The following is a 55701-nucleotide window of genomic DNA, read 5'->3' on the forward strand; positions in this document are numbered from 1 at the left end:
TGAAAAACTCTTCCTTGATCGGGTTGCCAACGCCTGATTCAATTCTCTTAACGAGTGGGAGGTTTTGCGATGATGGGACCGAGGAAAGAGGCGCAAATAGCCTTGTTCTATGAGTTCTCGCTTGAGGATCACGTTCCTCAAGATCACCTTCTGCGGTCGATTGATCGTTTCGTTGATCTCAGCACCATCCGCGCACATCTGGCGGATTTCTATAGCCACACGGGTCGGCCGTCGGTCGATCCTGAACTGCTGATCCGGATGCTGTTGGTTGGGTATTGCTTCGGCATTCGATCAGAACGGCGGCTCTGTGAAGAGGTGCACCTCAACTTGGCATACCGCTGGTTTTGCCGTCTCGACCTGACGGACCGCATTCCAGACCATTCGACCTTTTCAAAGAACCGCCATGGTCGCTTCCGGGAGAGCGACTTGTTGCGCCATGTGTTTGAGACGACTGTCGCGCGTTGCATGTCGGAAGGGTTGGTTGGAGGACAGGGCTTTGCGGTTGATGCCAGTCTGATTGTCGCGGATGTCCAGAAGCAGAACTCCAGCAATCCGGAAGATTGGGAGGCTCGGAAGATTTCCCCAGCTGATGCTCCGCGTGCTGTGCGCGAGTATCTCGATGTGCTCGACGATGAAGCGTTTGGGGCCGCCAGCGAGGTGAAGCCGAAGTTCACAGCCCATGTCGATCCTGCAAGCCAATGGACGGCGGCCCGGAAAGGCCCTGCGTTCTTTGCCTATTCCGACAACTATCTGATCGACACAGATCACGGGATCATCGTTGATGTCGAAGCCAGCCGGTCTGTCAAAACGGCGGAAGTGGGCGCATCACGCCACATGATAGACCGGACCAGCGAACGATTTGGGCTGAAGCCAGACTGGGTTGCTGCCGATACCGCCTACGGCTCCGCAGACAACCTCGCTTGGCTTACGCTGGATCGGCAAATCCTGCCGTTCATCCCTGTCTTTGACAAATCGAAACGGCAGGATGGAACGTTGTCACGGTCTGACTTCATCTGGGACCCTGATAATGACAGGTATCTTTGCCCCAAAGGCAAAGAGCTGAAGCGCACCCGGCAATACCACAAGGACCCACGAAACAAGCGACCGCGAACAGGGCGTCGCAAATACCGCGCCAGCAAGATGGTTTGCAGTATCTGCCCTGCGAAGGAGAAGTGCTGTCCGAAGGTCGAAGCACGTTCCGTCACCCGCGAGCGGTTCGAGGAGGTCCGGGAGTTTGCCCGCCAATGCACGGCCTCGGAGTTCAATCCAAAGGCTCAGGCCCGACGCAAGAAAGTCGAGATGCTCTTCGCCCACCTCAAACGCATTCTCGGTTTGGGGCGGCTCCGCTTGCGAGGGCCATGCGGTGTTCAAGACGAGTTCACCCTCGCAGCCACCGCCCAAAACCTTCGGAAACTGGCCAAGCTCAAGCCACTGGTCCCCGCCACCGGATAAAACGGCGAGCGAACATTCAACGCCCTAAAGAAATCAGCGTGATGGCCCGCCAAACAGGGCAATCTAGCGCGACTTTTTCAACGGAATCGGCTCATTCCGGACGTCGGTGCAGTTGCAGCACAGTCCCCTGCCCGCCGTTAGCTGATCGCGTAGGCCGGCCCTGACCGGAGCTTTGGCCAGCAAGTCTTTGCCGGATTGCGGCTTCCCTAAAACGGACATTGCCAACCTAACAGCCTCTTAATGCGGTAGTGCTCCAATGAGCAAGCGTGCAAGCGCCTCTTCTAAGGCTGGGACCAGGTCAGTGCTATCGTCTACTACACCAACGTCGGTATTGATTTGGAACGCAATTGTGAGGTCGTGGTCCGCATAATGTCGGAGGCTTGAGACGTAGCCGGGAATCCAGCCGCCGTGACCGTAAACCGGACCGCGCAGGGTGTCCTCATAGATCGCAACGCCAGCGCCGTAAATCGCGCCCGGGGCATCCGGATGGACTGCCACCCCGTCCAGCAGAGCGCTCAAATACTCCGTGTCCATCGCAGCTCCTGAGAACAGCGCATTACCCCATAATGCGAGGCCCTCTGAGGTGGACACAAACCCGCCCCCTGTCCATTCGACGACCGGATTCCACGTCAAACGACCGTCTTCATCCATCGTACGCGGCGCTAGACCGAATGGGTTGTCGTCGACCGTGTATCCCACGGCAAGGCCTTCAAGGGCTGTAGTGTCCGATGGAACCGTAGCCGTGAGGCCCAAGGGCACCAGCAGACGCTCAGCGGCAAGCTCGAAAATACTTGAGTCCGTGGCAGCCTCCATGACCAAGCCCAACAGAATGTAGCCGGTGTCGGAGTAGCTCCACGCTGTCCCGGCTTCAAAAAGCGCTGGCTCGTCCAACACAAAGGAGATCAAATCGGTCGGATCGAACGTGTCCACGCGACCCAGTGCGATCAACTCGGTCGCGACTCCGTCCATGTGAACGTGGTCCGGAACACCGGATGTGTGGGTGAGCAAATGACCGATTGTCATGTCATCTGCGTTCGGGACGCGGGCGAACCAAGGCTCGTCTCCGAGATAGTCTGACACCAGGTCGGATCGATTGATCAGCCCATCCGCCTGAAGTGAAAGAACGAGAGCGCCCCAGATGGTTTTCCCGATACTGGCGGCCAGCATTCGGCTTTCCGTCGTCATCGGGATACTTGCTTCGACATCCGATCGGCCCACGGCAAAGCTTCGAACGACCCCATCCGAAGCGACATAGGCGACGGTTGCACCCGGAAATTCGTAGGCCTCATGAATAGTTTCCAACAGTGCCTGCACTTCTGCGTCCGGGTCAGACGGATCCGCTATCGTGGCTTGGGTGGCCAACAACAGGCATATTGGCAGGGCCGCAAATGCACGAAGAAGCGAGATCATCGACTTGCCCCTTCGTCGCCTGGAATGACTTCGGTCGCCGCAAACGTTTGCGACAGCATCATCTCTCTGTTCCACCAAACAACAGCACCTGCCACGACGAGCAGGATCCACGTGTCGTAAGGCTGCGCATCCGGCCAGATTGGAAGGATCAACTGCCAGTGGAACAGCATCGGCCACAGCAGGCTTCCACGGCTTGAGTTGAAAATTGGTGTCACAAGGACCGCAAGCGTGATGTTGCCAATCAGGAAAGGGAAGAAGTTCCAGCCCGCAAAGACTGTGCCCGACAGGAAGAACGCCGGAAGATGCCAGACGCCCCAGGTCGTCCCAATGATCATGCCCGCCCAAAGAGGCGCCATGTGACGTTGTAGAATGGGCTGCGCCACCCCACGCCAGCCGAGCTCTTCAATCGGACCCAAGAACAGCATCATGAAGGTAATACCGATCATTGCGCCGACACCTTCGGAAGGAATGGGAGCGATGAGCGGGCCCGATTTGAGAGACGACCCGATCATGAAGACCACGGGTATGCCGATCAGGATGAAGGCCACCCAAAGCGAAGACAATCGCCAGAGGAAGAGCCGGGAGAGAAAGGCTTTGAGGCCAGCGATACCGCCAAAGTAGAGCACAATCGCAAACGCCGAGATCGCCGGTGCCCAAGTCGCGAGAAAGAAGAACGGGTGCGAGCCGCTAATCTCCCCAAAGGTCAATGACGACCAGTCGGGCGCCACAATGTACATTCCGACGAGGCCCCAAGTGATGGCAAATGTCAGGAGGAAGAAACTGATCAGGGAATAGAAAGGAACCGAGAAGAACCGAGTTGGTGCAGCAAAATCTGCCATGGGAATATCCTCCAGTAATTGAGATGTGTTTCCCTGCTCATGCCTCTACTCCACGACCCGAATGGGGTTCATGAAGTCAAAGCTTCCCGGCGTAGCGCCGAGTGCTTTTTCTATGATTGATTGCATCACCAGACGACGTGTCCGTAGTTCGGCTTCACTGAATCCGAACATGTCCCCGTCCGTCAGGAACTGAGCGCCGGTGAAGAGAAATTGGATGGTCTCCAAGGGTCTTTCGACCTCGAAGACACCCTCGCCGATCCCTTGCTCTACGATCTGTGCAAGGATTGGCGAAAGTTGGAGAACGGTATGAATATTGGTGAGTTCGTGCAGTTCCCGGTTCTCGGGCAAATGCAGCATTTCAGCGACTTCAAGGCTGTCGTCGTCGCCGATGTGACTGTTGCCGAGGAGCGCCTCCATCTTCCGCATCGCAGATAACGATGGGTCATCAGCAACGCCTTTCGCCATTTCAGTGATCTGGCTGAGCGTCTTATCGACGATGGCTTCGAGGATGTCGGGCTTCGACTTGAAGTAGTAATAGAAGGTCCCCTTCGCGACCCCGATCTCGCGGATGATCATCTCCACCGAGCACTTCGCATAGCCATGCTGGCGAAACAGCCGATCCGCTGTTTCGACGATCTCCGCGCGTCTTTCTTCTGGTGCTTTGACGATCCGTGCCAAGGCGGGTCTCCATTTCGCAGACTTCATACTGACTGACCGTCGGTCAGTCAAGCTAATGGACGTTTCGTAGGACACTCCGCTGCAGAGTCGGAACCTGAGAGATTAGCTAGAATCTGTGATATCGTTGACCAGCAACTCTGGGTTGCCGCTGGGAAGGGAATGGTGGATCGGAGGACCAACCATGGAAACCACACCAAATCTACCAGCCATTCGTGCGCTCCGCCCTGCATGGAATAAGGGCCGCATCGTTGGCCAGAAACGGCCGCTGAAGCCAAAGCATGTCTGGGCAATCCGTGTACGACTTGAATTGGCCGAAAACCATCGCGACCTCGCACTGTTCAACATGGCGATCGACAGCAAGCTGCGCGGCTGTGACCTTGTGAAGATGAAAGTCGTCGATGTGATGGCGTCTGGTCATATCAAGGAACGTGCTTCGGTCCTGCAAAGCAAGACGCAGAAACCTGTTCGCTTTGAGATTTCAGAAGGTACACGAGCCTCCGTCAAAAAGTGGATGGAAGATGAACTTATGGTTGGCTCGGAGTACCTTTGGCCAGGCCGCTTCCACGAGCGACTTCACATCTCAACGCGCCAATATGCACGGATTGTCCGCGACTGGGTGACCTCGATTGGCCTGGAAGCGAGCGCATACGGCACGCACTCAATGCGGCGGACAAAGGTAACACAAATCTACAAAAAGACTGGGAATCTTCGCGCCGTTCAGCTCCTACTTGGCCACACCAAGATGGACAGCACAGTCCGGTATCTCGGAGTCGAGCTTGAGGACGCTTTGGCAATTGCTGAAGCAATTGAGATCTAAAGCGTCTGGGCCGCTTTCATGGGCGGCCCTTAGCGGACCTATAGCGCTTTGTTCGAATGCTGCGTTTACGGCCCACTTTCCTGCCATTCGCTGCAAGCGCAATGTCAGAGACTGGCTACACTGACGCAAACCGGACTTCGCTGTTATTGGTCATTTTCATTCAAAAGCTACTCTCGGTACCCAAGCGGAAACTCGACAAATCTACCGGGCATAAAAGAACGACTTTCATATGGGTAAGGAACTGCTTGAGTTACAGGTCTCACTCTGCCTCCCGTCACCAATCACGCCCCATAATTGGCAAGTTCATTCCAAACCAATTCAACCGCGGCAGACGTGTTCTGCGACTTGCGCGCTGCGCAAATGTTCCATGTAAGGTTCTGTTTCATCGATACGGGTTTTGCGGTCTTTGCACGGATCAGCGCTGCGAATGTGTCCGGCATCCCTCCAACGATAAATTCAGGCTCTGCCAGCAGTCCAGTCAGGAGGTTGTAGTCGTCGCATTCGATATGCGGCTGTGCGCTGACCTTTTCGGCAGCCTCAGCACCGCCGCCAAGCGCTTTTGTCAAAGCGGCTTTCCAATGCTTGTGGAGATGGGGTGACGCAAAGGGAAAATCGAAAATACCCGCCATGGTTTGTGGCCCACGTTGGTGAATCTCATGATCTTGATGAGCGACGAATTGGATGGGTTGCTTCTCCATCACCATGATCTCGACATCTTCTGCTTCAGGTGTGTAGGTCAGATCACCGAGGAACACGTCAAACTCCCCTGCCTGCAACAGATCGAGTGGACGCGCATGGGCGCTCACCAGAATTCTGAAGCGCAGGTTAGGCATCGTTCGCCGCACCGCACGCAAGACAGGCAGGATCAGTGTCCGAGTGGTGAGCGGCCCGCAACCGATAAGCAAAGTTCCCGGCCCGGTTTCACGCAATCCAGCAACACGGGTCGCATAGCGGTCCAGGTCTTCACGGAGCGCCTGGGCGATTGGCAAGAACTCCTGCCCCGCGCGTGTCAATGTGCTGCTGTTTCGGCTGCGATGAAACAGAACAAGCCTCGTGTGGTCCTCAGCCTGCCCGACATAGCGGGACAAAGACGCATTGGACACGCCCATTGCACGGGCGGCAGTCTGGAAGCTGCCGATTTCGGCCAATGCAAGAAATGCGGTCAGAGCGTTTTCGTTCATCATGTGGGCGATCTCATTTCAATTTTTGTGTTTTAGTTTTCACAATATGAAATGATGGTAAAGCTCTGTTGCGGCACGAAAGTCTCAGTCGCTATCCCTGATGGACCCTTCGATTTCGTCTTACGTCCACAGAGGTACCTATGTTCATTCTTCGATCTATTGCGGCTTCCGCCACGCTGGCGACGGCAACAGTCTGTGCCATGCCGGTTCTGGCCGAAACCGACCAACCCAATATCCTTGTCATCATGGCCGACGACGTCGGCTGGGCCAGCCTTGGCAGCTATCATCAGGGCGTGAAAAGCATCCAAACCCCCAATCTTGATCAGTTGGCCGCCGACGGTATGCGTCTAACGGATTACTATGCGCAACCGAGCTGCACTGCCGGTCGATCGGCCTTCATCACTGGACAATTGCCGGTCCGTACCGGAATGCACACGGTTGGCCTGCCGGGAGATCCTGAAAAAGGTCTGAGCGAGGATGATCCGACCCTGGCCAATATGCTGAAGTCGCTGGGCTACACGACCGGTCAATTCGGCAAGAACCATCTGGGGGATATGAATAAATTCCTCCCGACGGTGAAAGGCTTTGATGAATATTGGGGCTGGCTCTATCATCTGAACGCGATGGAATACACATCCGACCCGGATTGGCCGACGGATCAGAATTTCAACGATACATTTGGCCCTCGGAACATCATTCATGCCTATGCTACGGATACTGTCGATGAAACTGTGGACCCACGCTGGGGTCTGGTTGGCAAGCAACGCATCATCGACGATGGCCCGGCCCCGCCCGAACGCCAAAAGACGCTGGACGACGAGGTGACAGCCCACACGCTGGACTTCATCAACCGCGCAGTCGACAGCGATACGCCGTTCTTTGTCTGGATGGCACCGGCGCGCGCGCATGTCTGGACCCATCTAAGCCCCGAATACGAGGCCATGCTGGGCGACGGGCGCGGCTTGCAGGATGTCGTGATGAAAGAGCTGGACGACAACGTGGGCAAAGTCATGGCCCGGCTGGACGAGTTGGGCGTCTCGGACAATACGATTGTCGTCTTTACGTCTGACAACGGTCCCGAAACCATGACCTGGCCCGATGGTGGAACAACCCCGTTCCATGGCGAGAAAGGCACAACCTGGGAAGGTGGCTTCCGCGTCCCTGCCATCATTCGCTGGCCCGGAAAAGTCCCGGCCGGAACCGTGAGTAACGGTATTTTTGCCGGTCTTGACTGGATGCCCACCCTTGTTGCCGCGGCCGGAGGGCCTGACGATCTGACCGAATCATTGCTGGCGGGCTACGAAGGCTATCGGGTGCATCTGGATGGATACAATCAACTGTCATTCCTGACCGGTGAGGGCGACAGTAACCGAGACGAGATTATCTACTACGAAGGTCCGGACCTGCAAGCTGTACGCCATGGTGACTGGAAAGCACATTTCACGATCCAATCCGAAGGGTGGGCGGGCCCCAAAGAGGAACTGAACGCACCCCTGTTGTTCAACCTGCGTCGCGATCCCTACGAAAAAGCGGCCGAGGAATCTGGGATGTATACACGGTGGATGGGCAACAAGATGTGGGCATTTGGCCCGGCGGCCAAAATCGTCCAGAACCACCTGTCTACCTTAAAGGACTATCCTCCACGGGGTTCGGACGTCACCAACCAAAGTCATGTTGAAGAACAAATCTCGACCGAAGGCGGAATGTCGCAGTAGAAGTCAATTCTCGGGAGGCATCAATCCTTGCCTCCCGATCCTAACAAGAACTCGCGGGAAACACCTGCCGACAAAGGACCGCTTATGCAGCAAGATTGTCATTTGGACCCAGCGCAGCATTCTTAGGTTTGGGCTCAGCGCTGACCTTGGAGCAAACGCAGTAAAAGCCCCTGCCCTGTTTAGAATGACATACCAAACGGCCCAAACCGGTCACTCGCTTTGCACCTCAATTGCTGCAGTCGCAGCCCGCATTTCGGACATTCGCTGCGTTCGCGAGACCGCGCAATTTCCAAAGCGAAACTCGCGGGACTTTGCTGCCGTTGGTCAATAGCATTCAAAAAGCTGCTCTCGGCACCTAAGCGGAACTTCGGCAATTCTACCGAGCCTAAGAAAACGACCTACGTTTGAGCCAGAAATGTTTCAGTTACAGGTCTCCCTTTGCCCCCCGTCATCGACGATGGCCCAGCCCCGCCTGAGCGGCAAAAGACGCTGGACGACGAGGTAACAGCCCACACGCTGGACTTCATCGACCGCGCAGTCGATGGCGATCTGCCTTTCTTTGTCTGGATGGCACCGGCGCGGGCGCATGTCTGGACCCATCTGAGCCCGGAATACGAAGCCATGCTGGGCGAAGGGCGCGGTTTGCAGGATGTCGTGATGAAAGAACTGGACGACAACGTGGGCAAAGTCATGGCCCGGCTTGACGAACTGGGCGTCTCGGACAACACGATTGTCGTCTTTACATCTGACAACGGCCCCGAAACCATGACCTGGCCCGATGGTGGAACAACCCCGTTCCATGGCGAGAAAGGCACAACCTGGGAAGGTGGCTTCCGCGTCCCCGCCATCATTCGCTGGCCCGGAAAAGTCCCGGCCGGAACCGTGAGTAACGGTATTTTTGCCGGTCTTGACTGGATGCCCACCCTTGTTGCCGCCGGAGGACCCGAGGATCTGACCGGATCATTGCTGGAGGGTTACGAGGGCTATCAGGTGCATCTGGATGGGTACAACCAACTGCCTTTCCTGACTGGCGAGGGCGAGAGCAACCGGGATGAGATCATCTAATACGAAGGCCCCGACCTGCAAGCTATCCGCCATGGGGACTGGAAAGCACATTTCACGATCCAAACCGAAGGGTGGGCTGGCCCCAAGGAGGAACTGAACGTCCCCCTCCTGTTCAATCTACGTCGCGATCCCTACGAAAAAGCGGCCGAAGAGTCGGGTATGTATACACGGTGGATGGGCAACAAGATGTGGGCATTTGGTCCTGCTGCCAAGATCGTCCCAAACCACCTGTCTAAGTTCAAAAACTATCCTCCACGGGGTTCGGACGTAACCAACCAAAGCTATGTTGAAGAACAGATCTCGACCGAAGGCGGGGTGGCACAATAGAAATCAACTCACGGGAGGCACCAATCCTTGCCTACCGATCCTTACAAGTGCTTGCGGGAATCACCTGCTGACGAAGATCCGCTTATGCACCATATTGTTATTTGGGCCCACCGCAGCATCGGGCAAAGTGGGCTCTTCAGTCTTATTCGCCGTTAACCAAGCCAAACCATCCGTGGACCAATGGCCAGGTTGAGCGCATGAACCGCACGATCAAGGACGCAACCGTCAAACGATACCACTATGAAAGCCACGATCAGCTTCGCACACATCTGGTCGACTTCCGTGATGCGTACAACTTCGCTCGTCGCCTCAAGACGCTCTCTGGTCTCACGCCCTACGAATACATCTGCAAAATCTGGACATCAGAACCAGATCGATTCATCCTAAGTCCCATCCACCAGATGCCGGGACTGAACACCTAACCCTTTGGTTGCCAACCGGCTTGTTCCATAGCTTCTCCGAGGTCTTTCCCATATTCCGGTTCTACGAACAATCTTTGAAATAGCAGATCTACGCGACTCTCGGGCCAATCGCGCGAGAGCTTACCCACGAGGGCCTGTGCCGCAATTTCGTTGCCCAGCATTTGATGAGCTGCCATCAGATAAGCAAGGGACACAGGGCCGACGGGGCCGCCTTTTTCGGTCACCTTCTCAAAGGCGGATATAGCGCCTTCGAAATCCTTCAGATGGAATTTCGCAGCGCCCATCGCGTTCTGAAACACATAACCTCGATCCAGATCTATTTTTGATAGTGCCTCTTCGCTGATCGCCACAACTTGTTCAAACGAACACGAATAGAGCAGGATTAGCGACACGAACTCCAACACATGGACTTCGTTTGGTGCCAAACGCTGTGCCCTGTTCGCAAGCTCGATAGCTTGTGGCCAATTTCCTTTCACAAATTCAACCCAGGCTTTTGCAGATTGGCTCCACCCCGTTTCGGGTGCCAATTCAATCGCCCTGCTGGCCTCTGCGTCCGCGTAGCGCAGCATGTCCCCGGACGGGTCAGCGTCCGGTGTCACCAGAGCTATCATCGCTGCAACCTGCGCGGCCCCTGCATGACCTCCGAAATAGCTGTCGTCGTTTTCGATTGCACCCTTGAATATGGTCAAAGCTGCGTCCAGGCGCGAGGGCTCCAGGGCTGGAAAGATCAAGTCGCGGCCCGAGTGGGCCAGGTTCACGGCCTGAAGTCGCATGGGGGATGCATCAAATATGGCGTTGCGCTCATCTAGGCTTAGGCCATCAACTGACAAGCTGACCGGAGTTTCACGCTTTATCGATATCAGTGTGATGGCCGCAGCGCCGCAGAGGAGAACGAAAACTCCTGCAATCCCAATGACCGGGCGAGGCCAGACGCCCGGCTTGGTTTTTGGTTCAGGCAGCTCAGGCGACCTGAATGATATCTCCGGCGCATAACCTCCCTTTGGCAGATCGAAAACAGTGCCTTCGTCGCGCCCATCTTTGGCATAGTATTCACCCAGCTTGCGACGTAGACGACCAGCGTCCACCCGCACCACGTTTTCACGACGTTCCATCTCGGACAAAGTTCCGCCGTAGACATCCATGGCGATGGTTTTGGCGCGGATGTCATCGGCCCTGCCGTTGAGCGTTTCCTCAACCACATAGACAAGAAAGTCCTGCAATCGCTGTGACCCCGCGAAAGTCGAAGACTTGACAAGCCGCTGAAGGGCAGCCCGCACATCGTTGGCGGCGGGATCGCTGCCCTCATTCAAATGGGGTGATTTGCTTTTGGATAATTCCATATTTTCCGCAAGTTACGTCGATGATTATACCGTATTATGCCCCGGTAAACCTTTTGTGAGAAGTGAATTCGATGAACAATTCGGGAAACTGTTAATCCATCGAACGAGCTATCGAATTTGGAAGGCTACAGTCTTGATACCCTGTTTCCTGAGCATCAAGCCGCGATTGCGGACCTACGACGGGCGGACATGGTATTCGATGAGATCTGCCGGGACTATCAGCTTCTCAGCGACGAGTATCTCACCATGAACTCTGCTCCGGGAAGCCAATCATACCAGTTTGCCTGCGACGTTCGCGAAACCCTTGATGGTCTTCGGGATGAAATCGCCCATTCGTTGCGACGCGCAGGAGAGATGTAGTTCAAAGATGGGGAAGGGATACCAATGAGATCAATTTTGAAAACCGCCTCGGCCATGGTGCTGATGGCAGGCGCGAGCTATGCTCAGGACGCGCCTATCATTCATGATGGAGAATTCGAGTTTCTCCGCGCGCAGTTTGGCGAGCAATGGGACGCTCAGGATACGGAAATCGAAGCGAAGCTTACAGAGATCCGTGATGCCAATGGCGGCAAGCCACCCAATATCCTCTATATCCTGATCGACGACGTGAGCTTCGGTCAGATGGGCAACCGCACGATGAACTACGTCACAGGTTTCGATACGCCCAACATCAACGACTTTGCCACGGAAGGCTTGTCTTTGATGAGAATGTACACTGAGCCGTCCTGCACACCGACACGAACAGCGATGCTCACCGGTCGTCATCCCGTGCGCGCGGGTGTCGAAGAGGTCAAGGTTGCGCTGGTTGGCGAAGGTCTTGCGTCTGAGGAGGTCACGATTGCCGAAATCCTGAAGGAAGAAGGGTACAACACTGCACATGTCGGCAAATGGCATCAGGGCGATATTGAACAATCCTACCCTCATAATCAGGGGTTTGATTGGGCCGCCTTTCCATTGCATCAGCAGGTTCAGCTTAGTCTCATGACACGGGATGCGATGGTTGCCAACAACATGCTTGGATACCATGCGTCGGGCCAATCCAACCAATTTCAGTTGGATGAGCGGTTCAAACCCTATGGCCTGGTAACGGGTGTTGAAGGGGAAGCGGGCGGCCTTGCGCGCGAAGTCGACATAGCGCCGGGCGAGGAATGGACACAGGCGAAATACGAAGAAATGAACCTACGCTATCAGCGTCAGGCATTGGAACAGCTGGAGCAGCTGGCCTCGCAGGACGCCCCGTTCTTCATGCAATACTGGCCGCTTTATCCGCTGAACTTTGCCTACCCCGATGAGGCCGTTTCCCGCAACGGGGGGTTCCATGCCGACAAATTGCAGGTTCTGGACGGCTGGATTGGTGAGGTTCTGGCCAAGCTTGATGAGACCGGCAAGGCAGACAGCACCGTCGTCATGATCATGGCTGACAATGGCTTGATGTATCACTACGAGGGGACATCTGGCCTGAACCAGCTGATTTATCGCGGCGGCAAGACCCAGCACCTGGAAGGCGGCGTGCGTACGGATGCCTTTGTCCGGTGGCCCGGAGTAATCGAGCCAGGAAGCGCGGCAGGCGATATCGTGCATGTCTCAGATCTGTTCACCACCTTTGCACGGATCGCAGGCGCGACTGACCGTATTCCGCGCGACCGGGTGATCGACGGGATTGACCAGACAGCACTGCTGCTCGAAGGCGAAGGCAATTCGCGCCGTGACTACGTTTATGTGTACGAAGGGCCGGTCTTGCGCTCTGTAGTCAAGCAGGAGTTCAAAATGCACCTGCCTGCGCCCGGCCAGCCCGGCGCGGCGGCTCCAGTGTTCAATGTCTACCGCGATCCACGTGAAGAACATCCCCTTGTCGGGTATTCGCTGTGGTCCGGAGCGTCCTTCCAGGACATGGTCAAGCGCCACCAGAAAACCATTGCCAAACACCCGCATCTGCCACTTGGAAAGGGTGTTCCGTATGAAGGGATCGAAAACCTTCGCCCGGAAAGCGAACTGACCAGAGAAGTCTTTTCCAGCTGGCAATAACAAATCTGGGACGGTGGTGGCAAAGCCACCGTCTCATCAATCGCACGAAGTCTTTTCAGGTACACGATGGCCCGCCACTTCGCTATCCAATCAATCCTGACGTCCGTGTTGCTGATGGCGGGGTTCGCTGCCGGAGCAGAGGAAAACGCGTCAAACCCCTTGGCTGCGGTCAACAATACGGACATTCGCTACCAGTACTTTGATCTAGAAGGCGGGGTAGACCGTCAGGATGCGTTCATCGATGGCGCATATGTGTTGCGCCCTGATCTGAAGCTAAAGTACGAACTCCACTACAATTCGACAAACGCGACTGGCCAGCGGTTCAACGGGTTTGAAAAAACCAGCTTCAAACTGATCTATTTTCCGTCGCAGAAGCCTTTGAATAACACTTGGACCGTCAAATCCGCGCTCGGGCTGGAATGGATCCTGGACTTTGGCGACCCCGATGAAGGCGTCGGTACCCGGTCCGATCAGATCGCCCCGTTCGGCGGTTTCGCCTTTGCAAACACTAACACCGGGCTGACGTTGATCCCTCTGGTTCAACATTTCGCGTCCTACAATGGCCCGACCGATGTCAGCCAAACCGCTATGCGCCTGATTGCGCTTCAACCGTTTGGCGATGGGTATTGGGCCAAAGCGGATATCAAAGCGCCCTATGATTGGGAAAACGATGCCTGGCCCGCGACTGCCGAGCTTCAGATCGGCAAAAATCTCAGCCCCGGTATCGCCCTCTACGCAGATGTGCTGATCGGGATTGGTGCTGATCGACCCTATGACCAAGGAGCCGGGATCGGCCTCAGATTCAACTACTAGGTCTTTTTAACTAGAGGAAACCGCCATGCCCCACCCCTCATCTCTCAGCGCCATGGCGCTTGCGACAAGCCTTCTAACGCTGCCTTTGATTGCATCTGCTCAATCGCTGCCCACGCCGGATCAGGACGAAACCGGCTGGCGTCATGGTGTTGCGTTCTATCTGTTCACACCCTTGCGAACCACAGGCACATCCACCGTGGCCGGACAATCCGCCGACCTGGATCTGGACCTTGGTGACGTACTGGATGTGCTCGATTTCGCGGCGGCAGGTCGATATGAAGCATGGCGAGGGGATTTTGGCATAATTCTCGATGCCAATTACGTCGGTATAGAACAAGATACAACTTTGCCCGGCCCTCTGGGTGCCGGGATTAACGTCGATGTTCGTCAAGAATGGTTTGGTCTTCTGGCGGCTTATCGGGTCGCAGATGCTGTATATGGTGCGAAAAACTTGCGTTACGCAGTCGATATCCAAGGCGGCCTCAGATACAATTCCATCCGTCAGGAAATCGACATAACCACTCCAGGTCTGGGAAATCCACCTGTATTAGGCGGTGATCAGGATTGGATAGAACCTGTCCTTGGCGTGCGCGGAATGTGGCGGCTGAGCCCCAAATGGACTGGGATTGCTTCTCTGGAACTTGGCGGGTTTGGAGCTGGCGGAAACGACTTGCAGATCGGTGCGAATGTAGGATTTGACTACCAGCCTTGGGAGAAAACGGCACTTACATTTGGTTATCGCTATTTCAGCGTCGACTACAGCGACACATTGAATTCCAGCGACTTTGCTTACGACGTCGATCAGCATGGCCCGTACTTTGGCCTAAAGTACTTCTTCTAGTTGGAAGACACGAAATCGAACTGCCCAAAAAGGCATTTCGATTTGAATGTGATGCTTGGACAACTAAACCGAGACAGACCCAACTCTGGTGCGATCGTGCCCGTCGGTAAGGCAATCAGCAAGTTGGGAGGCACCCTGACTCACAAACAACTTCGCCAACAACTAAGACGGGAAACCCGCCATTCGCACAGAGTGCAACATCGGTCATTCTGGGCTCATTGCTGACCTCGATGTCGGCGCAGCATCCACGAACTCGTGCCGACATGGCATAGCAAGGACGGCCCATATCGGACTCCCGACACCTTGCTGGAATGCTGCAACCGCAGCCCGCATTGTCGACATTCGCCGCAAAGGCGATATAATAGCCTCGCACAATTGCAGATCTGGCCAGCAAAAGTAGTGAGCTAGCACCCTCAAGCGGGCTGTTTGGAAGTAAAGTCCGTTCCACACGCTCCATGAGGCGCAATCAAATTATTGAATTACATTTCTTGTCGTGCTCATTTTGGTGGCAATTATTCACGCTATTTTCTTTGTGGGGTCCGGCATGTTCGCACGCATTAGAACACTCTCAGTATCGGCAATTTTACCTGTGATTGCGTGTTTTCCACTTTACGCGCAAAATGGCGCAGACGGAATACTGATTGCTGCCAGAACGATCTATGAAAGTGCTGCGTCCAAGGATGAAGTGGATCGCAGGGCTGAATATTCAAGCGTTAGGCAACTGCTTGATCTGGTGCTGGAACAACACCCGGGTTCAGATGCCGCGCTTGGGATAATGCTCGAAGAAACCGTTGCGGGTATCGATGTGGCCGAATTGAACAGCGTCCTGGCAACACACGCGCAATCAGATGAATCCGCCTCACCGGCGGCAAGTGCTGGTGCCGAAACGACGACTGCCGAACAATCGGTTACAGTTGAAGCAGCTCTTGTTCCTGTGCGGCCCGAGAAGGAAGTGGTCAAGGACATTCAGACCGAGTTGAACCGTATGGGGTGTTCAGCGGGTACAGCCGATGGAGTTGCCGGGCGGAAAACGCGCTCCGCTTTTGAGGACTTCATCTTCTATTCGGGAACCGCGCTTTCGCTGGAGGACCTAGCGACTGAGGCCGCTGTCTTGGCGTTGCAGGGAACCCTCGATCCGGTTTGTACGTCGAGATGGCTAGCTGCGAACGCGCCTGACAAATTGGCTGGAACCTGGGGCTACCGAGCGGACTGCAAGATCCTTTTTGGGAAGGAACGTATAACCGGTACAATGCGCCTTGGAATGAATGCGCCTGGAAGATATCAGGGACCAATCAGCAACTCGCTGGGTGAGAATGGCACGATCTACGCCACCGTATCTGGCAACGCCGTGAACACCCAAATCAACTGGCCTCGGCAGAAGACGACTTCACAACTCTATACCTCGACGCGATCAACAAGTCTGAGCGGCAAGGACTCCAACAATTGTGATGTCGTGGCCTGGCGGAACTAGAAATCTACGATTTCTTTTCGGACCATTTCGAAACCTTGGCGCGTGGTCCGAAAACAGCTCCTGTGTGTAATGCCATCTTTGCCGGACAGTGACATCAGAGCCTCTCCAAATGGCGTTACGTCCTTCAACCATGCGCGGTAGGTCACTTGCCATTCACAATCGGACCCAACAACATTCCTGATATCAAGCACCCTTAAGTCATCAACGACACCGGTCATGGCAGTCGCAATGCCGTCAGAAAAGTGATTGAGATGAAGTAAAAAGCGTTCTGGTTCGGTCTCCTTAACTAACACATTGCCATAGCCACGTTCGATTCCAGGCTCAGTGTAGATCTTTCCGTCACCCAAGGCTTGAAAGACTTTGAGACTCTTGGCTTCAAAGGGTGTGCCAGGAAAGGGAGTTATGTTTCGATACGCTAGGTCCATGTCATCGGGTTTTCCAACAAAGCCCTCCAAGATTTTTGTTATTGCTTCCTGCCCCAGGCCTTCGGCAATGTAGACACGGGACTCAGGAACCATTTCCGTATACTCATCTGGCGGTGCATCGGATATGATCCGTTCGACAGACCTCTTCGTAAACACGGGCCCAGAAAGACCTGCAGCGTCTACGCTATAGTTGGCAACAGTCCATACTGTTTCGTCCGGTGAAATGATAACAAGCCGCAACTGATCGAACAGGCAAAGCCCTTGGTCCCGTTCCCTTCCGTTTTGATCCGGGCCGCGTTGAAGATCACAAGAGTATTCTAACCGCAGGCTGCCCGCCTCTGACGCTTTAGCAAATTCCCGGTGCCTTTCCATTGGAACGTGAAGCCTTACGACACCAGGGTGCCCGATGTAGCCTCCAACGACAAATCTACCATCCCAGAAATTGTTGAGATTGTATCGCGCTTCAAATTCACCGGCATGGAATGGGAATGGAAGTTGGCAAATTGCGCCATTTCCAAACCCATCCCTGAGATAGATATCTGATGCAGCCAAAAAGCCGATGGAGCCGTTCAAATTGCCGAGGTCCCAATCGGAGTCAGCTATGCTTATCGCGATGCTTAGACATGCAACGAAGTATTCCCCCTGTTCGTCGTAGGGACCGATCGATATCGGGCGAAGGCCTGTATCGATGCGCAACTGCGAGTCTTGGAAATGTCCTTCATAGCTCTTTATTTCCGTTTCAAATTTCCGAACGCGGTCTTGCGTCGCCAAATCAGGGTTTGAATTGAATTTGGGTACGGTAACGTCTCTTTTTACGTCGAATGCCCGCAGAATGGCCGCGTATAGAGCCGGGCTCTTGGGTGCTATCCCCATGTCTAGCCGAAGTGTTGTTCCATCCGGGCTTGTAAGACCACCAATGTCCAAAGGGGTTCTTGCCTCCACCGGAGAACTCAATCCAGCGACGGACTCGGCAGCATTGCCCGCCACAACATGTGCAAATGCCTCGAGGTCCACACATTTCATGAAGACGCCTTCGTGATTATCAACGAGGCAATCTCCCAGGTCGTCGGGACCCTGCCAAACGACCACGCTCTCTCCCGGAGGAGCCAGTCGCACATTATCATAGATGGGCGAACCATCGCGCCAATATCTGCTCAGAATCCAGGTTTCACGGACGGTTTGTGTTCGTTTGAATGCAGCAGCTTGGCCACCGCCCACGGATATTTCTTCCACAAATCCGGCGCCACGTGTTAAGAAACTGTCCTTCGGCCAACCATTATTGGCGATGATTTCGGCCAGGCTAACATTGTCCAGCTCTGACTGGCTCATGATCGCTGCGGTGATCGCGAACCAGCCATTGCGCGCGCGAAATACACGAGCGCTCGCGCCAAGTCGTTGCGCAACCGAAATGGCATCTTGCTGGGATTGTTTAGATGCAACTTGCACCCATTGCGAACCGTGCGGCGCGGCATACGAGCCAGAACTCTGAATGTCCCCTTCAATCGGCCCCTCATAATAGGCTAGGCTATCTTCCGCCTCGGAGAATGGGAAATCTGGCCCAGCTGTGGAAACGCTCCATGATTCTAGATTGTTGTTTCGGAAATAGTGGGCGCTCGGCCCCGCGCCTGCCACGTCGTTGAAGATCACTGTGACGTCATCTACGCCCCGGATAAGCGCTATGCAGTTGCCATTTGGATCGTCGGCTCGATGAACCGAGCCATGCCTGTTTAGACGAAGCGGCATCTCTGAGTTGGCTGCGAGCAACATCGTCGTCCCGCGATCTGCCCCCTCTAACTTGGTAAGTGTGATATCAAAGGGCAAAGTATTTCGAAGCCGCATCGAAACGGAAATGTTTCCGCCCTCGATCGTGAAAGGACCGGTTTCGCAGCTAACCCTAGAGGCTGCTGTACTCACCTGTGAAGCTTTGACCGAAGCTGAAACGCTATTCGAGGCTTGCGATCGAATAGTTGCATCCAAATCGGCCAGATCAGTAATTCCAAGCATGATATTGGCGGCGCGCGCGGGCGCGTCCTGTCCAAGGTTGGCGATAACCAAGAGCGCATCCACAGCGTTGAAAGGCGGAATGTTACTTTCTGCTCCCGCCTGACGGATATATCCGATGAAGCGTTCAGCGCCATCTCGATTACCCCTGTAGACCTCCACAAGGGCACTGAAGCCGTGGCTGAACACAGCTGCAACCGCCTTGGCGTCGTCCTTGCCCACTATCGCTGCAGCGGTGCTCTCCAGTCCGGTAAGTGCTTGCCTTACCGCCACTGCCGTTCTGGGGCTATCGGGGAGGTTAACAAATATCCATGCGGCCGTTTGAATGCGCAAGGTCGTATCGATCAACGCCTTTTCCTGAACGCGGTTCAGGGCATTTGTCGCAACAATAATATCGCGAACGTCCTTCACACGGTTGAAGATCATGCCAACTATTACGCTCGGATCTTTTTGCGCCTTCGTCAAATCCCAGCCTTCCTTGAAGGCGGCATCGAGACCCGCTCGTAGCATGTTTTCAAGCTCAGGTGACATTTCAGGCCAGGGAACCGTCATGACAACGTCCGTGAAAACTGATGCCGCAACCTCCTGGAGTTTGGACTCAGCAACATCCAGCGCCAATTGACCGGAAAACACAGAGGCAGCGTCTGCGAGCGAGCCATCTTTGGCCATCGCGGACACAACATCCATATACTGCTTTGGGTCGATGATGGCCTTCCCGGCAACCTCAGCGCCTTTGTTTACATAGACCGCAATCATATAGGCGATCCGCAATTGCGCGGCCTCGGCAGAATCGTCAGCAATGGTGGCCGGGTCGAATTGGAGTGCATTGATCGTTTCAGGATAATGGCTTTGAAGAAACGCCAGAATTGTCTTCAGATCTGAAGCAACTGTGGGAGCACTGGTTTGGGTCCCGTTATCAAAGGGCAAAGGTGGCAAGCGCGACAAGTCTACGCCGCCCGGGGATCCGCCCGCCGCGATGAGCGTTGCGGGAGCTGATGCAGGATAGTCAGACTGAATTTTCTGAAACAGGCGTGCCACTTCCGCAAAATCTGTTGCGGCTTCATCCTCACTCTTGGCGGCCGCTTCATGAAAGAGCATGATCGCCTCAACAAACATTTGATCCGGAGTGGGTTCGTGGCTGTAGGTCGACTGGTCCTGTGCATGCCCTTCCGAAAACAAAAAAAAGCTGGTCAGAACTCCGTAGAGAGCGCACCTGACGAAGCCAGGTAGAAAGGATTCAGACACATGGATCCATCCAATTAAAACCATTTCTTCCCCCCAATTCTCAATTCAAAGAAATGCAGTTTTATGCAATTGAGGCTACGCGCTTAGTGACGTGATATTCAATAGCAGTCGTAGCGGCGGCGATCTGAGGCACGTTCGCGAAAAGGAAGGTGTTGTCTTGTGTGACGTCTTTCGCGCGTGTTAAATGCATGGCCATTGCGATTTGGGACTATGCGAACCGCTCCGCTTTGAAGGTCCGCTTTGGCGGTATCTCAATTTTCTCGCTGCATGGCGGCGAATGTCTGGTTCCCGCCCTTCGTGCCCACTGACCAAGGTTCGCCCGGGCGGTTCAAGGCCGACTACCGGCCTCGAAATTTGGTTTATGTTCTACCGCCGTCTGATCCGCTCGTGACGGCGCTCGCGACGTTCGATGTTTATCTGATGATCATGGCCTAGCGCCCGATAGAACCCCAATCCCTTGGACCAGTTCAGAAAGTGGGCAAAGCTGTCGACCTGATCGTCATTGCGACCGCGTGGAAAGGACTGCAGTTCCCGTTTGAACGCCGCCAGCCAGGGCGCGTCTGCAGGCAGATACACCTTGCCCTCTTCGACCGGACCGCACGCGGACTGGAACCGGGTTTCCTTGTCCTTGTCAGGTCTGATGCGTTCATAGCGCCGACGGTCATCACGAAATAACTCGTCCAGAAGCGGTTTGCCAGAAGCGGCATCTTCGATCAGAACACGATCCGGATCCCAGCGACCGACAAGCTGCAGTGCTTTGGCTTTCAGGTCTGGGTAGTCCACCTGCCCACGCCAGACGTCGAGAAGGCACCACGCATTTTCTCTGAACCCCCAGGTCGTACAGACCGAGAAGTCGGACCGGGGATCCGCAGACATCCCCGTATCCCAGCTTTGAACGACAAGCTGATACCAGCGGCGATCTTCGATGGTCTCGTAGGTACCAAACCACTCCCAGCGCAGCGGCGATCCGTCCGGCGCAATCGGGTTCTGCTGATACTGGCAATTGAACACAGCTGCGCCCATTTCACGACGCTTGGTATCCAGCGTGTCCTGATCCAAACGGAATGGGCACAGGAGATCACCCGGTTCGCGGCGCATGACCCTTCCGCGCCCAAGTGGAACCACCTCATGTTCTTCGGCGATGGCAGGTAGGTTCAGGTGCCGATAGGTACCGCGGTCCAGCAGATAACCCGGCGGATCCATCTCGTGCAACCGTTGAGCAACCATAACCACACGCCCTTCGGACGGGTTGTCAAAGCGCGACAGCAAGGTCCCCTCAATGAACTCCTGTGCCTTGACCAGTTCAGCTTCGGAGCCCGCATCGCCGGCTTTCAGTAGGTCATCGATGATGATGTAGTCAGCGCCATGTCCAGTCACAGAACTTCCGATGGAGACAGCCTTACGGCTGCCTCCCTTTGTGGTGCGGATTTCTTCGGAGGTGTTGCCCTTTTTAGCCAAGACCGTTTCAGGGAACATTTCCCGGTACCAGCGCGCAGACATGATCCGACGACAATCTTCGGAATGCTTGCGCGCCAGATCCAGCCCATAGCTGGCAACGATGATCTTGGCGCTCGGGTTATGCCCCAGAAGATAGGCGACATATGCAACGGCCACGGTGACCGATTTCAGGCACCGGGGCGGAATGTTGATGATCAATCGCTTGTTCTCGCCGACGCGAACGTTGTCCAACTCATGGCACATGGCCCGCACATGCCAGGCCGGATCAAAGCTGCGGTCAGTTCCCTGGTGCAGCGTGTCAAACACGCGCCACACGAAGGGAAAGAAATTATCCCGGCAAACCTCGCGAGCGACCTGCCGGACCATTTTGGGATCAGGAGCTGACATCATCCACCTCCCCATCTCCAGGACCGCCGTCACCATCCGGGTGACTGGAAAAGAAATCCCGGAGGATGTCGTAGTCGACAGCGTCCGGCTCAACCGCACGGGCGCTTTCTTGCGCGTCCATGTCACTTGCGTTGAACAGATCTGTGTCCAGCTTCAGCAGCGCCATCAGCATTTTCGTGTCGCCCTTCAATGCGCTGGCCGTGACCCGCTTGGCAATTGCCTCCGCCTTGGAAATCCGGATTTCGTGGCTGCCTTCGCGAACCGTAATCTTGGTTTCCAATTCCCGTTTCAAGCTGGCATTCACGCCTTTGGCACCTTTCGGCCGCCCTTTCGGATTGCCAGAGCGGCCTTTCTTGAATCGGGTCGCTTTGGGCGGCTTGCCGTAGCCCACCTCAAACTCTTTCGTATCGTCAGACATGATCCGCCTCCAGCTCTGAGGTGGCATCGGTTGCCGCAGAATGCGCATCGAACGTCTGGCCGGTCACCGCGTGCACGGCGTTCTCACCAGTCATCTCCTGCCAGCGGCGGATGGCGACATCGACATAGGCCGGGTCGAGCTCAATCAGCCGCGCCCGGCGTCCTGTTTTCTCTGCTGCCAGCAAGGTTGCACCGGACCCTCCAAAGGCGTCCAAAACAACATCGCCCCGGTGGCTCACATCCATGATGGCATCTGCAACCAGGGCTGTAGGCTTCACTGTGGGATGATCAGCGAGATCCGCCTCACGCCCTGCCCCAAAACTATTCACACCGGCGTAATCCCAGACATTGGTGCGGTTGCGTCCATGCTTGCCCAGCTCGACATTGTTGATATGCGGCGCACCAGGCTTCTTGAAGATGCAAACCAGCTCGTGCTTGGAACGATAAAGGCTGCCCATCCCGCCGTTGGTCTTGTTCCAGACGCAGAGATTGATGAGATCAAAGCCTCCTGCCTTGCCCGCCGCAATCAGTTCTTCGATGTGACGCCAATCCATGCAGATCATCGCAATACCCCCGTCGGGCAAGCAGTCAAACAGCCGGTTGTTCACATCCGAGAGAAAGCAGCGGAACTCACTTTCAGACATTTCTCCCGACGCCATGGCAAACTCGCGATGATCGCCGCCGGTGCCGCAACGGACATGCCCATTGACCGGCACATTGTAAGGAGGATCAGTGAACACCATCTGCGGGGTCTTGCCATCCAGCAAGGTGTCGTAGCTCTGGGCTTGCAAGGAATCCCCACAGAAGATGCGGTGATCTCCAAGAACCCAAAGATCGCCCGGCTGCGTAATTGCCGGTAATGCAGGGTTCGGCGTCTCAACAGATTCCGCTTCAGTCTTTGCGGCCTCGTCCGCGCCATCGATGATGATGTCAATCTCCGGCGTTTCGAACCCGGTGATTTCGAGATCGAAGTCCAACTCGCCATCAAGGCTGAGATCCATCAACTCGGCAAACTCAATCTGGAGGGCCGCTTCGTTCCAGTCGGACAATTCTGCCAGCTTGTTATCCGCAATGCGCAGAGCACGGACTTCTGCATCTGACAGGTGACCCGCGACAACAGTCGGAACGGACATCAACCCCAGGGCCTTGGCGGCCTCATAGCGGCCAGCCGCCCGAACTCACACTCAAGCGTCTGGTCAGCGTGACCCACCCACTAGACTGGTCCGAACAGGAGCGCCTGTTCGGCTTCTGACATCTCCAAGTCCTGCGTCCCTGATACAAGGCTCGCCCTCCCTGATCCGTCGGCACAATTCCCTGTTCCTGCGAGAAAATTCCCTGTTCCACTTTTTAGGGAATTTGCAACATAAGCCATTGAAAAAAATAGAGTTGTGACATCTGAAAAGTCGGGTTCCAGACCTGTTTCGCGAAAATTCCCTGTAAATTGCCGGGTATCAGGGAAATCCAGCCCAAAGCGACCCCGCCAAAATGCGGCACTGAGACTGCGGCCGAAATTGCGCTCTGAGTGTACGATCTGCTCCGTCTCTGATTGAATGCGCACGCGCCAACGCGCGGGAATTGCGGCACAATTCCGGGTCAGAAAACACAGCTGAACTGAGACAGGTATGAGTGGCGGGGAGACAGGGATTCGAACCCTGGGGACGCTCTCACGCCCAACGGTTTTCAAGACCGCCGCATTCGACCACTCTGCCACCTCCCCGCGTATCGCCTCGTCTAAGGCGAGTTGGAACCAGAGGCAAGCCACAATGTCGGGAAAACTTGCCGAAGCCCATGCAGCGGCCTTTCCATGACACCACTGGCGCGTTATGATCTGCGCAGAGGATCGCGTTAGACTGGCACAAGAACCAGCAATAGCGGTTGAGGCGTGGCCACATAATGGCCCTGTCAGGCAAGGGATAAAACGATGAAACGAGCGACTGGCAAACGCCCCGGGCCCCAGAGGCTGGCGTTTTTAGCCGTAAGTTTGGCAGCTTTGGCAGGCTGTGAAGAAGGGTTCGACCTTAAGGGACCCGAGGAAAGAGACGCAGCCGCGGAAAAGGCGGAAAACAGTCAGAGTCAGACGATCGAGCTGTTCCCCGAAACGGCGACAGGCCGACAGCGCGATGTCGAGGCCCCCGAACTGTTTCAAGTGACCGAAGCGGGTCTCTGGGATGGACGGCCCTCATTGGGGGGCACATGGGTGGCTCATCCGGACGTTCAGCAACCGCAGCGTGTGCTGATCAAGAATACTGCCAACGACAAATCCATCACGGGTGCATTGTTCCGGCGGGACCGAAATCTGCCCGGACCGGCACTTCAGGTTTCATCGTCGGCGGCGGCAGAATTGGGGATGCTGGCTGGCGCGCCGACCCGTATCGAAGTTGTCGCGCTGAAACGCGAAACAGTCGTGCCGGACCCTGCGCCCGCAGAACCTGAGGGTGAGGTGGAAACCGCCTCGGCGGAAACCCCGGATACGAATTCGCCCGAAACTCCGGCCAAACGCAAATGGTGGCAGAAAAAACCTGCAGCGGACACTGGGGCCGACGTCGCCGCAGCGGCTGTGGCCACCGGTGCAGCTGTGGGCGTGGCCGCCGCATCTTCGGCAGACGACCCAGCCGAGGCCGCGACGCCCGTCGCGGACCAACCGGATGTTGCGGCAGCGGATACGGCAGATGCAGTCGAGGAACCGCCAAAACGCAAATGGTGGCAGCGAAAACCCGCTGAAGAAACCAACGCAGCGGCTGTTGACGCTGCGGTCGCCGGTACGGCGGTAGGCGCAGTCGCCGCTACGGTCACGACCGAGGACCTCTCGGTCCCAGAGCCCCAGACAACGGGTTTGACCGACCCTGTCGTAACGGCTCCGACTGACGAACCGAAAAAGCGCAAATGGTGGCAACGCAAGAAAACCGATGAGATCACCACGACGACGCTTGATCCCATAGCCGGCGCAGCGGCAGCAATCGACACGGCCGAGTCAACTCCGGCCGCGCCTTTAACGGCAACGACGGTCGCGGCGACGGCATCGACTGCGCCGCAATCCGCCCTGTCCAAACCTTATGTGCAGATCGGCACGTTTGGCGTTGAAGAAAACGCCAACAGCGCAGCCCAGAAAGTGCGCAGAAATGGAATGTCCGCCGAGGTGAGCGAGCTGAAGACAGAAGACAAAACCGTCTGGCGTGTTCTGGTAGGCCCGGTTGCCACCCGTTCGGATCGACGCGCCTTGTTGTCTGATGTAAAAGACCTTGGGTTCACCGACGCCTTTATCGCCAGGAATTAAAGACAGGAGGTCCATGATGCTGTCCGCACTGCGATCAACCACTTTCGCCCTTGGCATGGCCCTTATGGCCGTCCCTGCCCACGCATTTGATACGCAGGCCAGGGCTGCTTATGTCATAGACCAGAAAACCGGCACCGTTCTGCTGTCGAAAGACGCCGATCAACCCCTTCCGCCTGCATCGATGTCCAAGCTGATGACATTGTATGTGGCGTTTGAGGCGCTGCGCGAAGGTCGCCTGACCCTGAACGAAACCTTGCCGGTGTCGGAACATGCCATGAGCTATGGCGGCTCGACCATGTTCCTGAACACACAGGACCGGGTTACTGTCGAGGATCTTTTGCGCGGCATCATTGTGCTTTCCGGCAATGACGCCTGCGTGGTCATTGCCGAAGCGCTCAGCCCAGATGGAACTGAAGCCGGGTTTGCCCGGTTCATGACGCAGCGGGCGCAACAGCTGGGAATGAACGCCTCGAATTTCGCCAATTCCAACGGATGGCCGGCCGCCGGGCACATGATGTCCGTGCACGATCTGGCAGTTCTGGCCGACAGGTTGATCACCGACTTTCCTGAATATTACCCTCTGTTCGCAGAAGAAGAATTCGAGTTTGACGGGCGGGCGCCCTCAAATTCCCGCAACCGTAACCCGCTACTGCGATTGGGCATCGGTGCGGACGGACTGAAAACAGGCCACACACAAGAGGCCGGGTACGGCCTTGTCGGGTCCGCGAAACAAGGCGACCGCCGTGTGATCTTTGTCCTTTCAGGGCTCGACAGTACGTCCCGCCGGGCAGAGGAGGCTGAGGCCGTCGTTAACTGGTCGTTTCGAAATTTTGTCGAGAGGACAGTTGCCAAAGCGGAAACGCCGATAGCCGAAGCCAAGGTCTGGATGGGGGCACAAAAAACCGTCGGTCTGGTGCCCGAAGATGACCTGACCCTATTGTTCCCGGTGTTGGGGGACAAGGATATCAAAGCCGAGGTTGTCTATGACGGGCCCATCAATGCGCCCATAACCAAGGGCCAGCAATTGGCCGAGCTGGTGATCAAACCCGAAGGCCTGCCGGAAATCCGTCGCCCTCTGGTGGCGTCGCAGGACGTTGCTGCGGGCGGCTTCGTGGTACGCATGTTGACCGTTGGCGGCATTGTCCTGACCGACGTGATCGGAAACCCTCTGGACGCATTGTGACGGGCGACGGGTTGTTTCTGACTTTTGAAGGTATCGACGGATCGGGAAAGTCTTCCCAAGCGCGTCTGCTGGCTGAGCATCTGCGCGGATTGGGGCGAGACGTCGTTCTGACGCGCGAACCCGGCGGCTCGGCGGGGGCCGAGGAAATCCGCAGTCTGGTGCTTGAAGGCGATCCTGACCGCTGGTCCGCCGAGACCGAGATACTTCTGTTCACCGCCGCGCGGCGCGATCATCTGGAACGCACGATCGAGCCTGCTCTGGCTGCGGGCAAGATTGTGATCTGCGACCGGTTTGCAGATAGCACCCGCATGTATCAGGGTCTGTCACGCGGCGATCTGCGCGGGATCGTTGACCAGTTGCACGCCCTCATGATCGGGCGGGAACCCGATCTGACCGTGTTAATCGACATGGATCCGGCGCTTGGCCTGTCCCGCGCCAAGGGGCGGCAGGGAACCGAAGAGCGGTTCGAAGACTTCGGCCTCGACCTGCAACAAAAGATGCGATCCGGATTTCTGGCGTTGGCGGATGAATTTCCGGACCGGTTTCGTGTCATCAATGGCAATCGTGACATGGACAGCGTTGCCCGCGATGTGACAGATATCGTCCTGCAATCCTTGTAACGGACGACCATGAGCGACGACACCCCGACCCCGGATCAGGCCCCCGGAGCCCCTCACCCGCGCGAAACGCAGCGTTTGTTCGGGCAGACCGAGGCCGAACAGGCGTTTCTGACCGCGTATAACTCGGACCGGCTGCACCATGGCTGGTTGCTGACCGGACCACGAGGCATCGGCAAGGCCACGCTGGCCTGGCGGATCGCGCGGTTTCTGCTTGCGACGCCGCCGGCGCAGGATGATGGTCTGTTCGGTGCCCCTCCGGCCCCGGAAACGCTGGACATTGATCCGGATCATCCGGTTGCGCATCGCGTGCTGGCCGGGGCAGAACCGGGATTGGCCACCGTCATCCGATCCTTGAATGACCAAGGACGGCTGCGCAACGACATCGTGGTGGACGATATCCGCAAGCTGGGCAAATTCTTCGGCCTGTCATCGGCGGATGGAGGGCGCAGGGTCGTTATCGTGGACTCGGCTGACGAAATGAATGTCAGCGCGGCCAACGCCCTTTTGAAGATGCTGGAAGAGCCCCCGGCGCGCACCACATTGTTGCTGATCTCGCACCAGCCATCCCGCCTGTTGCCAACGATCCGCTCACGCTGCCGGACCTTGCGTCTGTCACCGTTGGGACCCGAGGATATGCAATCGGCTCTGACGCAGACCGGAGCCGAATTGCCTGCCGTTCCGGACCATCTGGCTGCGCTCGCCGCGGGCTCGGTGGGGGATGCCGTGCGGTTGATCACCCTGGGTGGGTTGGAGATTTACGCTGAATTCATCGCAGTTCTCGGCACATTGCCTCGCATGGACCGCCAACGCGCGCTGGCGCTCGCCGAAGCCGCCGCCCAGCGCGGCGCGGCCGAGCGGTTTGAACTGCTTCTCACGCTGATTGATGTGGCCCTGTCACGCCTCGCCCTGACCGGCGCGACCGGTGCCCCGCCCTCGCCCGAAGCCGCGCCACATGAGGCCGAAATCCTGTCTCGCTTGTCTCAGTCCCCCGAACAGGCCCGCAAATGGGCCGAAGCTGCGGCCCTGATCACAGCCCGCGCGCGTCATGGTCAGGCGGTGAACCTTGACCCTGCCGCTCTGGTCCTAGATACGGTGTTCAAGATACAGGAAACCGCCGGTCAGAGCAGATGAGCGACACCCCCCAAATCACTGACAGCCATTGTCATCTGGATTTTCCGGATTTCGAAGGCCAACTGGATCAGATCATCGCCAACGCAGCAGACGCTGGTGTAACCCGCATGGTCACGATCTGCACGCGCCTGCGCAATGAACCAAACGTTCGCGCCATTGCCGAGACCCATGCGCCCGTCTTCTATGCCGCCGGAACCCATCCGATGAGCGCCGCTGACGAACCGATGGCCACGGTAGACGAACTGGTGACCTTGTCCCGACACCCGAAATTCGTGGGCATTGGAGAGACCGGGCTGGACTATCATTACACCGCCGAAAGCGCGGAGGTGCAGAAATGCTCTCTTCGCATCCATATCGAAGCCGCCCAACGCACTGGCCTGCCCCTGATCATCCACGCCCGCGCCGCTGACGACGACATGGCCCGCATCCTGAGCGACGAATACCGCAACGCGCCCTATTCCTGCGTGATGCATTGCTTTTCCTCTTCGTCGGAACTGGCAAAGGCCGCATTGGAGCTGGGCTTTTACCTGTCCATGTCCGGCATCGCCGCCTTCCCCAAAAGTCAGGAGTTGCGCGATATCTTTGCCGCAGCCCCGGTCGACCGCATTCTGGTCGAAACCGACGCGCCATATCTTGCCCCGCCCCCCTTTCGCGGCAAGCGCAACGAACCGGCCTATACGGCCCATACGGCACGCAAGGGCGCGGAAATATTTGGCATGGACTACGCCGAGTTTGCAGCCCGAACTCAAACCAATTTCGACCGGTTGTTCTCGAAGGCCGCAACCTACAAGGCCGCTGCATGACCGAATTGCGCTGCACCATCCTCGGCTGCGGCTCGTCCGGAGGCGTTCCGCGCCTGGGTGGACATTGGGGCGATTGTGATCCCGACAATCCCCGCAACCGGCGCAGACGGTGTTCGATGCTGGTCGAGCGGGATGGGCCGGATGGAACCACCTCGGTCCTGATCGATACAACCCCGGACATGCGCAGTCAGTTGCTGGACACCGGCACCGGACGGTTGGACGGCGTAGTTTATACCCATTCGCACGCGGACCATATGCACGGCATCGACGATCTGCGGATGATCGTCTTTAACATGCGCACGCGGGTCCAGGTTTGGGCCGATGGCCCCACGCAGAACGACTTGCTGGGCCGGTTCGGATACGCTTTTGTACAGCCCGAAGGCTCGCCCTACCCGCCGATACTGGAAATGAACGCGATCGACGGCCCCTTTGAGATTGATGGGCCGGGTGGCACCATTCCGTTTCGCCCGTTCCGGGTCAACCATGGCGCCATAGACGCGCTGGGGTTCAGAATGGGGGACTTGGCGTACCTGCCCGACGTGGCCGAGCTCTACGACGACAGCTGGCCCGCCCTGCAGGGGCTGGACTGTCTGATCATCGACGCCCTGCGCCGCTCCCCGCATCCCACCCATAGCCATCTGGAAAAGACGTTGGTGTGGATTGACCAGTTGAACCCAAAACGCGCCATTCTCACCAACATGCATATCGATCTGGATTACGCCACGGTCGAGGCAGAAACGGCGGATTACGTCACACCTGCCTTCGACGGGATGGTGATCCGACAGACGATCAGGGGCTGACCTCTGGGTATCGCGCGCATAGCTGTTCAAGCCAAAAGGGCTGCGCCATGTTTCAAAGCCTGATTGACGTCATCCTGCCGGTTTTTCTGGTGATCGGGGCCGGATACACCGCGACGCGCGCCGGGTATTTCCGAGAAGAACACATTGATGGCGTGATGAAATTCACCCAAGGCTTTGCCATTCCTTGCCTTCTGTTTCTCGCCATTGCCAATCTGGACCTCAGCGCCAGTTTTGACCCCCGCTTGCTGGGCAGTTTCTACACCGCAGCCGGGCTGTGCTTTACCGTCGGGATGCTGGGTGCACATTTCATCTTTGGTCGCGAGTGGGAAGACAGCGTCGCCATCGGGTTTTGCTGCCTGTTTTCGAACTCCGTTCTGCTGGGTCTGCCCATCACCGAACGCGCCTACGGGCCCGAAAATCTGACCGGCAATTATGCCATCATCGCATTCCACTCGCCGTTTTGTTACGGCGTCGGCATCACGGTGATGGAGATTTTTCGCAATCGCGGCAATGGTGGCATGCGCATGGTGCGTTCAGTTTTGGCCGCCATGTTCAAAAATGCCCTGATACTTGGAATCGGTTTGGGGTTCCTGGTCAATTGGTCGGGCCTTGCCCTGCCCAGCGTGGTAGATGACGCACTTAACCTGATCACCCGCGCCGCATTACCCGGAGCCTTGTTTGCGCTGGGGGGCGTCTTGGTCAAATACCGGCCCGAGGGCGATCTGCGCGCCATCCTCTTTGTCTGCGCCATTTCGCTGTTTTTGCATCCAACCCTTGTCTGGCTGTTTGGGTCAACGCTGGCGCTATCTCCGGACCTGTTCCGGTCGGGCGTGCTGACAGCTGCAATGGCCCCCGGTTTCAATGCGTATATCTTCGCCAATATCTACGGGCGTGCCAAACGCGTTGCGGCCTCTTCCGTGTTGATCGGCACCGGCGCGTCCATTCTGACGGTCTGGATGTGGTTGACACTGTTGGGATAATCGAATCTTCGGTCGCAGATTGACTCGGCTTTGCGATGCTACACTTATCACAGAACAAACAACGGAGCCCGCAATGCCCCACGCTGTTATCGTCGCACATGGCCAACCATCCGATCCCGAACCCGCCGAGGCCGCGCTGGCCACGCTGGCCCGGAAAGTTGATGCCCTGTGCGAACAGGTAACGGTTACGTCAGCAACATTGGCCGCACCCCGGGCATTGGAAACCTGTCTGGATGCGCTGCCGGACGGCACCCTTGTCTATCCGCTGTTCATGGCCCGTGGGTGGTTTGTGACCAGCGCGCTGCCCAAACGGATCGGAGCGCGCCCTGTCAACGTACTTGACCCGATGGGCACCGACCCGACCTTGCCGGCTCTTGTGGCTGATGCCCTGACGCACCGCATGTCCGCGCTGGGATGGGCAGCCAAAACAACCGATCTGGTGATCGCCGCCCATGGGTCGGGCCGAAGCCAGAACCCGGCGAAAATTGCCCGGGACTTCGGCGACGAACTGGGTCAGCTCATCCCATTCCAAAGCTTGCGTGTCGGGTTTGTGGAGCAACCGCCTTCGATCTCCGAGGCCGCGCGGGACGCAGGTCCCATGTCCATCTGTCTTCCATTCTTTGCCTGCGCCGGAGGTCATGTGCTGGAAGATATCCCGCAAGAGCTGGCTCTGGCATCTTTTGAGGGCCACGTCATGCCCGTTATCGGGGACCTCGTACAGGTTCAGCGGCAAATCGCAGCGACTTTGGACGGGTGCGCCTCGTGACGAATCTAACTGAGTTCTTAGTGATTTAGGCACAACCCTCGCGTGCGTTTGCCGCAATCCGCCGCGTTATTCTTGGGATTTTGTCGTCGCCCCATCTGTATAGAACCTGTGGCACGCACGACCGCTTCGCTTTGCGGCATAGAGCGCCAGATCAGCGGCGTGCACAATCGCCGCAGGCTCGGGCGTGGTGAATTGAGTGGACAGGGCCGTCCCGATACTGGATGAGATTTTGCAGCTATCCCCCTCAAACTGCATCGGTTCTTGCAGGCGCGCAATCAGACGGCTGGCAATTCTGGTCAGCTGATCCGTGTCTGTCAGACCTTTGAAGATCAGAATGAACTCGTCCCCTCCGACACGCGCGACGGTATCGTCACCACGAATCTCGTCCTGCATGATCCGGGCTGCCTGTTGCAGTACGAAATCCCCGGCCGCGTGGCCAAGTCTGTCATTCACCGATTTGAAAAAATCGAGGTCCAGATGCATCAACGCAAAGGTCGATTTTGTCGAGATGAGGTGCCCCAGTATATGATCCATCGCCCGCCGATTTTTCAAACCGGTCAACGTGTCCGTATAGGCCTGTTCTTCAGCAGCCAGCCTTGCGCCCTGCAACCTCAGATTCAATGACCGGGATGCCTCCATCGCGGCGGATTTCGCCTCGACCAGATACAATAGTTCGATCGCCAGATCCGTGCCGGAGAAATCGGCGCTGGTCAGCGCGTAATCCTGCACCGCGTCCAGAATCGAGATGCCAAAGGACAGGTTGATCACGGCCCCCTGACCATCGGGTAACGGGGCAATCAGACCTTTCAATGTGGTTTGTGGCTGGCCACGGAGTTTCACGCGCAGATTGGCGCCGGATTGTGAGATCAAAGCTGATAGTGTCGTCACCGACCTGGGTCGAACAAGTTGGAACAGATCAAAAAAAAACTGCCCCTCCATCGGTTGTTCAGGGCGAAATTTCTGCAAAGTAGGTCCGACCCGGTAAACCCGCGCATCCTGATCGACAAGAAGGAACATCGGGCAAAGAGTCTGCAGCAGGGTAGCCAACTGGTCTGTTTCTTTCATGGCGACCGGGCCCCCAGGTCAAAGCGGCGGCCTTCGGCAAAGGCGCTTTCAACCAATGTGATCGAAATCACGTCCGTTTCATCGACCTGCTGCACGTCCGGCAGGATCACAAGCGCGCCATAATCATCAGCCATCGCCCGCAGTACCCCCGTCATCACGCAGGCATAACCCGGCAAACCTGGAGAACACAGTAATTCGTACTCGGTGGGGGAAACTTCACGCAGCTCCAGCGCGGGAAGGTCCAGATCGGACACCGCTAGTCGGACCCGATCTGCCAGATCATCAAGTGAATGAAGAAACTCTACATAGGTCTCCCCACTGAACCGGAGCAAGCGCCGCAATCCTTCTGTATTGGGGTGCGACACCAGATAGGTGCCCAGATCTTCCAGAAACTCTGCGCGGGGGCGGTTCAATTCGACGCATAACTCATCAAGGACCCGGGTTGAAATCTTTGGATCGTAGACCAGCATCGCTTCGAATTCGACCAATCCCAACCCGGCGGATTCGGTTGCCCGCACCCAGCAGGGCTGACCGTATGTTGCGCACACAAAGGATTGAATAGCCCTGTTGATGAGACCGTGCATAGGGGCGCCCCCGGGGGTTGCAATTCCTCTTGAACAGACCCCAGAAAGCTTAATAAATTCCCAACCCTCGGAGTGAGATATTAAAAATGCGATGTGATCTCACGCTGAGGCCTATCCTCAGAAATCCGTCGGCGCACCGCCCTCGGCCTTGCGACGCGCGACAAAGTCGGCAAGCTCGTCGCGAATGCCGTCGTCAAGTGGTGGGGCTTCAAAACTGCCGATGATCTCTTTGAACATTTGATGCGCGCGCTCGGTTGTCCATATGCCGCCCGCCGCCTCCCATCCTTCAAAATTCTTCCAGTCGCTGAGAAAAGGTTGATAAAACGCGGTCGTATACCGGTCCTGCGTGTGTTGGATGCCAAAGAAATGCCCGTCATTGCCAACCGAACGTATCGCATCCAGAGCAATTTCATCCGGTCCTGTCGCAGTCAGCTCGGGTTGCATATAGCGCTGTATTTGCTGCAGAATTTCGCAATCCATTATGAATTTCTCGGGGCTGGCAATCAGCCCGCCTTCCAGCCAACCGGCCGCATGGTAAACCATATGCGTGCCCGACTGCACCGCGGCCCAAAGCGAGTTCGAAGTCTCCCATATCGCCTGCCCGTCCGGCACATTCGCGGCGCACACACCGGACGAGCGCATGGGAAGGCCGTAAAACCGCGCCATTTGGCCGGTCATCTGGGTTGACCGCATATATTCCGGCGTTCCAAACGCAGGCGCGCCCGATTTCATATCTACATTCGATGTGAACGTCCCGATTACGCAGGGAATGCCTGGACGAACGTACTGAAACAGAGCTATTGCGCACAGCGCTTCGGCCAAGGACTGCGCCACTGCACCTGCCATCGTTACAGGCGCCATCGCCCCGGCCAGTGTAAAGGGAGTGACAACGATCGCTTGCCCGCGCCGGGCCAGACGCAGGCACCCATCGATCATCGGATGATCATGTTTCAAAGGCGAGGTCGAGTTTATGTTGGTATACATGCGCGGCGCGGCCTCGAACTCTTCATGAGTCAGACCACCTGCGATGCGCACCATCTCCATCACATCTTCGACGCGCTCTTTGCCCAGCGAATATGCATGCATCACCTTGTCTGTCAGGGTCAGCTTGTCATAGAGCACGTCCAGATGGCGCACGCTTGCATGGAGATCGACCGGTTCCACCGGATAGCCGCCCGCAAAATGAATACAGTTGAAATACTGCGTCAGCTTTAACAAATTCTGACACATCTGCCGTGTCCCGGGCACCTTCTTGCCGATTTCCATATCCCAATAGTTCGGCGGAGAGGAAACGTTTCCGAACAAAAGATTACGACCACCAATTTCGATCTGACGATCTGGGTTTCGCGGCATTATCCTGAACGAGCTCGGCGCTTTTTCTACCATCTCCATCACGAAGTCACGCCCCATTCGAACGTTATCTCCGTCTATGGTGCACCCCGCCTCGCGCAAGATAGCAATGGCTTCTTCATTATAGAATTCAATCCCGATCTCTTCGAGTATGCGCATGGCCCCCAGATGGATCGCCTCGACGCCTTCGGGTCCAAGAGGCTCAGTTGGCGCATCGATATTGACCGGCGGGTTCCAGGGCATCTGATCGATCACAGCGCTGCCCCGACGCTCTGCCGCGCCTGCGCGCCCGCCGCTTCGGCGTCTGCGGTTTTTTGTGTCGGCCATGATACCCTCCGGTCCTGCTGTATCCATGCAAGCCCGGAAGGTCTGGCTCTGGCCGCTCTGTCTGCGACAGAGGATGTCGGTTTTGAATCTCAGAGCGGCGATTTCCCGCGTCAGATCATCAGGATTCCGAGAGCCAGGCAGGGATATGACCAATATCCGGCAGCACAACATCAGCAAGCGGAGCCAGCATGTCGGCAGGCGCAAGACCAGTCAGAACACCAATTGTAACCATCCCTGCCGCGCGACCGGCCTCAAGATCGTGACGACTGTCTCCGACCATTGCGATCCGCTCGGGGGCAAGGTCGACATGTTTGGCAAAAGCCAGCAGTTGCCCCGGTCCGGGCTTGAATCCATGGCCGCTGTCATAGCCGGCAATGAAATCAAACCGATCCCGCACACCGACCGAATCCAGATGCTGCAATGCCGGTTCTTCCGCATCATTCGTGGCCACCCCCAACCGCAACCCCCGGTCTTTCAAGCCGTCCAGAAAAGGGGCCAACGGTACAGATGGAATCTGCTGCGCCTCGGCTGAAGACCGGTTGAGCGTATCGATCACCTGCAAGCGTGATTGCCCTTCCATATGAGGCATGAGCGCGTCGGCGACCTCATCAACGGTGCCCGCGATGACGACGCTGTCGGGTGCATAAATCTCGCGTGCCAAATCAAAGCCGATGGCCGCGCTCAGGGCTTGTGCGCGCGCTTCATCCCCGTTGGACAGGCGCAACATCGCGATGCGCCCGAAATCCCCCCAGGTCGCGGCGAAATCAAATAATGTACCGTCCTTGTCGAACAATAGGGCGTCGATCGCCATTTGGGATATCTCCAATGAGTTGGACTCAGGTCCAGTGCATGTCCGACGCCCCGGACAAGACGGCATGCGCTTGCGCCGGGCGTTCATAAGGCATTGCGCTGGCATCACAAAAGGCAATGACCCACGAATCGTCAAGCATAAGGAAGTCCAGAACAGAACCTAAAAAGTCCGTATCACCTGCCCGGTCTCGCAAATCCTGCTCCGAGGCACCCGTGGCACCCAGAAACACGGGCAAAAGCTCTTCGTTTTTGACCAGCCAGCCGAGGATTTTCAGGGCCACTGTTTCGGCTGTTTCAGGTGCCATCGGCATTATCTCGCCTCAAAACGCAGGTTGGAAAGGGTTTGTTAACCAGACTCATAAACACTTTGGCAACGCATGCAATCAAACGGTGAATGGCAATGTCCGTACAAGGCACAATACTTGTTCTCGATGGGGTTTCGACCAACCGCATCATGCTCAAGGTGCAATTGACGGCGGCCTGGTATCACGTCGTGCAGGGGGAAAAACTGGTCGGGCTAGCGACGATGCTGCGGCGGGTGCGGCCTGACCTGGTTCTCACCGCCCAGACGCTTCCGGACGGGACTGCATCTGACGTCAAGCGCCTGATGATGGACGACCCTTCGATGGCAGACGTGCCAGTGGTGGCTGTGGTGCCGCAAAACGATAAAGCTGCCCGCCTTCAGGCCTTGTCGAGCGGGTTGGACGATGTGTTGGGATACCCATACAACGATGCGCTTTTACTGGCCCGTGTGCGCAGTTTGCTGCGCGCCCGCGCCGACCGGCAGGACCTTAAGGCCCGGGACGACTCACAATCCATAGGTTTCGCGGAACCCGGCGCTGGTCTGATTGCCCCACCAAAACCTGCTTGCATCGCCTTGCTGACCCAATCTGCGCGAACAGCTTCGTTGTGGAGCAAAGCCCTGTCCGGAAACACCCGTCACAGTGTGACCTGTCACACGCTGGCCAATCTGCGCAAATTGCTGTCCGGTCCAGTTCCCGATGCAATCGTCGTTGAATTGAGTGGCAATTCGAATGGCCGAAATATCCTTGCGGATCTGCGGTCCCGGCAGGCAACCCGACACACGGTGATGATCGGTGTCCTGCCCGGCCAAAACGCGGCGCTGGCGGCCGAGTCTCTGGATCGCGGTGCTGATGCGATATGCATGGATGGCTTCAATACAGATGAGATCTCCCTGAGGTTGGAGACACAGATTGCCCGCAAGACCCGCGATGACCGGCTACGGGCATCGATGCGGCAGGGTCTGACGGATTCGTTGACCGACCCGCTGACAGGTCTGTTCAACCGCCGATACGCAATGCGGGCATTGGACCAAATCACCAGACGGTCACAGCAATCCGGGCATGGTTTTGCGGTCATGCTGGCCGATCTGGATCACTTCAAGGCAATCAATGATCAGTTCGGTCATGCTGGCGGCGATCTTGTGCTAACCGAAGCGGCCCGCCGCCTGAAGGCCGCGATGAAGGGGGCGGGGTTTGTGGCCCGGATCGGCGGCGAGGAGTTCATGATCGGGCTTCCCGAAACCTCGACACGGGCCGCGCTTGGGCAAGCGGATGTCATCTGCGATTGCATCTGCCGCCATCCATTCCACCTGCCCGATCACCCCGCGCTGATCCCGGTGACGATCAGCGTCGGGCTCAAAATGTGCGAACCAGCCGACCTGGTGCACCGGAACAGTGTCGACCCGGTCAGCCAGTTGATCCAATCCGCCGACAAGGCGCTGTATGCCGCGAAAAAGGCCGGGCGCAATCAAGTCCGGTTGCGCCAGAGCGCGGCCTGACGCAAGTCAGTCCTTTTTCCGCGATTTGCGCGGGCCGCGCTTGACCACCTCCTCCAGTCTTTTGGCATAGGCCACGCGTTCCGCATCGCTCATATCAGCGACGCGGTTCAGCCAACGCTCGTGCAGGGCTGCTTGCAGGGTCGCAGTGGCTTCCGCCTGTCGAATCAACAACAGTTCGACCGTCTTGGGATCATATGGCTCGGCCTGCAACGCCTGGCTGAGCGCCGCAAAATCCTGTTTTCGGCGATCCGAACCCTTGGATCGTTTTCCGGACAGCTCACCACGCAGTGATCTGCGGTCTTCCTTTGGCAACGCCCAATAAAGCGCCGGGCCAAATCCCGGAGGCACCGCCGCATGCTCGCCTCCGCGAAAGCGCAGAACTGTCCCGATCACCACACCCGCCACCAGCAAGTTCACCGCCAGCGAGATCACCAGAGCGATCGGCATCCATTTTACTTTGCGCGCTGGATTGTCGCTCATTCCGTATCCTCCAGATAATCGAGGTTCAGTTCCGCCAGCAAAAACGAGCTGTCCTGGACACTCAGCAATTCCGCCGGATCAGGCAGGAAAGACGGAGCCGAAAATCCTATCCAGACCCCGGCCGCGCTGGCCATAATCAAGCTACCCAGCCCTTGCCAACCGCCAATTCCGGCAATCCAACGCCGCCGCCCCACCTTGGTTGCCCGAGCGTGTCTGCGCAACCGCAAGGCTTCGGCATCTGTCTCAATCCGAACGGCAAGGTCTTCGGGCAGCGTGTTTCGCGTTTTCCGGGCCTGAACAAACAGGTCCTCCAACTTGCTTTCTTGGTCAGCCATTTTCATACCCCAGTTCTTCCCTGCGCCCGGACAGTAGCGCTGTCAGAGTTCGTTTCCCCCGAGCGGTCAGGCTTTCGACGGCTTCAACGGAAATCTCCATAATCCCAGCGATCTCGGGGTTGGGCAATTCCTCGATGTGCCGCAAAATAACAGCCTGCCGCTGTCGGTCCGGCAATTGGTCCAGCGCATCCTGCAGCGCATCTTTGCGTGCCGTGTCCTGCATCTGATCCAGCACGCTTGCAGCGCTGTCTTCGGGTTCGGGCACTGTATCCAGCGCATCGGGTCGTTTTTTGCGCCGCAGATCTACACACAGGTTCAGCGTAACGCGGTATAGCCAGGTGGACAGTTGCGCCTGTCCTGACACCCAGTCCGGTGCCATCTTCCAGAGCCGCATCATGGCATCTTGCGTGACATCCTCGGCCTCGGCCCGGTTGCCCAACATGCGCAGCGCGACCGAGAAACAACGTGGCCCCAACCGGTCCGTCAGCACCCGGGCCGCCCGGGGGTCGCCCACAGCGTAGCGGCCCAGCAACGCCTCGTCGCTGGGCTCGGGTGTGGCAAGCATATCGCCGCACACCGGTTTCGGGCCAGAGGTCAGGTCCTCCATCCTGCATCAATTATCGGAAGACTTCTGCTTTCCCTGCCGCTTGTGATGGCGCCCCATCCGGTCTTTCGCATCCGCATATTCCTGTTCCGAGATCGTTCCGTTTCCGTCGGCATCAATCCGTTCGAACATTTTTGCGCCCCGGCGCGGTTTGGGCAACTCATCATCGCTCAGAAAGCCATCCTGATTTGCGTCATGCTTTTCGAACATCTTGGTCACACGATCGGATGCGGTTTTCTGGGCCGCAGCCTGCATCTCGTCAACGCTCAGCTGGCCGTCGCCATCCGCGTCGGCTGACGTAAAGCGCTGATTGCGATGCGCCTCAAGTTCAGCCTGTGTAATTTCACCATTTCCATCTGCATCCAATTCCTGAAACGTCGCCGGTTGCCGGTCGCGCGACCCTTTGGCCAAAACCGATGTTCCCGTCACTGCAACGGCTGTCAGGACGATGGCCGAAATGTAGGTTGCCGTTTTCATGCTTCGATATCCTTTGTTTCGCGGCTGCGCGCCGCCGTTGATATCTGTTAAAACGCGACGGCCCGGTGGTTCCGTCGCGATGCCCGCATCTTTTTTCGATTTCTTTGATTTGAGGGCGAATCCTGTTAGCTTTTCACCAGACGCCGCAAAGCGACGCACCCCCTTTTCAGCCGGGTCTTTCAACGACTATATCTGCCGGAATTGAACGCGCGAGAATCACATGACCGACCAGACCATCGACACTCAGCTTGCCGAAGACCGACCGACCAAACCTGCCTTGATGCGGGGCTTTAAGGGCAAATGTCCAAAATGCGGTGAGGGTAAGCTGCTGCATAGCTACCTCAAAGTGAACGATGCCTGCTCGAATTGCGGGCAAGAGCTGTTTCATCATCGCGCCGATGATGGGCCGGCCTATCTGACCATTCTGATCGTGGGTCACCTTCTGGCGCCCGCCTTGCATGTGTCATACGTGCATTGGAGGCCCAGCCCCTGGACCATGGCGATCGGCTTTTCCATCGCGTGTGTCGCGCTGTCGCTGTACCTGCTGCCGCGTCTGAAAGGCGCCATCGTCGGCTATCAATGGTCCAGGCGGATGCACGGGTTCGGCAAGTCTGAATGACGCAGGACAAGACCGCGATCCGGGATGCAGCAACCGTCATCGTATTGCGGGACCGGTTTGATGATCCTGCGATATTGATGGGTCAGCGCGGCTCTAAAGCCGCGTTCATGCCGAACAAGTTTGTGTTTCCCGGCGGGGCCGTTGATGCGGCAGACGCGCAGGTGCCGCTTGCAACACCGCTGCCAGATTTGTGCGTCGACCGCCTGTCGCAGCAATCCGAACCCGGTCTGCAGGACGCATTGGCCGCCGCCGCGATCCGTGAGCTTTGGGAAGAGACCGGTCTGATCCTCGGGCAAAGCGGACAATGGCCTGATCCTGTGCCTGACGATTGGCAAAGCTTTGCCGCGACGGGCCACGTGCCTGCCGCCCAGGCTTTGCAGTTCGTATTCCGGGCTGTCACGCCCCCTGGTCGTCCACGCCGGTTTGATGCGCGGTTCTTTCTGGTCGATGCAGACGCTATACAGGGTGATCTGGACGACTTCACCCATGCCTCGGACGAGCTGTCTCACCTGCAATGGGTCAAGATCCGTCAGGCGCGAGAGTTTGATCTGCCCTTTATCACCGAGGTCGTTCTGGCCGAAATCGCCGCCCGCGCGACAGACACGCAACCACCCGAAACGGTGCCTTTCTTTCTGAACAATGAAGAGGCAAGCCTGTTTCTGCAGCTACGCGGCTATCCCATGCCGTCTGAGCCCTAGCGCATCCGGCTGACAACCACCGTCACTTCGGGCTTTTTGCCAATCTCGGACAGCGCGCTTTGCCGCGCGATCCGGCGCAGAGCTTCTTCGATCTTATCGTCATCGCGCAGGGTTTTGGCATCCGCACGCATCAGGAACTGGTTCAGGTCCTCTTCCAACACCTCGATCAGCGCGGCCCGGGACGAGCCCATCTCCGGCAGACCCATTGTATCACACCAGGGCTCGCCCAAGGGTTCGTCTTCTTCATCCAGAATGACAGTGATCGTCACGTGACCGTTCAGCGCCATGCGGATGCGATCACGCACCACCCCATCCAGCGCTCCGATCTGAACAGACCCATCCAGATAGGTCCGGCCGGTTTCGACATAGTCCACAACTTTGGGCGCGTTGCCGGTCAGGTCCAGCATGGTGCCGTTCACAGCCAGAATGCCCGTGCGGCCGCCCTCTTCCGCCAGTTTGGCATGGGCGCGCAAGTGGCGATGTTCGCCATGCATCGGGATCACCATCTGCGGGTCGATCAACGCGTGCACACGCTGCAGATCGGGTCGGTTGGCGTGTCCTGACACATGGTAAAGGCCAGAACTGTCATCAACGACATCAACGCCCTTTTCACTCAGCTGGTTGATGATGCGGATCACGCCGCGTTCATTGCCCGGGATGGTCTTCGAGGAAAACAGGAACAGATCGCCCTCTTTCGCCTCAAGACCCCGATACTTGCCACGGGCCAGCTGAGCGCTGGCGGCGCGGCGCTCGCCCTGACTGCCGGTGACGATCAGCATCAGGTTCTGACGGGGCACATCCACCGCCTCTTCGGCGCTGATGACCTTTGGGAAATCGGACAAGATACCCGTTTCCGTTGCGGCCTCGATCATGCGCCGCATGGCGCGACCCAGCAAAACGACTGAACGACCAGCCCTTTGCCCTGCCTCCGCCAACGTTTTAACCCGCGCCACGTTTGACGCAAATGTCGTCGCGATCACCATGCCGCTGGCATCCTGAACCAGACGGGTAATCTCGGGGCCGACTTCAGATTCCGAGCGTCCGGGATGGGTCGAGAACACGTTTGTGCTGTCGCAGATCAGTGCTTTGATACCCGGTTTCGCAGCCTCAGCCCACAGGTCGGGATCAAAAGGCTCGCCCACCACCGGGTTGGTGTCCAATTTGAAATCGCCCGTATGTACGACCCGACCGGATGGTGTGTCGATAATCAGCCCCGCGCTTTCGGGGATCGAATGCGACACCGGCAGAAACCCGACCGTGAAGGGCCCCGCCTTGATCTCTTCGGGCCAGGGCGAGGCCGTCCGAACGGCCTCGGTCGGGTGGCCGTGCTCTTCCATCTTGCGGCGCGCGATATTTGCCGTGAAAGTCCGCGCATAAATCGGCACGCCCAGAGCTTCGTAAAAATGCGCCACAGCGCCGACATGGTCTTCATGGGCGTGGGTGACAAAGATCGCCTCAAGCCGGTCGGCGCGCTCTTTCAGCCACGTGATATCCGCAAAGATCAGATCGACCCCCGGAGAACTGTCCATATCCGGAAAGGCGACACCCAAATCGACCAGGATCAAACGTTCCTGCCCCGGTGCGCCGTAGCCGTAGACATAGGCATTCATGCCAATTTCGCCTGCTCCGCCCAGCGGCAGATAGATCAGTCGTTCACTGCTCATGTTGAGCCATTTTCCTTGTTATAGCGATGTATCACGGTCAGCCCGTGCATCGTCAGATCGTCTTCGATTACATCAAACCCGACATCGGCCTGATCGAATAAAGGTGCAAGCCCGCCGGTTCCGACGACTTTCATCGGCATTCCATATTCCGTTCGAATGCGGGCGATAAGCCCTTCGATCAAACCGGAATAGCCCCAATACACGCCCGACTGAATACATCCAACCGTATTCGTGCCAATCACTTTCTCGGGACGGGTGATATCGATATGCGGCAAGGCGGCGGCACCCTGATGCAATGCCTCAAGGCTCAGGTTCACACCGGGCGCGATGATGCCGCCCACATAAGCCCCGTCCGAGGCCACCACGTCGAAATTCGTGGCCGTGCCAAAATCAACCACCACAACATCGCCCCCGTGGCGGTCAAACGCCCCCACCGCATTTGCCAGCCGATCCGGGCCGGGAACGGTACCTTCGTCAATGCGAGGCGCGACGGGCAGCAGACATTCCGGCTTGCCCACGACCAGCGGGCGGCAACCAAAAAATCGGTCCGAGAAGATACGCAGATTGAACACGACACGCGGCACAGTCGACGCAATGACCACGTCTGTTATCTCAGCCTCGATCCCGTAGTGCTTTACCAGCGTGGAATACCAGGTGAAATACGCATCGGCTGTGCGCGAATGATGGGTGGACGTGCGCAAGGTACACAGGAATGTCTCGCCATCCCAGATCGAGAACACGGTGTTGGTGTTGCCGCAGTCGATTGCCAGAAGCATCCCGGCCTCCCTTAGAAATACACATCCGCCGCCGGTATGCTGACCCGGCCCTTGGCTGTGTTTAGGACAAGATTTCCACTCGCGTCCACGGTTTCAAACGTGCCGACCGTCTCAGTCGCGGCGGTGCGGGCCGTGATAACCTCACCCAGACGCGCAGCACGCGCCAGCCAGGCGGCTCGGATCGGCTCAAAACCGTATGTGACAAACTGCGTCTCATAGCGGGCAAAAGCATCTGCCAGCTCGGTCAGAAAATCTTCGGGAGTAACATCTGCGCCGGTCTCGGACAGCAAAGATACGGGTCTTACTGCACCGGGTTCGACCGCGTGGACGGGCGGTGCTTCGGAAAGGTTCACACCGACCCCGATGGCCAGATGCGAAAGATTGCCACCCTGCCCGGTACTTTCCAGCAGAATACCCGCCAGCTTTCCCCCATTCAGCAACACGTCGTTCGGCCATTTCAACGACAACCCATCGGCCCGTCCGGTTACCGCAACGGTTGCGTCAAACAGGGCCAGGGCAGCCACGAAACTGCGCAGCGCGGCGTCTTCCGGCGTTCCGTTCGGGCGCATCAACAAGGTCGCCGCCAGATTCCCCTTGGGATTGGCCCAGGCCCTGCCCCGGCGTCCTCGGGCAGCAGTCTGGTGATGCGCCATGATCCAGACCGGGCCTTGTGCGGTCGGAGCGATACGCGCGGCTTCGTTCAGGGTGCTGTCGACCTGTTGCAAAACATGCAGGCCGTACCCGTTAGGCCACTGAGTCATGGTAAAAAGGCCCGGTCCATCGACCGAGCCCCCATGTGTTTGATGTGGCCTGCCTCAGTTGACAAGCGTCGCTGCCGCAGCTGCTGCCGCGCCTTCGATACCGAATTGATAAACCACTCCGATCAGCATCATAGCTGCCGAGCCCATCAACGCCACCCACAAAACCGGAGTGGAACGGATCTCGATCGGGTCTTCGTTTTCGGCGCCAAAATACATGTAGAACACGATCCGCAAATAATAGAAGGCCCCAATGACCGATGCGATGGCCGACACAATCACCAGCCCGATCAGATCCGCACTGACACCGGCCTGCCAGACCCCGAACTTGGCGAAGAAACCCAGCATCGGTGGAACGCCAGCAAGGCTGAACATCAGGATCAAAACCGCCAGCGCCTTGCCCGGGTCTCGTTTCGAGAACTGCCGCAACGCGTCGATATCGGTGATGGGTTTGCCGTCGCGCTCCATCATCAGGATAAAGGCGAATGTGCCGATGTTCATGGTGACGTAAATCGCCAGATACATCAGCATCGCCTTGACGCCCATCTCGGTCCCGGCGGCCAGGCCGATCAATGCATAGCCCATATGGGCAATGGACGAAAACGCCATCAGTCGCTTGATATCGCGCTGCCCGATGGCCGCAACTGCGCCTAACAGCATCGACAGGACCGAAAGCAGAACGATCACCTGCTGCCAGTCTTTGACCACTCCGCCAAAGGCGTCGTGCATCAGGCGGGCGAACAGCGCCATGGCCGCCACTTTAGGCGCCGTGGCAAAGAACGCGGTGATCGGGGTCGGCGATCCTTCGTAAACGTCCGGCGTCCACATATGGAACGGTACAGCAGAAACTTTGAACGCCAGTCCCGAAATCATGAAGACCAGGCCGAACAACAGACCGATCGAGACATCGCCATGGTGAACCGTCTGGATAATACCAGAGAACAGCGTGGTGCCGGTGAAACCATAGACCAACGACGCACCGTACAGCAGCAGGCCTGAACTGAGCGCACCCAACACGAAATACTTCAGACCGGCCTCGGTGGATTTGGCGCTGTCACGGCGCAGCGCGGCCACCACGTAAAGCGACAGCGACTGTAGCTCGAGCCCCATATAAAGCGACATCAGATCGCCCGCACTGACCATCATGATCATGCCCACGGCGGCCAAGGCCACCAGCAGCGGGTATTCAAAACGCAGCAAGCCCCGGCGCGACATATAATCCTGGCTCATCAGCAGCACGGCGGCTGCCGATAGCAGGATCGCGACCTTGGCAAACCGAGAGAACCCGTCATCCACGAACATGCCGTTAAACGCCAGATTGGTGCCGTTGCCATTTGTGGCAATCCAGATCGCCAGCAAGGCCATCAGCCCCGAGGTTGCCCAAACCAGAGCTGGGGCAAGCCCGTCCTTTCTGGTGTAGACAGCCCCGATCAGCGCCGCCATCGCATACACGGCCAGAACGATCTCTGGCAGGATTGTCGTCAGATCAGCCTGGATCATGTCTCCAAAGCCTCCTTAATGCGAAGCGGCTGACTGGATCGCAGCCTCAGCCGCGGCCAGAGCCGTGTCATAGTTCGAAATCAGCGCAGCGGTCGATTGCCCGATCACATCGGTTACCAGCGATGGATAAACACCCAGCAGGATGGTCATCACGATCAGCGGCGCAAAGATCAGACGCTCGCGCGAACTCATGTCAGTGATGGCTTTCAGGCTTTCCTTGATCAGGTCGCCAAAGACCACACGGCGATAGAGCCACAGCGCATACCCGGCCGAGAAGATCACGCCGGTCGCGGCGACCGCCGTCACCCATGTGTTGACCTGGAACGCGCCCATCAGGGTCAGGAATTCTCCGATAAACCCGGACGTGCCCGGCAGGCCGACATTGGCCATAGTAAACAGCATGAAGACCAGCGCATAGGCAGGCATGCGAATGACCAAGCCGCCATAAGCCTCGATATCGCGGGTGTGCATCCGGTCATAGATCACGCCGACGCACAGGAAGAGCGCCGCCGAGATAAACCCGTGGCTGAGCATCTGGAAGATCGCACCGTCAATGCCCTGCTGGTTCGCAGCAAAGATGCCCATGGTCACAAAGCCCATATGTGCAACCGAGGAATAAGCGATCAGCTTTTTCATATCCTCCTGCACCAGCGCCACCAGCGAGGTGTAGACCACGGCGATGGCCGACATCCAAAGCACCAGATCGGTCATCACCGCCGAACCCACAGGGAACATCGGCAAGCTGAACCGCAGGAAGCCATAGCCGCCCATTTTGAGCAGGATCGCCGCCAGCACGACCGAGCCCGCCGTCGGGGCCTGAACGTGCGCGTCCGGCAACCAGGTGTGCACCGGCCACATCGGCATTTTCACCGCAAAAGAGGCGAGGAAGGCCAGGAACATCAGCGTCTGCATCCCGCCGACGATATAGACGCCCAACACGCTGAACCCTTCGGACGAGAACTGATGGCTCATCAGCGCCTCGATATCCGTGGTGCCCGCATCGGCATACATTGCCACCATCGCGACCAGCATCAACACCGAGCCGAGGAAGGTATACAGGAAGAACTTGAAGCTCGCGTAAATCCGGTTCGCGCCGCCCCAGATGCCGATAATCAGGAACATCGGGATCAGACCGGCCTCGAAGAACAGGTAGAACAGCACCAGATCCAGCGCCATGAACACGCCTAGCATCAGCGTTTCCAGCAGCAGGAAGGCGATCATGTATTCCTTGACGCGGTCGGTCACGTTCCAACTGGCCAGAATGGTCAGCGGCATGATGAAGGTGGTCAGCAGCACGAACAAAACGCTGATGCCGTCCACGCCCATCTTGTATTTCAGGCCCAGCAGCCACTCACCCTCTTCCACCATCTGGAAGCCGGTGTTGTTGGGGTCAAAGCCGGTATAAATGCCGATGGACACCAGGAAGGTCACGGTCGTCGCCACCAGCGCAACCCATTTGGCATTGCGTTGTGCAGCGGCATCGTCGCCATGCAGGAACAGGGCCAGAATGCCTGCTGCGATGGCGGGAATGAAGGTGACAATAGATAGGATATTGTCCATTAGTGTGCGCCTCCGCCGATCGACATCCAGGTGACAAGGGCAGCAATCCCCAAGACCATCCAGAAGGCGTAAGTAAAGATGTAACCGGTCTGAGCCTTCCCTGCGAGACGGGTGAAGAAGGGCACAACACCCATCGCAATCCCATTCAGGAAGCCATCGATTGTGTTGCCGTCACCGCGCTTCCACAGGAACCGACCAAGCGCCACGGTGGGTTTGACAAAGATCGCATCGTAGATTTCGTCAAAGTACCACTTGTTCAGCAGGAACAGATACAGCGGACGCTGGTTTGCAGCCAGACGCGCGGGCAGCGAGGTGTTCACGATGTAGAACCAGTAGGCCACGATAAACCCAAGCAGCATCGCCACGAAAGGCGAGACTTTGACCCATTTCGGAGCCGCATGTGCATCGTCCAGCACATGGTTTTCCGGACCCATGTAAATCGCGCCCTCACCCGGCTCACCAGCAAAGACATAGTGATGATCGCCATGGGCATCTTTCTCACCATGGCCGTCATCCGCATGGGCGTCCCCGTGGTCATCGTCAGCATGTGCATCATGCGCCGTATCCGCCGCGTGGTCTCCGCCCTCGACGTGTTCCGAGGCCTCAGCGACCGGAATGCCGTAGAACTTGCCTACCTTGTCCGCATGACCAAAGAAGTTGCCGTACCAGATCATCCCGGCAAAGACCGCGCCCAGAGACAGTACACCCAGCGGGATCAGCATGACTTTCGGGCTTTCATGTGCATGCTCATGCGTGTGCTTGTCCCCGCGCGGCTCACCATAGAAGGTCAGGAAGATCAGACGCCAACTGTAGAACGAGGTGAACATCGCCGCGATCACCAGCATCCAGAAGGCATAGCCGGTGCCGCCTGCATAGGCGCTTTCGATGATGGCGTCCTTGGACAGGAACCCGGCAAAGCCGAAGGTGGTCAGCGGAATGCCGACACCGGTGATGGCCAGCGTGCCAATCATCATCGCCCAGAACGTATAGGGGATTTTCTTCCGCAACCCGCCGTATTCAGTCATCTCCTGCTCGTGATGCATCGCGTGGATCACTGAACCGGCCCCGAGGAACAACAGCGCCTTGAAAAACGCATGCGTCAGCAGGTGAAACATCGCCGCTGAATACATGCCGACGCCAGCGGCAACGAACATATACCCCAGCTGAGAACAGGTCGAATACGCAATGACTCGCTTGATGTCCGTCTGCACCAGACCCACGGTCGCCGCAAAGAACGCGGTCGAGGCCCCAAGGAAGGTGATGAACCCGGTCGCACCCGGCGCGAACTCCATCAACGGCGACATGCGGCACACAAGGAACACACCCGCCGTCACCATGGTCGCGGCGTGGATCAGGGCCGACACAGGCGTCGGGCCTTCCATCGCGTCGGGCAACCAAGTGTGCAGGATCAACTGCGCCGATTTGCCCATCGCGCCGATGAACAGCAGGACGCAGATCACCTCAACCGCGGTCCACTCGCCCCACAGGAAATGCAGCTGCGTTTCCGAAAGCGTCGAGGCCGAGGCGAAGATGTCCGAAAAGTTGATACTGTCGGTCAGGAAGAACAGCGCAAAGATACCAAGCGCAAAGCCAAAGTCACCGACCCGGTTGACGATAAACGCCTTCATCGCCGCCGCATTGGCCGATGGCTTGCGATAGTAGAACCCGATCAGCAGATACGAGGCGACGCCCACGCCCTCCCAGCCAAAGAACATCTGAACCAGATTGTCCGCCGTCACCAGCATCAGCATCGCGAAGGTGAAGAAGGACAGATAGGCAAAGAAACGCGGCTTATAGCTTTCGCCCTCGCGCCATTGCGGGTCGTGATCCATGTAGCCGAAGGAATAGAGGTGAACCAGCGCCGAGACCGTCGTCACCACGATCAGCATGATCGCGGTCAGCCGGTCCAGACGGATGGCCCAGCTTGTCGACAGCGAACCGCTTTCGATCCAGCGCATGATCTCGATCTGTTGGGTAACGCCATCGAAGGTGAAGAACACGATCCACGACAGCAGACAGGCCAGAAACAGAAGGCCCGTTGCGGTCCACATGGCCGCCTTCTCGCCAATAAAGCGCCAGCCGAACCCGCAGAGCAGCGCGCCCACCAGAGGGGCAAAGAGGATGGTGGTTTCCATAGTTCTCTTAGCCCTTCATCATATTGACGTCTTCAACCGCGATGGTGCCACGGTTGCGGAAGAAGCAGACCAGAATGGCCAAACCAATCGCCGCCTCGGCCGCCGCGACGGTCAGCACGAACAGCGTAAACACCTGCCCAACCAGATCGCCATATCCAACGACAGAACTGGAGAACGCCACCAGGTTGATATTCACCGCCAACAGAATCAGTTCGATGCTCATCAGCAGGATGATGACGTTCTTGCGGTTCAGAAAGAGACCGAAAATGCCGATGACGAACAGCGTCGCCGCGACCGTAAGATAGTGTTCAAGTCCGATCATAGCTTCGCTCCTGGCGAGTCGGGGTAGTAGAGTTTGCAGCCGCAGGTGTAGTCGATGCGCTTGTGGTCTTTGGTTCGAGCAAAGAAATTTCTGAGTTCTTTCGTGAATGAGTAACGGTTATCGGTCGCAACCTCTTGAACATCGGAAACCGTTGTTTCCGGAGTCAGCCCAATTTCTCCAAGCGGTTTTTGGATTAGGTCAATGGAACTCGGCGTGTAGCCGGCGATTTCCGAAGTGTAGTGCAACCCATCCACGACGATGCCCGTTCCGTCAGTGCAATTCATGAAGAAAAGGCTTTCATCCGGGCTGCAACCTTCACCACTATGGATGCGTTGGCCGATACGTCCATTTCCAATATCGACAACCGGTTTGCCGCCGAAGATCGCAAATTGACCTCTGCCGCCATTTCGAAAGCTGCAATCAGGCATAACCTTCTTCATCTTGAAGCCTTCGTTTTGCGCGGCACTTTGGCAGGCAATGGCACCCGTCGAAAGCGAGACAAGGCAGCTTGTTACGGCCACTACTTTTGAAAGTTCGTGTCTCACAACCCCTGCCCCGGCTTCACGTCCTTCAACTCCATCGCCTTGGCCGGGTCGCGCATCATCTGGCCGATGATGTCCTGACGCTTGATGTCCTGACGGTGGCGCAGCGTCAAAACAATGGCACCGATCATCGCCACCAGCAGGATCAGGCCCGCAAGCTGGAACAGAAGGAAGTATTGATCGTAAAGGATGACACCCAGCGCCTCGGTATTGTGGCGGTCTGTTGGGACCGGCTGGGCCAGATTGGCCTCAACGCCTTGCGCGCTGTCCCATGCTCCGAAAGCCATGACGAACTGCATAAGAATAACCAGACCGATCAGCAGAGCCAGCGGCATATAGCGCGCCATCTCGGCCTTCAGCTCGGCAAAGTCCACGTCCAGCATCATCACCACGAACAGGAACAGGACCGCGACCGCGCCGACGTAGACAATGATCAGCAGCATCGCCACGAACTCGGCCCCAAGCAGAACGAACAGCCCCGCCGAGGACAGGAAGGACAGGATCAGCCACAGCACCGAATGTACCGGCTGGCGGCTGATCACTGTGAACAGGCCGCCGGTGATGGCGCTGATGGCAAACAGGTAGAAGGCAAAGACGGTCATTGATCCTCATCCTCGTTGTCGCCCAGAACCTCTTGCGCCAGATCCAGCGCGCGGGTCATGGCCGGGATGCCAGCAAAGACCGACATCTGCCCGATCGTTTCCACGATCTCTTGTTTCTTGGCGCCCGCCTCAAGCGCATGGCGCACCGTTTGGCGTACCGCTGTATCCGCCTGCGCACCCTGACAGGTCAACCCGGCCAGCGTCAGCAGCAGACGGGTCTTGGCGTCCAACCCGTCGGTGTTGACGGTGTTGCCGAACATCATCTCCATGACCTCTTTCGGCATGGTCGGCCAAAGCGCCTCGAACCCCTTGGGCGAGAAATTCTCCATCGCCGGGTTCATCGCCTTGGCCATGTCCTGCGCCTGCTTCATCATCAGTTCAAACGGATTTGTCGGCGTGTCACTCATCTGTACGGCGCGTCCATTTCCAGATTGCGGGCGATCTCGGCTTCCCAGCGTTCACCGTTATCCAGCAGTTTTTCCTTGTCGTAGAACAGCTCTTCGCGGGTCTCCGTTGCGAATTCGAAGTTGGGGCCTTCGACGATGGCATCGACCGGGCAGGCTTCTTGGCAGAAGCCACAATAGATGCACTTGGTCATGTCGATGTCATAACGCGTGGTGCGGCGGCTGCCGTCTTCGCGCGGTTCGGCATCAATGGTGATGGCCTGCGCCGGGCAAATCGCCTCGCACAGTTTGCACGCGATGCAGCGTTCCTCACCGTTCGGATACCGGCGCAGGGCATGCTCGCCACGAAAACGAGGGGACAGAGGACCCTTTTCATGCGGGTAGTTTATGGTCGCCTTAGGGGCGAAGAAGTACTTCATCCCCAGTTTGAAGCCGACCCAGAAGTCCTGCAGAAGGAAGTATTTGGCAGCGCGGGTGTAGTCGATTTGAGTCATGGGTCAGCCTGCCTCCTCGCAACGTCCGATTGTGTCTTTGGTGATGATACGCACTTGGTCAGCGACGTCGGGCGACGCCGGGTCAACGGAAAGAACTCGCCGATGAAATTCAGTAATTTTCCTACATTCCATAGATTCGAATTGCGAATATAGTTTGCCCTTAACTAGAGAAATCACTTCGTGGGCCGTCGAAGTTTCCGGAACCTCGAGCTCGCCTGTGTCAATTGCCGTCACTAAGAATTGCTCAACCAATATACGGTCTTGCGACGTGGGGCTAAGGCACTCTGTCAACTGTAAAAGTGCTGTCACGCTTCCTTTTAGTTTTTCCGGAACAGGCTCCTTGTCTTCTATCTGGTCTGTGTAGAACGCCATATCCAGAACAAGTTCAGTAAGTAACTCATGCCCGAGAACTACTTTATGAAAGGCCAAATACTGATCTTGGGGAAAAACCGGGTCTCTGGAATGTTTGTGAGTCGCCAACCTCTCTGCCAGGCCTTTGTTGTATTTGGACACGAAATCAATCTCGGCAGGGCAAAATCTTTGAGCCAATTCAAACGAGTTTTGCACTTGTTGTGGAGAAGTTTCATCCGCTTTGGCGGCAAGACTGCCACCCATGATCGCGAAAACTATCAAGAGGTTTCGAAGGTCCATCATCCCCCCACGCTCCAACGCGCAAACGCGCCCCAGAACCAGTCGAATTTCGCGGCAAAGGCCACAAACACCACCCAAGCCAGCGAGAACGGCAGGAACACTTTCCAGCCCAGCCGCATCAGCTGGTCATAGCGGTAGCGGGGTGTGATCGCCTTAACCATCGAGAAGATGAAGAAGAAGAACGCCATCTTGGCGACCATCCACAGCACGCCATCGGGCAGGCCGGGGATCGGGGACAGCCAGCCGCCGAAGAACAGCAGCGAGATCAGGGCGCACATCAGGAAGATCGCGATGTACTCACCAGCCATGAACAATAGGAACATGGTCGCGGAGTACTCCACCTGATACCCGGCCACCAGCTCGGATTCCGCCTCGGGCAGGTCGAAGGGTGGACGGTTGGTCTCGGCCAGAGCCGAGATGAAGAACAGGAAGACCATCGGGAAATGCGGCAGCCAGTACCAGCCGAAGAAACCGTAGCCGGTATCCTGCGCACCGACGATCGCGCCGAAATTCATCGACCCGGTCGAGATGATCACGCCGATGATGATCAGACCAATGGACACTTCGTATGAGATCATCTGCGCCGCCGAGCGCAGCGAGCCGAGGAACGGATACTTTGAGTTTGACGCCCAACCGCCCATAATCACGCCATAAACCTCCAACGAGGACACGGCAAAAACATACAGAACCGCGACGTTCAGGTCAGACAGCACCCAGCCATCATTGAAGGGGATCACAGCCCAGGCGATCAGCGACAGAACAAAGCTGGTCATCGGGGCCAGAATGAACACCGAGCGGTCAGCCCCGGCAGGGATCACGACCTCTTTCACCACATATTTAAGCGCGTCGGCCACCGATTGCAGGATGCCGTAGACACCAACCACGTTGGGGCCGCGACGCATCTGAACCGCAGCCCAGATCTTGCGATCGCCATAGACAAGGAACAACAGCGAGATCATCACAAAGGCCACAACGGCAAGCACTTGCGCCAGAATGATGATGGCTATTCCGCCTGGGGTGTTAAAGAAATCTGCCATTGGTCCTCACACCGTGGGTATTCTGTTGTCCGCATGCGATGCAAAGGCCAGATGCCTGCGCGATCTGCGGCTGGGTCGGCGCGTTGGTGTAAACAGCATCTGATGCTGCAGCGCCACCCTTAATCTTGGGGTCCACACGCATTTCAAGCGCGGCTATCTGCCGCCCGGCCGCCGCGCCTGGGTGCGATATGAAACAGATTTGTGTCATTCCGCCGCGATCTTCCCGGATTTGCGACCCTGCGCCTGCGCCGACAACTCGGCCATCAGTTGTGAGGCACGGGCAATCGGGTTGGTCAAATAGAAATCCTTGACCGAATAGCGGAAGGTGGCTTTGCCCAGTGGTCCGGCATTGAGGACCTGACCCTCATTCTCTATCACCGTATCGACCTGTGCCAGATGAGGAACGGCCTCAATCAGTGCCGTGCGCAGTTGCGCCAGCGAGTCGAAGGGCAGTGTTGCGCCCAATTCTGCGGATAGCGCGCGCAGGATCGCCCAGTTCTCCTTGGCCTCACCGGGCGCAAATCCGGCGCGCATGGCCAGTTGCGGACGGCCCTCGGTGTTCACGAACAGGCCGTTTTCTTCTGTATAGGCTGCGCCCGGCAGGATCACATCGGCGCGGTGCGCGCCCCGGTCTCCATGGCTGCCCTGATAGATGACGAATGCCCCGTCGCCGATCTCGACCTCATCCGCGCCCAGATTGTAGATTACGTCTGCCGCGCTGACCGCGTCCATGCCGCCTTCGTTTGTGGCGTCCACATCCATCGCACCGACGCGCGACGCGGCAGTATGCAGGATGATCAGGCCACTTTCGGTATTCGCGGCAATGGTTTGCGCAGCGGCCAGAACGGCGGCCCCATCGGCCTCTTGCAGGGCACCCTGGCCCACGATGACCAGCGAGGGCTTGCCCTTGATCTCATCATCGCCGCCCATATCGACCACCTTCTGCAAGGCCGCTCGGTCGTCGCCGACATGGTGGTAGTCATAGGTCAGATCGACCGCAGGCCCGACCAGAGCGACCTCGGCCCCATGCGCCCACGCCTTGCGGATACGCGCGTTCAGAACCGGGGCTTCATCGCGCGGGTTGGTGCCGATCAGCAGGATGCGTTCGGCCGTATCGATATCTTCAATCGCGGCGGTCCCGGCATAGGCCGCGCGATTGCCCGCGGGCAGCTTGGCCCCGTCGGTGCGGCATTCGACAACGCCGCCCTGCCCCTCGATCATCTGTTTCAGCGCAAACGCCGCCTCGACCGGAGACAAGTCACCAACGATGCCCGCAGGTTTGCTGGCCCCTTTCAGCGCCTCGGCGGCTTTGGTCAGCGCCTCGGGCCACGTTGCCCGGCGCAGTTTGCCATTCTCGCGCACATATGGCCGGTCCAGACGCTGGCGACGCAGCCCGTCCCAGACAAAGCGGGTCTTGTCGCTGATCCATTCCTCGTTCACGCCGTCATGGTTGCGCGGCAGGAATCGCATCACCTCGCGCCCTTTTGTATCCACGCGGATGTTCGAGCCCAGAGCGTCCATTACATCGATGCTCTCGGTCTTGGTCAGCTCCCACGGACGGGCGGTGAAGGCATAGGGCTTCGAGGTCAGCGCCCCAACCGGGCACAGGTCGATGATGTTGCCCTGCAAGTTCGAATCCAGCGTCTGGTTCAGATACGAGGTGATCTCGGCATCTTCGCCGCGCCCGGTCTGGCCCATCTGGGTGATGCCCGCGACCTCAGTCGTGAAGCGCACGCAACGGGTGCAGCTGATGCAGCGTGTCATCGCGGTGCCGACCAGCGGTCCCAAATCCAGATCATCCACCGCCCGCTTGGCTTCCTTGAACCGTGTGCCCGACAGACCATAGGCCATCGCCTGATCCTGCAGGTCGCATTCGCCGCCCTGATCGCAGATCGGGCAATCCAACGGGTGGTTGATCAGCAAGAACTCCATCACCCCTTCGCGGGCCTTCTTGACCATGGGCGAGTTCGTCTTGACCTGAGGGGCCTGCCCCTCGGGCCCCGGGCGCAGGTCACGAACTTGCATGGCGCAGGACGCGGCAGGCTTGGGCGGGCCGCCCACGACCTCGACCAGACACATCCGGCAGTTGCCGGCAATCGAAAGGCGCTCGTGATAGCAAAAGCGCGGCACCTCGACCCCGGCCTGCTCGCACGCCTGAATCAGGGTCATCGCGCCATCGACTTCAATTTCCTGCCCGTCGATATTGATCTTGCGGAGGTC

53 protein-coding genes, 1 tRNA gene and 2 pseudogenes (1 of these 56 running past the window's edge) are annotated in these 55701 nt (G+C 57.4%); 23 read left to right on the forward strand and 33 right to left on the reverse strand.

Annotated features, from left to right (window positions below; all coding sequences use genetic code 11):
* The first annotated feature begins 69 nt into the window (after positions 1-69).
* Positions 70-1452: an IS1182 family transposase gene (locus tag ACRZ9X_RS05995; protein WP_480516811.1), complete on the forward strand. Its 1383-nt coding sequence runs from the start codon at positions 70-72 to the stop codon at positions 1450-1452.
* A gap of 237 nt (positions 1453-1689) precedes the next feature.
* On the opposite strand, the gene ACRZ9X_RS06000 is transcribed toward ACRZ9X_RS05995, so the two are convergent.
* The 3 genes from ACRZ9X_RS06000 to ACRZ9X_RS06010 are packed head-to-tail and all read right to left on the reverse strand — an operon-like array spanning position 1690 to position 4379.
* Entirely contained in the window at positions 1690-2862 is a 1173-nt protein-coding gene (locus ACRZ9X_RS06000; protein WP_480516813.1) for a serine hydrolase domain-containing protein, read from the reverse strand.
* Positions 2859-3701: a CPBP family intramembrane glutamic endopeptidase gene (locus ACRZ9X_RS06005; protein WP_480516815.1), complete on the reverse strand. Its 843-nt coding sequence runs from the start codon at positions 3699-3701 to the stop codon at positions 2859-2861. Before ACRZ9X_RS06005 ends, ACRZ9X_RS06000 begins: the two co-directional genes overlap by 4 nt.
* 45 nt (positions 3702-3746) lie before the next feature.
* Positions 3747-4379: a TetR/AcrR family transcriptional regulator gene (locus ACRZ9X_RS06010; protein ID WP_480516817.1), complete on the reverse strand. Its 633-nt coding sequence runs from the start codon at positions 4377-4379 to the stop codon at positions 3747-3749.
* 181 nt (positions 4380-4560) lie between these two features.
* Between ACRZ9X_RS06010 and ACRZ9X_RS06015 the strand changes: the two genes are divergently transcribed.
* Positions 4561-5196: a tyrosine-type recombinase/integrase gene (locus ACRZ9X_RS06015; protein WP_480516819.1), complete on the forward strand. Its 636-nt coding sequence runs from the start codon at positions 4561-4563 to the stop codon at positions 5194-5196.
* A 281-nt stretch (positions 5197-5477) separates the two neighbouring features.
* Here ACRZ9X_RS06015 and ACRZ9X_RS06020 read toward each other — a convergent pair whose 3' ends face one another.
* Positions 5478-6380, reverse strand: a complete 903-nt coding sequence (locus tag ACRZ9X_RS06020) for a LysR family transcriptional regulator (protein WP_480516821.1) — start codon at positions 6378-6380, stop codon at positions 5478-5480.
* Between the two features lie 137 nt (positions 6381-6517).
* Here ACRZ9X_RS06020 and ACRZ9X_RS06025 point away from each other — a divergent pair, with 137 nt between their 5' ends.
* The 5 genes and pseudogenes from ACRZ9X_RS06025 to ACRZ9X_RS06045 all read left to right on the forward strand — a co-directional run.
* Entirely contained in the window at positions 6518-8092 is a 1575-nt protein-coding gene (locus tag ACRZ9X_RS06025; RefSeq protein ID WP_480516823.1) for an arylsulfatase, read from the forward strand.
* A gap of 438 nt (positions 8093-8530) precedes the next feature.
* Complete coding sequence (locus ACRZ9X_RS06030; protein WP_480516825.1) at positions 8531-9157, forward strand: sulfatase-like hydrolase/transferase; 627 nt, start codon at positions 8531-8533, stop codon at positions 9155-9157.
* Positions 9158-9169: 12 nt separating this feature from the next.
* A pseudogene (locus ACRZ9X_RS06035) lies at positions 9170-9292 on the forward strand (hypothetical protein); the annotation flags it as partial.
* Between the two features lie 24 nt (positions 9293-9316).
* Positions 9317-9484 (forward strand): hypothetical protein, encoded by a 168-nt coding sequence (locus ACRZ9X_RS06040; protein WP_480516827.1) that lies wholly within the window; start codon positions 9317-9319, stop codon positions 9482-9484.
* Between the two features lie 152 nt (positions 9485-9636).
* Positions 9637-9906 (forward strand): annotated as a pseudogene (locus ACRZ9X_RS06045) (integrase core domain-containing protein); the annotation flags it as partial.
* On the opposite strand, the gene ACRZ9X_RS06050 reads toward ACRZ9X_RS06045, so the two are convergent.
* Positions 9903-11126, reverse strand: coding sequence for a tetratricopeptide repeat protein (locus ACRZ9X_RS06050; RefSeq protein ID WP_480516829.1), 1224 nt, complete (start codon positions 11124-11126; stop codon positions 9903-9905). The pseudogene ACRZ9X_RS06045 and the gene ACRZ9X_RS06050 overlap by 4 nt on opposite strands.
* Positions 11127-11435: 309 nt before the next feature.
* On the opposite strand from ACRZ9X_RS06050, the gene ACRZ9X_RS06055 reads away from it, so the two are divergent.
* The 5 genes from ACRZ9X_RS06055 to ACRZ9X_RS06075 all read left to right on the forward strand — a co-directional run bounded on the left by ACRZ9X_RS06055 (position 11436) and on the right by ACRZ9X_RS06075 (position 16396).
* A complete protein-coding gene (locus tag ACRZ9X_RS06055; RefSeq protein WP_480516831.1) occupies positions 11436-11606 on the forward strand; it encodes a hypothetical protein in 171 nt (56 codons plus the stop codon).
* Positions 11607-11630: 24 nt separating this feature from the next.
* Positions 11631-13271 carry a sulfatase-like hydrolase/transferase gene (locus ACRZ9X_RS06060; RefSeq protein ID WP_480516833.1) on the forward strand — a complete coding sequence of 547 codons (1641 nt, stop codon included), beginning with the start codon at positions 11631-11633 and terminating at the stop codon, positions 13269-13271.
* Between the two features lie 66 nt (positions 13272-13337).
* A complete protein-coding gene (locus tag ACRZ9X_RS06065) occupies positions 13338-14084 on the forward strand; it encodes a hypothetical protein (RefSeq protein ID WP_480516835.1) in 747 nt (248 codons plus the stop codon).
* A gap of 25 nt (positions 14085-14109) precedes the next feature.
* Entirely contained in the window at positions 14110-14925 is an 816-nt protein-coding gene (locus tag ACRZ9X_RS06070; protein ID WP_480516837.1) for an outer membrane protein, read from the forward strand.
* Positions 14926-15469: 544 nt separating this feature from the next.
* Positions 15470-16396 carry a peptidoglycan-binding domain-containing protein gene (locus ACRZ9X_RS06075; RefSeq protein ID WP_480516839.1) on the forward strand — a complete coding sequence of 309 codons (927 nt, stop codon included), beginning with the start codon at positions 15470-15472 and terminating at the stop codon, positions 16394-16396.
* On the opposite strand, the gene ACRZ9X_RS06080 is transcribed toward ACRZ9X_RS06075, so the two are convergent.
* From ACRZ9X_RS06080 to ACRZ9X_RS06100, 5 genes are all read right to left on the reverse strand, one after another.
* Positions 16393-20091, reverse strand: coding sequence for a hypothetical protein (locus ACRZ9X_RS06080; protein WP_480516841.1), 3699 nt, complete (start codon positions 20089-20091; stop codon positions 16393-16395). The two genes, ACRZ9X_RS06075 and ACRZ9X_RS06080, sit on opposite strands and share 4 nt — an antisense overlap.
* A 342-nt stretch (positions 20092-20433) precedes the next feature.
* Entirely contained in the window at positions 20434-21912 is a 1479-nt protein-coding gene (terL, locus tag ACRZ9X_RS06085; protein WP_480516843.1) for a phage terminase large subunit, read from the reverse strand.
* A complete protein-coding gene (locus ACRZ9X_RS06090; RefSeq protein WP_480516845.1) occupies positions 21899-22330 on the reverse strand; it encodes a DUF5681 domain-containing protein in 432 nt (143 codons plus the stop codon). The genes terL and ACRZ9X_RS06090 overlap by 14 nt, the downstream gene beginning before the upstream one ends.
* Positions 22323-23462 (reverse strand): DNA-methyltransferase, encoded by a 1140-nt coding sequence (locus tag ACRZ9X_RS06095; RefSeq protein WP_480516847.1) that lies wholly within the window; start codon positions 23460-23462, stop codon positions 22323-22325. The genes ACRZ9X_RS06090 and ACRZ9X_RS06095 overlap by 8 nt, the downstream gene beginning before the upstream one ends.
* A 494-nt stretch (positions 23463-23956) precedes the next feature.
* Positions 23957-24046 (reverse strand) — tRNA-Ser (locus ACRZ9X_RS06100).
* A gap of 204 nt (positions 24047-24250) precedes the next feature.
* On the opposite strand from ACRZ9X_RS06100, the gene ACRZ9X_RS06105 reads away from it, so the two are divergent.
* The 8 genes from ACRZ9X_RS06105 to ACRZ9X_RS06140 all read left to right on the forward strand — a co-directional run bounded on the left by ACRZ9X_RS06105 (position 24251) and on the right by ACRZ9X_RS06140 (position 31886).
* Complete coding sequence (locus ACRZ9X_RS06105) at positions 24251-25603, forward strand: SPOR domain-containing protein (RefSeq protein WP_480516849.1); 1353 nt, start codon at positions 24251-24253, stop codon at positions 25601-25603.
* A 16-nt stretch (positions 25604-25619) separates the two neighbouring features.
* Entirely contained in the window at positions 25620-26786 is a 1167-nt protein-coding gene (locus ACRZ9X_RS06110; RefSeq protein ID WP_480516851.1) for a D-alanyl-D-alanine carboxypeptidase family protein, read from the forward strand.
* Positions 26783-27406: a dTMP kinase gene (tmk, locus tag ACRZ9X_RS06115; protein WP_480516853.1), complete on the forward strand. Its 624-nt coding sequence runs from the start codon at positions 26783-26785 to the stop codon at positions 27404-27406. The genes ACRZ9X_RS06110 and tmk overlap by 4 nt, the downstream gene beginning before the upstream one ends.
* 9 nt (positions 27407-27415) lie before the next feature.
* On the forward strand, positions 27416-28537 hold the full coding sequence (locus ACRZ9X_RS06120; protein ID WP_480516855.1) for a DNA polymerase III subunit delta': 1122 nt from the start codon (positions 27416-27418) through the stop codon (positions 28535-28537).
* Positions 28534-29340, forward strand: a complete 807-nt coding sequence (locus ACRZ9X_RS06125; protein WP_480516857.1) for a TatD family hydrolase — start codon at positions 28534-28536, stop codon at positions 29338-29340. The genes ACRZ9X_RS06120 and ACRZ9X_RS06125 overlap by 4 nt, the downstream gene beginning before the upstream one ends.
* The gene (locus ACRZ9X_RS06130) at positions 29337-30140 is read left to right on the forward strand and encodes an MBL fold metallo-hydrolase (RefSeq protein ID WP_480516859.1); all 804 of its coding nucleotides are present in this window, start codon (positions 29337-29339) and stop codon (positions 30138-30140) included. Before ACRZ9X_RS06125 ends, ACRZ9X_RS06130 begins: the two co-directional genes overlap by 4 nt.
* A gap of 47 nt (positions 30141-30187) precedes the next feature.
* Entirely contained in the window at positions 30188-31120 is a 933-nt protein-coding gene (locus ACRZ9X_RS06135; protein WP_480516861.1) for an AEC family transporter, read from the forward strand.
* Between the two features lie 73 nt (positions 31121-31193).
* Positions 31194-31886 (forward strand): CbiX/SirB N-terminal domain-containing protein, encoded by a 693-nt coding sequence (locus tag ACRZ9X_RS06140; RefSeq protein WP_480516863.1) that lies wholly within the window; start codon positions 31194-31196, stop codon positions 31884-31886.
* 66 nt (positions 31887-31952) lie between these two features.
* On the opposite strand, the gene ACRZ9X_RS06145 is transcribed toward ACRZ9X_RS06140, so the two are convergent.
* The 5 genes from ACRZ9X_RS06145 to ACRZ9X_RS06165 form a co-directional block, all read right to left on the reverse strand.
* Positions 31953-32951: a diguanylate cyclase domain-containing protein gene (locus ACRZ9X_RS06145; protein WP_480516865.1), complete on the reverse strand. Its 999-nt coding sequence runs from the start codon at positions 32949-32951 to the stop codon at positions 31953-31955.
* The gene (locus ACRZ9X_RS06150) at positions 32948-33535 is read right to left on the reverse strand and encodes a heme NO-binding domain-containing protein (RefSeq protein WP_480516867.1); all 588 of its coding nucleotides are present in this window, start codon (positions 33533-33535) and stop codon (positions 32948-32950) included. The genes ACRZ9X_RS06145 and ACRZ9X_RS06150 overlap by 4 nt, the downstream gene beginning before the upstream one ends.
* A gap of 117 nt (positions 33536-33652) precedes the next feature.
* On the reverse strand, positions 33653-35212 hold the full coding sequence (locus ACRZ9X_RS06155) for a trimethylamine methyltransferase family protein (RefSeq protein WP_480516869.1): 1560 nt from the start codon (positions 35210-35212) through the stop codon (positions 33653-33655).
* Positions 35213-35330: 118 nt separating this feature from the next.
* Positions 35331-36023 carry an HAD family hydrolase gene (locus tag ACRZ9X_RS06160; RefSeq protein ID WP_480516871.1) on the reverse strand — a complete coding sequence of 231 codons (693 nt, stop codon included), beginning with the start codon at positions 36021-36023 and terminating at the stop codon, positions 35331-35333.
* A 25-nt stretch (positions 36024-36048) separates the two neighbouring features.
* A complete protein-coding gene (locus ACRZ9X_RS06165) occupies positions 36049-36333 on the reverse strand; it encodes a DUF3572 domain-containing protein (RefSeq protein WP_480516873.1) in 285 nt (94 codons plus the stop codon).
* A gap of 89 nt (positions 36334-36422) precedes the next feature.
* Between ACRZ9X_RS06165 and ACRZ9X_RS06170 the strand changes: the two genes are divergently transcribed.
* Entirely contained in the window at positions 36423-37823 is a 1401-nt protein-coding gene (locus tag ACRZ9X_RS06170; protein WP_480516875.1) for a diguanylate cyclase, read from the forward strand.
* A 6-nt stretch (positions 37824-37829) separates the two neighbouring features.
* On the opposite strand, the gene ACRZ9X_RS06175 is transcribed toward ACRZ9X_RS06170, so the two are convergent.
* From ACRZ9X_RS06175 to ACRZ9X_RS06190, 4 genes are read right to left on the reverse strand one after another with little or no spacing between them, the layout of a single operon-like run.
* Positions 37830-38303: a periplasmic heavy metal sensor gene (locus ACRZ9X_RS06175; RefSeq protein ID WP_480516878.1), complete on the reverse strand. Its 474-nt coding sequence runs from the start codon at positions 38301-38303 to the stop codon at positions 37830-37832.
* Complete coding sequence (locus tag ACRZ9X_RS06180; RefSeq protein WP_480516880.1) at positions 38300-38638, reverse strand: hypothetical protein; 339 nt, start codon at positions 38636-38638, stop codon at positions 38300-38302. Before ACRZ9X_RS06180 ends, ACRZ9X_RS06175 begins: the two co-directional genes overlap by 4 nt.
* The gene (locus ACRZ9X_RS06185) at positions 38631-39245 is read right to left on the reverse strand and encodes an RNA polymerase sigma factor (protein ID WP_480516882.1); all 615 of its coding nucleotides are present in this window, start codon (positions 39243-39245) and stop codon (positions 38631-38633) included. Before ACRZ9X_RS06185 ends, ACRZ9X_RS06180 begins: the two co-directional genes overlap by 8 nt.
* A 6-nt stretch (positions 39246-39251) precedes the next feature.
* Entirely contained in the window at positions 39252-39719 is a 468-nt protein-coding gene (locus ACRZ9X_RS06190) for an EF-hand domain-containing protein (protein ID WP_480516884.1), read from the reverse strand.
* 220 nt (positions 39720-39939) lie between these two features.
* On the opposite strand from ACRZ9X_RS06190, the gene ACRZ9X_RS06195 reads away from it, so the two are divergent.
* On the forward strand, positions 39940-40338 hold the full coding sequence (locus ACRZ9X_RS06195) for a DUF983 domain-containing protein (RefSeq protein ID WP_480516886.1): 399 nt from the start codon (positions 39940-39942) through the stop codon (positions 40336-40338).
* Positions 40335-41036 (forward strand): NUDIX hydrolase, encoded by a 702-nt coding sequence (locus tag ACRZ9X_RS06200; protein ID WP_480516888.1) that lies wholly within the window; start codon positions 40335-40337, stop codon positions 41034-41036. The genes ACRZ9X_RS06195 and ACRZ9X_RS06200 overlap by 4 nt, the downstream gene beginning before the upstream one ends.
* On the opposite strand, the gene ACRZ9X_RS06205 is transcribed toward ACRZ9X_RS06200, so the two are convergent.
* The 14 genes from ACRZ9X_RS06205 to nuoG all read right to left on the reverse strand — a co-directional run.
* Positions 41033-42700: a ribonuclease J gene (locus ACRZ9X_RS06205; protein WP_480516890.1), complete on the reverse strand. Its 1668-nt coding sequence runs from the start codon at positions 42698-42700 to the stop codon at positions 41033-41035. The genes ACRZ9X_RS06200 and ACRZ9X_RS06205 overlap by 4 nt on opposite strands.
* Positions 42697-43476 (reverse strand): type III pantothenate kinase, encoded by a 780-nt coding sequence (locus tag ACRZ9X_RS06210; protein WP_480516892.1) that lies wholly within the window; start codon positions 43474-43476, stop codon positions 42697-42699. The genes ACRZ9X_RS06205 and ACRZ9X_RS06210 overlap by 4 nt, the downstream gene beginning before the upstream one ends.
* 11 nt (positions 43477-43487) lie before the next feature.
* Positions 43488-44237 carry a biotin--[acetyl-CoA-carboxylase] ligase gene (locus ACRZ9X_RS06215; RefSeq protein ID WP_480516894.1) on the reverse strand — a complete coding sequence of 250 codons (750 nt, stop codon included), beginning with the start codon at positions 44235-44237 and terminating at the stop codon, positions 43488-43490.
* A 54-nt stretch (positions 44238-44291) separates the two neighbouring features.
* Positions 44292-45734, reverse strand: coding sequence for an NADH-quinone oxidoreductase subunit NuoN (nuoN, locus tag ACRZ9X_RS06220; protein ID WP_480516896.1), 1443 nt, complete (start codon positions 45732-45734; stop codon positions 44292-44294).
* Positions 45735-45749: 15 nt separating this feature from the next.
* Complete coding sequence (locus tag ACRZ9X_RS06225) at positions 45750-47294, reverse strand: NADH-quinone oxidoreductase subunit M (RefSeq protein WP_480516898.1); 1545 nt, start codon at positions 47292-47294, stop codon at positions 45750-45752.
* The gene (gene nuoL / locus ACRZ9X_RS06230; protein WP_480516900.1) at positions 47294-49429 is read right to left on the reverse strand and encodes an NADH-quinone oxidoreductase subunit L; all 2136 of its coding nucleotides are present in this window, start codon (positions 49427-49429) and stop codon (positions 47294-47296) included. Before nuoL ends, ACRZ9X_RS06225 begins: the two co-directional genes overlap by 1 nt.
* Before the next feature lie 7 nt (positions 49430-49436).
* On the reverse strand, positions 49437-49751 hold the full coding sequence (gene nuoK, locus ACRZ9X_RS06235) for an NADH-quinone oxidoreductase subunit NuoK (protein ID WP_480516902.1): 315 nt from the start codon (positions 49749-49751) through the stop codon (positions 49437-49439).
* Entirely contained in the window at positions 49748-50296 is a 549-nt protein-coding gene (locus ACRZ9X_RS06240) for a hypothetical protein (RefSeq protein ID WP_480516904.1), read from the reverse strand. Before ACRZ9X_RS06240 ends, nuoK begins: the two co-directional genes overlap by 4 nt.
* Positions 50293-50895 carry an NADH-quinone oxidoreductase subunit J gene (locus tag ACRZ9X_RS06245; protein WP_170752153.1) on the reverse strand — a complete coding sequence of 201 codons (603 nt, stop codon included), beginning with the start codon at positions 50893-50895 and terminating at the stop codon, positions 50293-50295. Before ACRZ9X_RS06245 ends, ACRZ9X_RS06240 begins: the two co-directional genes overlap by 4 nt.
* Positions 50892-51302, reverse strand: a complete 411-nt coding sequence (locus ACRZ9X_RS06250) for a carboxymuconolactone decarboxylase family protein (RefSeq protein ID WP_480516906.1) — start codon at positions 51300-51302, stop codon at positions 50892-50894. Before ACRZ9X_RS06250 ends, ACRZ9X_RS06245 begins: the two co-directional genes overlap by 4 nt.
* Positions 51299-51793 (reverse strand): NADH-quinone oxidoreductase subunit NuoI, encoded by a 495-nt coding sequence (gene nuoI / locus ACRZ9X_RS06255; RefSeq protein WP_480516908.1) that lies wholly within the window; start codon positions 51791-51793, stop codon positions 51299-51301. Before nuoI ends, ACRZ9X_RS06250 begins: the two co-directional genes overlap by 4 nt.
* Positions 51794-51796: 3 nt before the next feature.
* On the reverse strand, positions 51797-52447 hold the full coding sequence (locus tag ACRZ9X_RS06260; protein WP_480516910.1) for a hypothetical protein: 651 nt from the start codon (positions 52445-52447) through the stop codon (positions 51797-51799).
* Positions 52444-53481: an NADH-quinone oxidoreductase subunit NuoH gene (nuoH, locus tag ACRZ9X_RS06265; RefSeq protein WP_480516912.1), complete on the reverse strand. Its 1038-nt coding sequence runs from the start codon at positions 53479-53481 to the stop codon at positions 52444-52446. The genes ACRZ9X_RS06260 and nuoH overlap by 4 nt, the downstream gene beginning before the upstream one ends.
* A 204-nt stretch (positions 53482-53685) precedes the next feature.
* Positions 53686-55701 carry the 3' portion of an NADH-quinone oxidoreductase subunit NuoG gene (gene nuoG / locus ACRZ9X_RS06270; protein WP_480516914.1) on the reverse strand. The gene runs 6 nt beyond the window's last position, so 2016 of the gene's 2022 nt are visible here — the last part of the coding sequence; the start codon falls outside the window, past its right edge; the stop codon is at positions 53686-53688.

It is taken from the genome of Ruegeria sp. AL1 (genome assembly GCF_056540905.1).

What these genes read in the sequence shown, in the direction of transcription:
- ACRZ9X_RS05995 (WP_480516811.1), top strand. Translation starts at nt 70, where the DNA reads ATGATGGGACCGAGGAAAGAGGCGCAAATAGCCTTGTTCTATGAGTTC.
- ACRZ9X_RS06000 (WP_480516813.1), bottom strand. Translation starts at nt 2,862, where the DNA reads ATGATCTCGCTTCTTCGTGCATTTGCGGCCCTGCCAATATGCCTGTTG.
- ACRZ9X_RS06005 (WP_480516815.1), bottom strand. Translation starts at nt 3,701, where the DNA reads ATGGCAGATTTTGCTGCACCAACTCGGTTCTTCTCGGTTCCTTTCTAT.
- ACRZ9X_RS06015 (WP_480516819.1), top strand. Translation starts at nt 4,561, where the DNA reads ATGGAAACCACACCAAATCTACCAGCCATTCGTGCGCTCCGCCCTGCA.
- ACRZ9X_RS06020 (WP_480516821.1), bottom strand. Translation starts at nt 6,380, where the DNA reads ATGATGAACGAAAACGCTCTGACCGCATTTCTTGCATTGGCCGAAATC.
- ACRZ9X_RS06025 (WP_480516823.1), top strand. Translation starts at nt 6,518, where the DNA reads ATGTTCATTCTTCGATCTATTGCGGCTTCCGCCACGCTGGCGACGGCA.
- ACRZ9X_RS06040 (WP_480516827.1), top strand. Translation starts at nt 9,317, where the DNA reads ATGTATACACGGTGGATGGGCAACAAGATGTGGGCATTTGGTCCTGCT.
- ACRZ9X_RS06055 (WP_480516831.1), top strand. Translation starts at nt 11,436, where the DNA reads ATGGTATTCGATGAGATCTGCCGGGACTATCAGCTTCTCAGCGACGAG.
- ACRZ9X_RS06060 (WP_480516833.1), top strand. Translation starts at nt 11,631, where the DNA reads ATGAGATCAATTTTGAAAACCGCCTCGGCCATGGTGCTGATGGCAGGC.
- ACRZ9X_RS06065 (WP_480516835.1), top strand. Translation starts at nt 13,338, where the DNA reads ATGGCCCGCCACTTCGCTATCCAATCAATCCTGACGTCCGTGTTGCTG.
- ACRZ9X_RS06070 (WP_480516837.1), top strand. Translation starts at nt 14,110, where the DNA reads ATGCCCCACCCCTCATCTCTCAGCGCCATGGCGCTTGCGACAAGCCTT.
- ACRZ9X_RS06075 (WP_480516839.1), top strand. Translation starts at nt 15,470, where the DNA reads ATGTTCGCACGCATTAGAACACTCTCAGTATCGGCAATTTTACCTGTG.
- ACRZ9X_RS06080 (WP_480516841.1), bottom strand. Translation starts at nt 20,091, where the DNA reads ATGGTTTTAATTGGATGGATCCATGTGTCTGAATCCTTTCTACCTGGC.
- terL (WP_480516843.1), bottom strand. Translation starts at nt 21,912, where the DNA reads ATGTCAGCTCCTGATCCCAAAATGGTCCGGCAGGTCGCTCGCGAGGTT.
- ACRZ9X_RS06090 (WP_480516845.1), bottom strand. Translation starts at nt 22,330, where the DNA reads ATGTCTGACGATACGAAAGAGTTTGAGGTGGGCTACGGCAAGCCGCCC.
- ACRZ9X_RS06095 (WP_480516847.1), bottom strand. Translation starts at nt 23,462, where the DNA reads ATGTCCGTTCCGACTGTTGTCGCGGGTCACCTGTCAGATGCAGAAGTC.
- ACRZ9X_RS06105 (WP_480516849.1), top strand. Translation starts at nt 24,251, where the DNA reads ATGAAACGAGCGACTGGCAAACGCCCCGGGCCCCAGAGGCTGGCGTTT.
- ACRZ9X_RS06110 (WP_480516851.1), top strand. Translation starts at nt 25,620, where the DNA reads ATGCTGTCCGCACTGCGATCAACCACTTTCGCCCTTGGCATGGCCCTT.
- ACRZ9X_RS06120 (WP_480516855.1), top strand. Translation starts at nt 27,416, where the DNA reads ATGAGCGACGACACCCCGACCCCGGATCAGGCCCCCGGAGCCCCTCAC.
- ACRZ9X_RS06125 (WP_480516857.1), top strand. Translation starts at nt 28,534, where the DNA reads ATGAGCGACACCCCCCAAATCACTGACAGCCATTGTCATCTGGATTTT.
- ACRZ9X_RS06130 (WP_480516859.1), top strand. Translation starts at nt 29,337, where the DNA reads ATGACCGAATTGCGCTGCACCATCCTCGGCTGCGGCTCGTCCGGAGGC.
- ACRZ9X_RS06135 (WP_480516861.1), top strand. Translation starts at nt 30,188, where the DNA reads ATGTTTCAAAGCCTGATTGACGTCATCCTGCCGGTTTTTCTGGTGATC.
- ACRZ9X_RS06140 (WP_480516863.1), top strand. Translation starts at nt 31,194, where the DNA reads ATGCCCCACGCTGTTATCGTCGCACATGGCCAACCATCCGATCCCGAA.
- ACRZ9X_RS06145 (WP_480516865.1), bottom strand. Translation starts at nt 32,951, where the DNA reads ATGAAAGAAACAGACCAGTTGGCTACCCTGCTGCAGACTCTTTGCCCG.
- ACRZ9X_RS06150 (WP_480516867.1), bottom strand. Translation starts at nt 33,535, where the DNA reads ATGCACGGTCTCATCAACAGGGCTATTCAATCCTTTGTGTGCGCAACA.
- ACRZ9X_RS06155 (WP_480516869.1), bottom strand. Translation starts at nt 35,212, where the DNA reads ATGGCCGACACAAAAAACCGCAGACGCCGAAGCGGCGGGCGCGCAGGC.
- ACRZ9X_RS06160 (WP_480516871.1), bottom strand. Translation starts at nt 36,023, where the DNA reads ATGGCGATCGACGCCCTATTGTTCGACAAGGACGGTACATTATTTGAT.
- ACRZ9X_RS06165 (WP_480516873.1), bottom strand. Translation starts at nt 36,333, where the DNA reads ATGCCGATGGCACCTGAAACAGCCGAAACAGTGGCCCTGAAAATCCTC.
- ACRZ9X_RS06170 (WP_480516875.1), top strand. Translation starts at nt 36,423, where the DNA reads ATGTCCGTACAAGGCACAATACTTGTTCTCGATGGGGTTTCGACCAAC.
- ACRZ9X_RS06175 (WP_480516878.1), bottom strand. Translation starts at nt 38,303, where the DNA reads ATGAGCGACAATCCAGCGCGCAAAGTAAAATGGATGCCGATCGCTCTG.
- ACRZ9X_RS06180 (WP_480516880.1), bottom strand. Translation starts at nt 38,638, where the DNA reads ATGGCTGACCAAGAAAGCAAGTTGGAGGACCTGTTTGTTCAGGCCCGG.
- ACRZ9X_RS06185 (WP_480516882.1), bottom strand. Translation starts at nt 39,245, where the DNA reads ATGGAGGACCTGACCTCTGGCCCGAAACCGGTGTGCGGCGATATGCTT.
- ACRZ9X_RS06190 (WP_480516884.1), bottom strand. Translation starts at nt 39,719, where the DNA reads ATGAAAACGGCAACCTACATTTCGGCCATCGTCCTGACAGCCGTTGCA.
- ACRZ9X_RS06195 (WP_480516886.1), top strand. Translation starts at nt 39,940, where the DNA reads ATGACCGACCAGACCATCGACACTCAGCTTGCCGAAGACCGACCGACC.
- ACRZ9X_RS06200 (WP_480516888.1), top strand. Translation starts at nt 40,335, where the DNA reads ATGACGCAGGACAAGACCGCGATCCGGGATGCAGCAACCGTCATCGTA.
- ACRZ9X_RS06205 (WP_480516890.1), bottom strand. Translation starts at nt 42,700, where the DNA reads ATGAGCAGTGAACGACTGATCTATCTGCCGCTGGGCGGAGCAGGCGAA.
- ACRZ9X_RS06210 (WP_480516892.1), bottom strand. Translation starts at nt 43,476, where the DNA reads ATGCTTCTGGCAATCGACTGCGGCAACACCAACACCGTGTTCTCGATC.
- ACRZ9X_RS06215 (WP_480516894.1), bottom strand. Translation starts at nt 44,237, where the DNA reads ATGACTCAGTGGCCTAACGGGTACGGCCTGCATGTTTTGCAACAGGTC.
- nuoN (WP_480516896.1), bottom strand. Translation starts at nt 45,734, where the DNA reads ATGATCCAGGCTGATCTGACGACAATCCTGCCAGAGATCGTTCTGGCC.
- ACRZ9X_RS06225 (WP_480516898.1), bottom strand. Translation starts at nt 47,294, where the DNA reads ATGGACAATATCCTATCTATTGTCACCTTCATTCCCGCCATCGCAGCA.
- nuoL (WP_480516900.1), bottom strand. Translation starts at nt 49,429, where the DNA reads ATGGAAACCACCATCCTCTTTGCCCCTCTGGTGGGCGCGCTGCTCTGC.
- nuoK (WP_480516902.1), bottom strand. Translation starts at nt 49,751, where the DNA reads ATGATCGGACTTGAACACTATCTTACGGTCGCGGCGACGCTGTTCGTC.
- ACRZ9X_RS06245 (WP_170752153.1), bottom strand. Translation starts at nt 50,895, where the DNA reads ATGACCGTCTTTGCCTTCTACCTGTTTGCCATCAGCGCCATCACCGGC.
- ACRZ9X_RS06250 (WP_480516906.1), bottom strand. Translation starts at nt 51,302, where the DNA reads ATGAGTGACACGCCGACAAATCCGTTTGAACTGATGATGAAGCAGGCG.
- nuoI (WP_480516908.1), bottom strand. Translation starts at nt 51,793, where the DNA reads ATGACTCAAATCGACTACACCCGCGCTGCCAAATACTTCCTTCTGCAG.
- ACRZ9X_RS06260 (WP_480516910.1), bottom strand. Translation starts at nt 52,447, where the DNA reads ATGATGGACCTTCGAAACCTCTTGATAGTTTTCGCGATCATGGGTGGC.
- nuoH (WP_480516912.1), bottom strand. Translation starts at nt 53,481, where the DNA reads ATGGCAGATTTCTTTAACACCCCAGGCGGAATAGCCATCATCATTCTG.